The 55609-nt window shown below is 72.9% G+C and carries 50 protein-coding genes, 1 tRNA gene and 1 pseudogene (2 of these 52 cut by a window edge); 15 read left to right on the plus strand and 37 right to left on the minus strand.

Going from position 1 to position 55609, the window contains the following annotated elements; translation table 11 throughout:
* From BM064_RS16385 to dapD, 9 genes are all read right to left on the minus strand, one after another.
* Positions 1-1301, minus strand: partial view of an NAD(P)/FAD-dependent oxidoreductase gene (locus BM064_RS16385; RefSeq protein WP_092861230.1) — the 5' portion only. 31 nt of this gene lie to the left of the window's left edge; the window shows 1301 of its 1332 coding nt (coding positions 1-1301); it begins with the start codon at positions 1299-1301; its stop codon lies beyond the left edge, outside the window.
* Positions 1302-1356: 55 nt separating this feature from the next.
* Positions 1357-2802 (minus strand): cryptochrome/photolyase family protein, encoded by a 1446-nt coding sequence (locus tag BM064_RS16390; RefSeq protein WP_092861232.1) that lies wholly within the window; start codon positions 2800-2802, stop codon positions 1357-1359.
* 136 nt (positions 2803-2938) lie between these two features.
* The gene (gene dapE / locus BM064_RS16395; protein WP_092861234.1) at positions 2939-4081 is read right to left on the minus strand and encodes a succinyl-diaminopimelate desuccinylase; all 1143 of its coding nucleotides are present in this window, start codon (positions 4079-4081) and stop codon (positions 2939-2941) included.
* A gap of 235 nt (positions 4082-4316) precedes the next feature.
* A complete protein-coding gene (locus tag BM064_RS16400; protein ID WP_092861236.1) occupies positions 4317-4973 on the minus strand; it encodes a DUF7255 family protein in 657 nt (218 codons plus the stop codon).
* Positions 4974-5066: 93 nt separating this feature from the next.
* Positions 5067-5702, minus strand: a complete 636-nt coding sequence (locus BM064_RS16405) for an exonuclease domain-containing protein (RefSeq protein WP_092861238.1) — start codon at positions 5700-5702, stop codon at positions 5067-5069.
* 4 nt (positions 5703-5706) lie between these two features.
* Positions 5707-6372 carry a hypothetical protein gene (locus tag BM064_RS16410; RefSeq protein ID WP_092861240.1) on the minus strand — a complete coding sequence of 222 codons (666 nt, stop codon included), beginning with the start codon at positions 6370-6372 and terminating at the stop codon, positions 5707-5709.
* Between the two features lie 63 nt (positions 6373-6435).
* Positions 6436-6783, minus strand: a complete 348-nt coding sequence (locus tag BM064_RS16415) for a hypothetical protein (protein WP_092861242.1) — start codon at positions 6781-6783, stop codon at positions 6436-6438.
* A 76-nt stretch (positions 6784-6859) separates the two neighbouring features.
* Positions 6860-7477 (minus strand): VPLPA-CTERM sorting domain-containing protein, encoded by a 618-nt coding sequence (locus tag BM064_RS16420; RefSeq protein WP_092861244.1) that lies wholly within the window; start codon positions 7475-7477, stop codon positions 6860-6862.
* A gap of 151 nt (positions 7478-7628) precedes the next feature.
* Positions 7629-8483: a 2,3,4,5-tetrahydropyridine-2,6-dicarboxylate N-succinyltransferase gene (gene dapD, locus BM064_RS16425; protein WP_092861246.1), complete on the minus strand. Its 855-nt coding sequence runs from the start codon at positions 8481-8483 to the stop codon at positions 7629-7631.
* Positions 8484-8623: 140 nt separating this feature from the next.
* Here dapD and BM064_RS16430 point away from each other — a divergent pair, with 140 nt between their 5' ends.
* On the plus strand, positions 8624-9532 hold the full coding sequence (locus BM064_RS16430; RefSeq protein WP_092861248.1) for an LOG family protein: 909 nt from the start codon (positions 8624-8626) through the stop codon (positions 9530-9532).
* Between the two features lie 585 nt (positions 9533-10117).
* Here the strand turns inward: BM064_RS16430 and BM064_RS16435 are convergent.
* Positions 10118-10870: a helix-turn-helix transcriptional regulator gene (locus BM064_RS16435; protein ID WP_092861250.1), complete on the minus strand. Its 753-nt coding sequence runs from the start codon at positions 10868-10870 to the stop codon at positions 10118-10120.
* Positions 10871-11391: 521 nt separating this feature from the next.
* Between BM064_RS16435 and moaA the strand changes: the two genes are divergently transcribed.
* Positions 11392-12426 (plus strand): GTP 3',8-cyclase MoaA, encoded by a 1035-nt coding sequence (moaA, locus tag BM064_RS16440; protein WP_092861252.1) that lies wholly within the window; start codon positions 11392-11394, stop codon positions 12424-12426.
* A gap of 24 nt (positions 12427-12450) precedes the next feature.
* The gene (gene blaOXA, locus BM064_RS16445) at positions 12451-13287 is read left to right on the plus strand and encodes a class D beta-lactamase (RefSeq protein ID WP_092861254.1); all 837 of its coding nucleotides are present in this window, start codon (positions 12451-12453) and stop codon (positions 13285-13287) included.
* A 112-nt stretch (positions 13288-13399) separates the two neighbouring features.
* Here blaOXA and BM064_RS28115 read toward each other — a convergent pair whose 3' ends face one another.
* Positions 13400-13645 carry a DUF1127 domain-containing protein gene (locus BM064_RS28115; RefSeq protein WP_092861256.1) on the minus strand — a complete coding sequence of 82 codons (246 nt, stop codon included), beginning with the start codon at positions 13643-13645 and terminating at the stop codon, positions 13400-13402.
* A gap of 241 nt (positions 13646-13886) precedes the next feature.
* Between BM064_RS28115 and BM064_RS16455 the strand changes: the two genes are divergently transcribed.
* Positions 13887-15233, plus strand: a complete 1347-nt coding sequence (locus BM064_RS16455) for an MFS transporter (protein WP_092861258.1) — start codon at positions 13887-13889, stop codon at positions 15231-15233.
* Here the strand turns inward: BM064_RS16455 and BM064_RS16460 are convergent.
* Positions 15193-16068: a DMT family transporter gene (locus BM064_RS16460; protein ID WP_092861260.1), complete on the minus strand. Its 876-nt coding sequence runs from the start codon at positions 16066-16068 to the stop codon at positions 15193-15195. The two genes, BM064_RS16455 and BM064_RS16460, sit on opposite strands and share 41 nt — an antisense overlap.
* A 219-nt stretch (positions 16069-16287) precedes the next feature.
* The gene (locus BM064_RS16465; protein WP_092861262.1) at positions 16288-17058 is read right to left on the minus strand and encodes an SDR family oxidoreductase; all 771 of its coding nucleotides are present in this window, start codon (positions 17056-17058) and stop codon (positions 16288-16290) included.
* A 244-nt stretch (positions 17059-17302) separates the two neighbouring features.
* Between BM064_RS16465 and BM064_RS16470 the strand changes: the two genes are divergently transcribed.
* The gene (locus tag BM064_RS16470; RefSeq protein WP_092861264.1) at positions 17303-17980 is read left to right on the plus strand and encodes an OmpW/AlkL family protein; all 678 of its coding nucleotides are present in this window, start codon (positions 17303-17305) and stop codon (positions 17978-17980) included.
* A gap of 24 nt (positions 17981-18004) precedes the next feature.
* On the opposite strand, the gene BM064_RS16475 is transcribed toward BM064_RS16470, so the two are convergent.
* Positions 18005-18796, minus strand: coding sequence for an SDR family oxidoreductase (locus BM064_RS16475; RefSeq protein WP_092861266.1), 792 nt, complete (start codon positions 18794-18796; stop codon positions 18005-18007).
* A gap of 163 nt (positions 18797-18959) precedes the next feature.
* On the opposite strand from BM064_RS16475, the gene BM064_RS27530 reads away from it, so the two are divergent.
* Together BM064_RS27530 and BM064_RS16485 are read left to right on the plus strand one after the other, a co-directional pair.
* A complete protein-coding gene (locus BM064_RS27530) occupies positions 18960-19340 on the plus strand; it encodes a CREC-EF hand family protein (RefSeq protein ID WP_177236297.1) in 381 nt (126 codons plus the stop codon).
* On the plus strand, positions 19337-19570 hold the full coding sequence (locus tag BM064_RS16485; RefSeq protein ID WP_092861268.1) for a glycine zipper 2TM domain-containing protein: 234 nt from the start codon (positions 19337-19339) through the stop codon (positions 19568-19570). Before BM064_RS27530 ends, BM064_RS16485 begins: the two co-directional genes overlap by 4 nt.
* 110 nt (positions 19571-19680) lie before the next feature.
* Here BM064_RS16485 and BM064_RS16490 read toward each other — a convergent pair whose 3' ends face one another.
* The 6 genes from BM064_RS16490 to BM064_RS16510 are packed head-to-tail and all read right to left on the minus strand — an operon-like array spanning position 19681 to position 25694.
* Positions 19681-20637 carry an ABC transporter substrate-binding protein gene (locus tag BM064_RS16490; RefSeq protein ID WP_092861270.1) on the minus strand — a complete coding sequence of 319 codons (957 nt, stop codon included), beginning with the start codon at positions 20635-20637 and terminating at the stop codon, positions 19681-19683.
* A 57-nt stretch (positions 20638-20694) separates the two neighbouring features.
* Complete coding sequence (locus BM064_RS16495; RefSeq protein WP_092861272.1) at positions 20695-21726, minus strand: ABC transporter permease; 1032 nt, start codon at positions 21724-21726, stop codon at positions 20695-20697.
* Positions 21723-23234: a sugar ABC transporter ATP-binding protein gene (locus BM064_RS16500; protein ID WP_092861274.1), complete on the minus strand. Its 1512-nt coding sequence runs from the start codon at positions 23232-23234 to the stop codon at positions 21723-21725. Before BM064_RS16500 ends, BM064_RS16495 begins: the two co-directional genes overlap by 4 nt.
* Positions 23231-24382 carry a Gfo/Idh/MocA family protein gene (locus tag BM064_RS16505; protein ID WP_177236298.1) on the minus strand — a complete coding sequence of 384 codons (1152 nt, stop codon included), beginning with the start codon at positions 24380-24382 and terminating at the stop codon, positions 23231-23233. The genes BM064_RS16500 and BM064_RS16505 overlap by 4 nt, the downstream gene beginning before the upstream one ends.
* Positions 24379-24639, minus strand: a complete 261-nt coding sequence (locus BM064_RS26955; protein WP_143103355.1) for a hypothetical protein — start codon at positions 24637-24639, stop codon at positions 24379-24381. The genes BM064_RS16505 and BM064_RS26955 overlap by 4 nt, the downstream gene beginning before the upstream one ends.
* Positions 24636-25694 (minus strand): sugar phosphate isomerase/epimerase family protein, encoded by a 1059-nt coding sequence (locus BM064_RS16510; RefSeq protein WP_092861276.1) that lies wholly within the window; start codon positions 25692-25694, stop codon positions 24636-24638. Before BM064_RS16510 ends, BM064_RS26955 begins: the two co-directional genes overlap by 4 nt.
* A gap of 147 nt (positions 25695-25841) precedes the next feature.
* Here BM064_RS16510 and BM064_RS16515 point away from each other — a divergent pair, with 147 nt between their 5' ends.
* The 3 genes from BM064_RS16515 (at position 25842) to BM064_RS16525 (ending at position 30113) form a co-directional block, all read left to right on the plus strand.
* Positions 25842-26846 carry a LacI family DNA-binding transcriptional regulator gene (locus BM064_RS16515; RefSeq protein WP_092861278.1) on the plus strand — a complete coding sequence of 335 codons (1005 nt, stop codon included), beginning with the start codon at positions 25842-25844 and terminating at the stop codon, positions 26844-26846.
* A gap of 77 nt (positions 26847-26923) precedes the next feature.
* Positions 26924-28438, plus strand: a complete 1515-nt coding sequence (locus BM064_RS16520; protein WP_092861280.1) for a fumarate hydratase — start codon at positions 26924-26926, stop codon at positions 28436-28438.
* 439 nt (positions 28439-28877) lie between these two features.
* Complete coding sequence (locus tag BM064_RS16525; RefSeq protein WP_092861282.1) at positions 28878-30113, plus strand: acetyl-CoA C-acetyltransferase; 1236 nt, start codon at positions 28878-28880, stop codon at positions 30111-30113.
* On the opposite strand, the gene BM064_RS16530 is transcribed toward BM064_RS16525, so the two are convergent.
* Positions 30097-31086: a DMT family transporter gene (locus tag BM064_RS16530; protein ID WP_092861284.1), complete on the minus strand. Its 990-nt coding sequence runs from the start codon at positions 31084-31086 to the stop codon at positions 30097-30099. The genes BM064_RS16525 and BM064_RS16530 overlap by 17 nt on opposite strands.
* A 69-nt stretch (positions 31087-31155) precedes the next feature.
* On the opposite strand from BM064_RS16530, the gene BM064_RS16535 reads away from it, so the two are divergent.
* Positions 31156-32037, plus strand: a complete 882-nt coding sequence (locus BM064_RS16535; protein ID WP_092861286.1) for a LysR family transcriptional regulator — start codon at positions 31156-31158, stop codon at positions 32035-32037.
* A gap of 43 nt (positions 32038-32080) precedes the next feature.
* Here the strand turns inward: BM064_RS16535 and BM064_RS16540 are convergent, their stop codons facing one another.
* The 3 genes from BM064_RS16540 to BM064_RS16550 all read right to left on the minus strand — a co-directional run bounded on the left by BM064_RS16540 (position 32081) and on the right by BM064_RS16550 (position 34756).
* Positions 32081-32878: an HpcH/HpaI aldolase/citrate lyase family protein gene (locus tag BM064_RS16540; RefSeq protein WP_092861288.1), complete on the minus strand. Its 798-nt coding sequence runs from the start codon at positions 32876-32878 to the stop codon at positions 32081-32083.
* Positions 32879-32882: 4 nt separating this feature from the next.
* Positions 32883-33740, minus strand: a complete 858-nt coding sequence (locus BM064_RS16545) for an HTD2 family dehydratase (RefSeq protein WP_092861290.1) — start codon at positions 33738-33740, stop codon at positions 32883-32885.
* A 110-nt stretch (positions 33741-33850) separates the two neighbouring features.
* Positions 33851-34756 carry a LysR substrate-binding domain-containing protein gene (locus tag BM064_RS16550; RefSeq protein WP_092861292.1) on the minus strand — a complete coding sequence of 302 codons (906 nt, stop codon included), beginning with the start codon at positions 34754-34756 and terminating at the stop codon, positions 33851-33853.
* Positions 34757-34962: 206 nt separating this feature from the next.
* Here BM064_RS16550 and katG point away from each other — a divergent pair, with 206 nt between their 5' ends.
* On the plus strand, positions 34963-37140 hold the full coding sequence (gene katG, locus BM064_RS16555; RefSeq protein ID WP_092861294.1) for a catalase/peroxidase HPI: 2178 nt from the start codon (positions 34963-34965) through the stop codon (positions 37138-37140).
* A 73-nt stretch (positions 37141-37213) separates the two neighbouring features.
* Here the strand turns inward: katG and BM064_RS27800 are convergent, their stop codons facing one another.
* From BM064_RS27800 to BM064_RS16600, 10 genes are all read right to left on the minus strand, one after another.
* Positions 37214-38452 carry a Zn-dependent hydrolase gene (locus BM064_RS27800; protein ID WP_218161058.1) on the minus strand — a complete coding sequence of 413 codons (1239 nt, stop codon included), beginning with the start codon at positions 38450-38452 and terminating at the stop codon, positions 37214-37216.
* Positions 38449-39882, minus strand: a complete 1434-nt coding sequence (locus BM064_RS27805) for an N-acyl-D-amino-acid deacylase family protein (protein WP_218161059.1) — start codon at positions 39880-39882, stop codon at positions 38449-38451. Before BM064_RS27805 ends, BM064_RS27800 begins: the two co-directional genes overlap by 4 nt.
* The gene (locus BM064_RS16565; protein WP_092861296.1) at positions 39879-40811 is read right to left on the minus strand and encodes a DUF6963 family protein; all 933 of its coding nucleotides are present in this window, start codon (positions 40809-40811) and stop codon (positions 39879-39881) included. Before BM064_RS16565 ends, BM064_RS27805 begins: the two co-directional genes overlap by 4 nt.
* Before the next feature lie 211 nt (positions 40812-41022).
* Positions 41023-42753 (minus strand): ABC transporter ATP-binding protein, encoded by a 1731-nt coding sequence (locus BM064_RS16570; protein WP_092861298.1) that lies wholly within the window; start codon positions 42751-42753, stop codon positions 41023-41025.
* Positions 42753-43658 (minus strand): nickel transporter permease, encoded by a 906-nt coding sequence (gene nikC, locus BM064_RS16575; RefSeq protein WP_092861300.1) that lies wholly within the window; start codon positions 43656-43658, stop codon positions 42753-42755. The genes BM064_RS16570 and nikC overlap by 1 nt, the downstream gene beginning before the upstream one ends.
* On the minus strand, positions 43658-44578 hold the full coding sequence (locus BM064_RS16580; RefSeq protein WP_092861302.1) for an ABC transporter permease: 921 nt from the start codon (positions 44576-44578) through the stop codon (positions 43658-43660). The genes nikC and BM064_RS16580 overlap by 1 nt, the downstream gene beginning before the upstream one ends.
* 173 nt (positions 44579-44751) lie before the next feature.
* On the minus strand, positions 44752-46302 hold the full coding sequence (locus BM064_RS16585; RefSeq protein WP_092861305.1) for an ABC transporter substrate-binding protein: 1551 nt from the start codon (positions 46300-46302) through the stop codon (positions 44752-44754).
* A 174-nt stretch (positions 46303-46476) separates the two neighbouring features.
* The gene (locus BM064_RS16590; protein ID WP_092861307.1) at positions 46477-47319 is read right to left on the minus strand and encodes a MurR/RpiR family transcriptional regulator; all 843 of its coding nucleotides are present in this window, start codon (positions 47317-47319) and stop codon (positions 46477-46479) included.
* Between the two features lie 124 nt (positions 47320-47443).
* A complete protein-coding gene (locus tag BM064_RS16595) occupies positions 47444-48277 on the minus strand; it encodes a TIGR00282 family metallophosphoesterase (protein WP_092861309.1) in 834 nt (277 codons plus the stop codon).
* Between the two features lie 180 nt (positions 48278-48457).
* On the minus strand, positions 48458-50005 hold the full coding sequence (locus BM064_RS16600) for an alkaline phosphatase D family protein (protein WP_092861311.1): 1548 nt from the start codon (positions 50003-50005) through the stop codon (positions 48458-48460).
* A 539-nt stretch (positions 50006-50544) separates the two neighbouring features.
* Here BM064_RS16600 and BM064_RS16605 point away from each other — a divergent pair.
* Positions 50545-51318 carry an HpcH/HpaI aldolase family protein gene (locus BM064_RS16605; protein WP_218161060.1) on the plus strand — a complete coding sequence of 258 codons (774 nt, stop codon included), beginning with the start codon at positions 50545-50547 and terminating at the stop codon, positions 51316-51318.
* 82 nt (positions 51319-51400) lie between these two features.
* A tRNA-Met gene (locus tag BM064_RS16610) sits at positions 51401-51477 on the plus strand.
* A gap of 108 nt (positions 51478-51585) precedes the next feature.
* Here BM064_RS16610 and BM064_RS16615 read toward each other — a convergent pair.
* A pseudogene (locus BM064_RS16615) lies at positions 51586-52764 on the minus strand (IS3 family transposase).
* Between the two features lie 71 nt (positions 52765-52835).
* Positions 52836-54065, minus strand: a complete 1230-nt coding sequence (locus tag BM064_RS16620; protein ID WP_092861313.1) for a Crp/Fnr family transcriptional regulator — start codon at positions 54063-54065, stop codon at positions 52836-52838.
* A 140-nt stretch (positions 54066-54205) separates the two neighbouring features.
* On the opposite strand from BM064_RS16620, the gene BM064_RS16625 reads away from it, so the two are divergent.
* Positions 54206-54655, plus strand: coding sequence for a host attachment protein (locus BM064_RS16625; RefSeq protein WP_177236299.1), 450 nt, complete (start codon positions 54206-54208; stop codon positions 54653-54655).
* A 463-nt stretch (positions 54656-55118) separates the two neighbouring features.
* Here BM064_RS16625 and BM064_RS16635 read toward each other — a convergent pair whose 3' ends face one another.
* Positions 55119-55609, minus strand: partial view of a Calx-beta domain-containing protein gene (locus tag BM064_RS16635; RefSeq protein ID WP_177236300.1) — the final stretch only. Its footprint extends 1489 nt past the window's final position; the window shows 491 of its 1980 coding nt (coding positions 1490-1980); its start codon lies beyond the right edge, outside the window — the gene reads right to left on this strand; its stop codon occupies positions 55119-55121.

The following is a 55609-nucleotide window of genomic DNA, read 5'->3' on the forward strand; positions in this document are numbered from 1 at the left end:
GGCATCGCCGCTCCGGTCTCGCGCGCCCAGGCGGGCCGCGCGCCCAGCGCCATGGCGGCGCGCAGGCCCGAGCGCAGGCCGTCCTCGTGGAAGCCCCAGCCCAGCCAGGCGCCGGCGTGCCAGAGGCCGCCGCGGCCCTGCACCGCGTCCATCCCCGCCTGCGCCTCGAAGGCCGCCCCGTCGTAGAGGGGATGGGCGTAGGTGAACTCCCCGTGCACGGCGTAGGGGTCCGGCTCCACCCCCGGGTTCAGCGACACGAACAGCGGCGCCTGCGCCGGCAGCCCCTGCAGGCGGTTCATCCAGTAGGAGACCTCGGCCGGCCGCTCGGCGTCCGCCGCGGCGCCCTGGCTGAGGAAGTTCCACGACGACCACACCTTGCGCCGCCGCGGCATCAGCGCGGGGTCGGAGTGCAGGACCGCCCGGTTCTGCGTGTAGCGGATCGCCGAGAGCCGCGCGCGCTCCTCCGCGTCGGCGTCCGCCATCAGCCCCAGCGAGACGTCCGAGTGCGTGGCCAGCACCACCTGGTCGAAGCGCCCCTCCGAGCCGTCGTCGAAGCGGATGCGAACGCCCTCGGGCCCGCGCGTGATCTCCTGCGCGCCCACCCCCAGCGAGGCCCGCGGCCCCAGCGCCTGCACCAGCCGGCGCACATACTCGCGCGAGCCGCCGTCGACCGTGCGCCAGCGTTGCGCAGGGTCGAGGCCGGTCATCAGGTCGTGGTTGCGGAAGAAGGCCACGAAGCTCGAGGCCGGGAAGTCCAGCATCTGCGCGGTCGAGGTCGACCAGATCGCGCCCCCCATCGGCAGCACGAAGCGGTCGCGGAACGCCTCGGAATAGCCGCGCGCGATCAGCCAGTCGCCCAGGCTCACGCCCTCCAGCGCCCCGCCCTCCAGCTCCTCGGCCGCCGAGCGGTTGAAGCGCAGGATCTCGAGCAGCATCCGGATGTGGCGGGGGTTGGCGCAGTTGGCGGGCTGGGCGAACAGCCGCGCGAGGTCGTCGCAGGCGTATTCGTAGGCCCCGCCCTTCAGCGAGAAGCCGAAGCTCATGTCCGACCACTTGGTCGGCACGTCCAGATGCTCGAAGAGCGCGGTGAGGTTGGGGTAGTTGCGCCGGTTGTAGACGATGAAGCCGGTGTCGACGGCGATGGGGCCGGACAGGCCGAAGCGCTCTCCCGGCGCCTCGACGGTGTTGGCGTGGCCGCCGAAACGCTGGTCCCGCTCGAACAGGTGGACGTCGTGGCGCTCCGCGAGGGCGAGCGCCGCGCCCAGGCCCGAGATGCCGGCGCCGATGACCGCGATCTTCATACGTCTCTCCGTCTCGCCGGCGGGGGCCGGCCGGTTGGCAGGGGGCGCGGGGCCGTCAGGCCGCGTCGCGCCGGGATTTCCAGTCCTGATAGGCGTCGAGCGCCTGCTGTCGGCCTTCCTTGAGGCCGACGATCGGCTTGTCGGGGTAGCGGTCGCCCGGGCTCAGGCCCCAGGCGCGCGGGGCGGCCTCGAAGAAGGCCAGCGCGTCGGCATGGGGCTTCGCGCGTCCCTCGGCGATGAAGCGGTCGCGGTAGACGCCGTCGGGGTCGAACTTCTCGGCCTGGGTCTGCGGGTTGAAGACCCGGAAATAGGGAGCGGCGTCGGGGCCCGAGCCCGCCACCCACTGCCAGCCCAGCGCGTTCGAGGCCGGGTCCCAGTCCACCAGCGTGTCGCGGAACCAGGCCTCGCCGACCTTCCAGTGCACCAGCATGTGCTTGGTCAGGTAGTTCGCGGCGATCATGCGGAAGCGGTTGTGCATCCGCCCGGTGACGAATAGCTCGCGCATCGCGGCGTCGACGGCCTCGATCCCGGTGCGGCCGCGCCGCCAGGCCTCGGCCGCCTCGCCGTCCTCGCGCCAGGGGAAGGCGCTCCATTCCGGGCGCCAGTTGTCGGTGGCCATCTCGGGCGAGTGGTGGAGGAGGTGATAGGCGAATTCGCGCCACACCAGCTCCTGCAGGAACTTCTGGGCCGGTTTCGCCACCGCCCCCTGCCGGCGCGGCTGGGTCGCGGCCCAGATCTGGCGGGGCGAGATCTCGCCGACCGCGAGGTGGTGGGAGAGGCCGGAGGTCGCCTCCCGGTCCGGGCGGTCGCGCTCCTCGGCATAGGCGCGCAGGTCCTCCTCGAGGAAGGCGGCGAGGCGCTGGAGCGCGGCGCGCTCCCCGATCTCCACCCGCTCGGCCAGCACCGGGGCGCCGCGGCGCATGTCGGCGGCCATGCCCCAGGCGTCGAGCGCGTCGGAGGCGGGCCAGCCCTGCGGCGAGGGCCAGCGGGAGGGGGCGGCGATCGGCTCGTGCACCACCCGCTCGGCCACCGCGCGCCAGTAGGGGGTGTAGACCTTGTAGGGGCCGCCCTGCCCGGTCTCGACCGTCCAGGGCTCGTGCAGGAGGGCGCCGTTGAAGCTCCGCGCCTCCAGCCCGTCGGAGCGGAGCGCGGATTTCACGGCCTCGTCCCGCGCGCGCGCCGGGCCGTCGTAGAGCCGGTTCCACAGGACCGCGTCGGCGCCGGTCTCCTTCGCCAGGTCGCGCAGCACGTCGAGCGCCGCGCCCCGGCGCAGGATCAGGCGGGCGCCCAGACCCTCGAGATCGCGGGCCAGCGCGCGCAACGAGCCTTCCATCCGCCAGCGGTGGGCGGCGCCCGTCGCCTCGGCCACGGGATCGAGGATCCAGACCGGGATCACCGGGCCGCCGCGCTCGATCGCGGCATGAAGCGCGGGGTTGTCGGCCAGCCGCAGATCGCGGCGCAGCCAGAGCAGGGCGGGGGATATGTCGTTCGCGGCGGGCATGTCGTTTGCAGTTACGCGCGCCGCGGCGATCGGGTTCACTTTTCAGGCGGTTTCCCGGGAAACCTATCGTGACCCCTGAAGGCTGGCCGGGCGCGCGCGCCGCCCTAGCGGCGGGCCGCGCCCCCGGCCCCGCGGCTCAGGCGAAGTAGTCGCGGATGATGCGGGCGTAGACCGCCTTCAGTCTCTCGATCTCGGCCACCGGCGCGCATTCGTCGGTCTGGTGCATGGTCAGGCCGGTCAGGCCGAACTCGGCCACCGGGCAATGCGCCTTCACGAAGCGCGCGTCCGAGGTGCCGCCGGAGGTGGAGAGCTCCGGCGTCCTGCCCGTCTCGGCCCGGATCGCGGAGGAGATCAGGTCCGAGAGCTCGCCCGGCGGGGTGATGAAGCTTTCGCCCGTCAGGCGGGTGGTCACGGCGATCTTCACGCCGCCGGCGGCGGCCTCGGCCTCGGCCGCCTCGCGCTCCAGCCACTCGATCAGCGAGGCGCCGGTGTGCAGGTCGTTGAAGCGGATGTTCACGACCGCCTTCGCCTCGCCGGGGATGACGTTGGCCGCGGGGTTGCCCGTCTCGATCGCCACCAGCGCCAGCGTCGAGGGCTGGAAATGCTCCGAGCCCCGGTCGAGCTCGTGGGCGGCCAGCTTCGCGGCCAGCGCGGCGAGCGGGGGCAGCGGGTTCAGCGCCTTGTGGGGATAGGCGCTGTGGCCCTGGCGGCCCGAGGCGGTGAGGGTGGCGGTGATCGCCCCGCGCCGGCCGATCTTGACCATGTCGCCGAAGGTCTCGCGGCTGGTGGGCTCGCCGACGAGGCAGTGGTCGACCTTTTCGCCCTCGCGCTCCATCCACTCCAGGATCGCGACGGTGCCGTCGGTGGAGGGGCCTTCCTCGTCCCCGGTGATCATCAGGGCGATCGAGCCGCGCACGCCCTGACGGGCGGCGTCGACGGCGGCCGCGGCGAAGGCGGCGACGCCCGATTTCATGTCGCAGGCGCCGCGGCCCCAGACCATGCCGTCCGCGATCTCGCCCGAGAACGGGGGCCGGGTCCAGCGGGCGGGGTCGCCGGTGGGCACCACGTCGGTATGGCCGTTGAAGCCCAGGCAGGGCCCCTGCTCGCCGAAGCGGGCGTAGAGGTTGGGGGTGCCGTTGCGGTCGATCCGGGTGCAGCGGAAGCCGGCCTCGGAGAGCAGCTCCTCCAGCAGCACCAGGGCGCCGCCCTCCTCGGGCGTCACCGAGGGGCATTTGACCAGGGCGGAGGTCAGGGCGACGGGATCGACGGGGTCGGACATAACGCGGAGGCTCCTGCGGTGGATCGCGGCCAAGGGACCGCAGCGCCGAGGGATTGGCAAGGCCCGCGCCCCGATCCGCCTCCCCCACGCGGCGCCCTGCCCGGCGCGCGGCCCCGGATCCGGCCGATGCCCCGGCCCTGGCCCTGGCCCCGCGCCCGCCTCCCGGCCTGAGGGCCTCCCCCCGGGCCGGCCCCGCGCAGCCGCGGCCCCGCCCTTCAGCCTGTCCGCGGGGCGGCTACGCCGGCCCGGTCGTCTCCAGCGGGCGGCGGGATTCGATCAGGCGGGCGATGGCCGAGGCGGCCCCGACCTCGTCCAGCGCGTGGCCGAGCGTCATCGAGACGCTGCTGAAGGCCACCCGGTCCCAGATCGCGATCCGCGCCATCGGGACCCGGCAGGCCAGCGGCGCGAGATCCTTCACGAAGTCGAAGAACGCCCGCTGCCGCCAGCGGGCGGAGCCGGCGCCCGACAGCTCGCCCGGCGCGGCGGAGGCGCCGAACTGGATCTCGGCGCTCTGCGTCGTCCAGCGGCCGCCGACGATGCCGGCGTCGAGGGCCTGACGCTCGAAGCTGGCGCAGAAGTCGAGGTACTTGCGGGTCGGGAAATGGGCCAGCGCCCGGTAGGCCGGCGCCTCCAGCGTCTGGGCGCGCCAGCGGTTGAAGTGCAGCTCGCCGTCGAGCGCCACCGCCATGTCGCCGTAGGCCAGCGTCCAGCCGCCGACATGGGTCCCCGGCGGCTCGTCCATTTTGCCGCCCAGCGCGCGGTAGACCTGCATCACCTGCTCGGCCAGCCCCTCGCGCACGAAGTCGGCGGGGCGGGGCAGCGGCAGCTCCGTCCCCGGGCCCGCGCCCCGCGAATGAAGCAGCGTCATCAGCTTCTCGGTGCGTTCGATCATCCGCGCGCCTCCCTTCGACCACCGGAAGGGATGCCGCGAGGGAGATTGAGATGGTTTTAACGACCCCCGCGAAGCCGCCGAATGACGCGCGCGTCAACCCTGATTTGCGGCCAGCCGGCGCCGCGCGGCGGGGGGCGGCGCGATCTCGGTGAAGGGCAGGCCCAGCCGCGCCTCGGCCTTCAGCACCACGAGGGCGGCGGCGCGGGCGTCCTCCTCGGCGTCGTGGTGGTGGAAGTCGAGCGAGAGGGCGCGCTTCAGATGCCCCAGCCCGTGGCCGCCGTTCCCCTTGAACTCCGGCCAGGCGGCGCGGGCGATGCGCACGCTGTCGAGCCAGAGCCACGCGGGCGGCTCCCGCCCCGCCAGCGCGCAGGCGGCGGCGACGGCGCGGCTGTCGAAGCCCGAGTGCTGGATCAGCGGCTGGCGGCCCAGCAGCGGGGCCAGCAGGTCGAGGGCTGCGGGAAACAGCGGCGCGCCGGCCACGTGCGCGCGCCCGATGCCGTGCAGCCAGGTGTTGGCGAAGGCCACGTCCGCGCCCGGGTCGACGAAGGTCGACCAGCTCTCGATCCCGCCGTCCTCGCGCACGCAGGCGAGGCCGATCTGGCAGATCGAGGAGACGGGCCCGCAGGCGGTCTCGACGTCCAGCGCCACGAAGCGGAAGCCGCCCTGCGGGGGCGGGCGGCGGGGCGCCTCGCCCGGGGGCGGGCGGCCGAAGCGGTCGCGCGCGCTCACCGGTTCAGTTCAGCAGGGGCCCGCGGCGACGGACGATGTCGAGCAGGCTCTCGTCCTCGTCGAGCTCCACGTCCTCGACGGTCTCGTCGTCGGGATCCGTCTCGGCGTCGTCGCGCGAGGCGTCGATCTGCACGGCCTTCGCGCCCCGCGCCTCGAGCAGCGAGACCAGCTCGACCAGCGCCGCCGAGGGCGCGGTGCCGAAGTCGACCGAGACCGCCCCCGTCGCGACCGAGGCCGAGTGCAGACGGTCGGCGGGGAAGGGATCGTCCTCGCCCTCGGGCTCGTGGACGTTGAACCAGCGTTCGAACCAGCCCTCCAGCGCGTCCTCGGGCAGGTCGCCGAGGTCGTGGTGGACCACCACGTCGTCCCAGCGCAGGCGGAACACGTGCAGGGTCAGGGCGCCCACGCGCTCGGCGAAGGCGGGCAGGTCCTGGCCGTGGGGGACCTCCATGGCGAAGTCCAGCGACACCGCCCGGTCGTCGGGCAGGCGCAGCACCAGGTCGAATCGGTAGAGGCCGCCGAGGAAGCCGGGATCCTCGAGATCCACGCCCACCTCGGACATGCCCTCGACGCCGGGCTCCACGGTCGCCTCGACCATGCCGGCGAAGAACGAGAGGTAGGTCTCGCGCGCGGCGGCGGCGAGGGAGGCGAGAGACGGGGCTTCGGTCATGAGGCGCATCCTCAAGGCTTCGGGCGGGCGGAGCAAGGGGCGCGGGGGACGCGGCCCGCCGCCTCAGTCGTAGAAGGGCTGGACCTGGGCGACGATCACCGCGTTCTCGGCGAGCGCCCGGGCCATCAGCTCGCGGTCGGTCTCGTGGATCTCCTCGCCGCGCTCCTCGCGTTCCTCGACCGTGCCCCAGCCGGTGACCTCGATCGGGGACATCTCGGCGGTCTTGAGCACGGCGACGGTCTCGCGCACGGCCTCGGGCTCGTCCACGCCGGAAGCGTAGCACAGCAGGGCCGCGCCCGTCGCGTCGGCAGGCAGGCCGTCGCCCTCGGCGCGGCCGACCTCGACCAGCAGGGTGAACACCTGCTGGGGGCGGGGGGCCCTGGCGGCCCCCTCCTTCGTCGGCTTGGTCATGGCGGCGGTCCTCGCTCGGGTGCGCTGGGACCGGCCCTATAGTCGATCGGCGCGGCGAGTCGAGCCCCGCCGGGGCTCAGGCGCCCCTGCGGCGGCGGCCCAGCGCGACGAGCCCCGCCAGACCCGCGCCCAGCATCAGCGCCGGCGCCGGCAGCGGGACCGGCGTGCCGAACGGGCCGAAGACGAACGTCTCGAAGCCGACGCCGCCGGCCCCGACCGACCCGACGTTGTCGTTGGGCGAAAGGAAGGTGTAGGTCTCCCCCGCGAGGAAGGTCAGCCCCGCGCCCAGGTCGTAGGGCCCGTCCGACAGGCCCGAGAGCAGCGCCGTCTCCGACACGCCCGGCCCGGTCACCGAGAAGCCGACGTTGTTGCTCGCGAAGCTCAGCGTGCCGCCGGTCCAGACGATGTCGGCGTCGAAGACCACCGTCCAGCTCATCCCCAGGCTGCCGCTGCCCAGCAGGAGGCCGGCGCCGGCGTTGAAGAAGTCGTTGGCGCCGGCTTCGACGATCGGGTTGGCGAAGACGGCGCCGACGCCGTCGTAGATCCCGCCCGACACGGTCCGCTCGCAGACCGTCTGACCGTCGCAGGCGTAGTCGGCGAAATCGAGCGTGGAGGGCCCGACGGGAAGGGCGGACGCCGGGGCGGCCAGAAGCGCCAGCGCCAGGCCGACGCACGGGATACGGAGGGAGAGCACGGGGACACCTCGATCTTCACACGCATGAACGAAGCGACCCTGCGTCGTTTCCGCCGCAGGGTCAATTCATTTTCAGTTCATGACGCAGCGGCGCCCTCGTGGACGACCGCCCGGCGGGGGCGCGCCCCCTCCGGCCGCGGTCGCCGGGCGATCAGTCGCGCAGCAGCTCGTTGATCGAGGTCTTCTTGCGGGTGCCCGCGTCGACCTGCTTGACGATCACCGCGCAGTAGAGGTTCGGCCCCGGCGAGCCGTCGCCCATCGGCTTGGAGGGCATCGAGCCCGCCACGACCACCGAATAGGGCGGCACCTCGCCCATGGTGACCTCGCCGGTGGCGCGGTTCACGATCTTGGTGGACTGGCCCAGGAACACGCCCATGCCCAGCACCGAGCCCTCGCGCACGATCACGCCCTCGACCACCTCGGAGCGGGCGCCGATGAAGCAGCCGTCCTCGATGATCGTGGGGGCGGCCTGCATCGGCTCCAGCACGCCGCCGATGCCGACGCCGCCCGAGAGGTGCACGCCCTTGCCGATCTGCGCGCACGATCCCACGGTCGCCCAGGTGTCGACCATCGTGCCCTCGTCGACATAGGCCCCGAGGTTCACGAAGGAGGGCATCAGCACCACGCCCGGCGCGATGTAGGCCGAGCGGCGCACCACGCAGTTGGGCACCGCGCGGAAGCCCGCGGTCTTCCAGGCGGCCGCATCCCAGCCGTCGAACTTGGAGGGGACCTTGTCCCACCAGCCCGAACCGCCGGGCCCGCCGGAGATCGGCGCCATGTCGGTCAGGCGGAAGGACAGCAGCACCGCCTTCTTCAGCCACTGGTTCACGACCCAGGTCCCGTCCGCGCCCTTCTGCGCCACCCGCGCGGTCCCGCCGTCGAGCAGGTCCAGCGCCGTCTCGATGGCGTCGCGGGTCTCGCCCCTGGTGGCGGAGGTGATGCCGTCGCGCGCCTCCCAGGCGGCTTCGACGGCTTTTTCGAGCTGAACGAGGTCGGGGGCGGTCATGGATGTCTCCTGCCGGGCGTCGCGTCTTTTCCGGCCGCAGGCTATAGAGGCGGGGACCGCGGGGCGCAATCGCCCCGCGCCCCCCGCAATCCCGGCCGCCCGACCGCGGGCGCCGGCCCGCCCGGAGATCCCTGCCCCCGATGCCCACGCCTCCCTCCAAGCGCCCGTCGCGCGACGACCGCCACTCGATCTTCCGCTCCGCGCAGGAGGACATCGCCTCGGCCGAGCGGCAGCCGCTGACCCCGCAGTCGGCCTCGCCCGCCTACCGGCTGTCGTTCCGCGACCTGGACTTCCTGAAGCGCGAGGACCTGCGCCCGGTCCGCCTGCAGCTCGAGCTGCTGAAGGCCGAGCTGCTGATGACCGAGGCGGGGGTGGACAGCACCGTCGTGTTCTTCGGCGGCGCCCGCATCCCCAGCCCCGAGAACGCCGGCGACGCCCGCACGCCCCTGCTCGGCGAGCTGTCGAAATACTATGAGGAAGCCCGCCGCTTCGCCGCCCGCTGCACCGAGGCCTCGATGGCCGCGGGGGGCCGGCGGCACGTGATCGTCACCGGCGGCGGCCCCGGCGTGATGGAGGCCGGCAACCGCGGCGCGATGGAGGCGGGCGGCCGCTCGATCGGGCTGGGCATCGTGCTGCCCCACGAGAGCGCGCCCAACGAATACGTGACGCCGGAGCTGAGCTTCAACTTCCACTACTTCGCCATCCGCAAGATGCACTTCCTGATGCGGGCGGAGGCGATCGCGGTGTTCCCCGGCGGCTTCGGCACGCTCGACGAGCTGTTCGAGGCGCTGACCCTGATCCAGACCAAGCGCATGGCGCCGGTCCCGATCCTGCTGTTCGGCGAGAGCTTCTGGCGCTCGATCATCGACTTCGAGGCGCTGGCGGCCTCGGGCACCATCTCCGACGCCGACCTGGAGCTGTTCCGCTTCGTGGAGACGGCGGAGGCGGCGTGGGAGGTGCTGTCGGGCCCCGTCGCCGAAGCCGAGGCCGAAGCCGCCGAGGCCGCGGCCGCGCGCAAGGCCGCCGACGAGCGGCGCGCGGGCGGCTGAGCCCGGCGGGGCGCGCGCTCTGCGAGGGCGCTTCGGTCTGCGGAAGGGGATCCCCCGGGGGGAAACCCGCCGGCATGTGGGGAACCTGCCGGCGGGCGCCTTGTGAAAGGCATTCCGTCCGGCCTCCGGGGAAGAGGAGGCGCGGACAGGCGACGGAGGCTCCGGGGGGTAAGGTGGAGCCGCCTTCGCCATGGCGGGCCTGAGAGAAGGGCCCGCCCGAAACGCGGCTTCCCTGGTGTTGGGAAGAGGGAAACCGCTTCCATCCGCAGGCCGGAGCGGGGACTCCGATCCACGGACGCGGGCTCCGCGTCCCGTTTGGGGGGGAGGACACGGACCCTGCTGCCACGACCGACCCCGGCACGGGAACGGCGGACGACTGCGCGTTTGCGGCCGGTACGCGACACCGACGAATTGACCGCTACGCTGTTACGCTGCGAAGCCGCCGAGCTGAGGACGGAAGACCCGCCGACCCGGTGGTTTCATTTGTTCAGCTTATGGTTGCGATTCCCGGGGCGCGCCAGTCCCGCGATCACGTGACATGCTGCAGCTGCGGCAAGGCCCGACGGGCCCGGAATGGTCCGGACATCAGGCCGGAACCAGCCCCAGCCCCGCCGCCCGCACCACGCAGGAGATCCGGTCGCGCACGTCGAGCTTGGAGAACAGGCGCCGCACATGGGTGTCGACCGTGTGCACCGAGCAGCCCAGGATCCCGGCGATGGCGGGGTTGGACTTGCCCTGCGCCATCCAGCCCAGCACCTCGCGCTCGCGCACGCTCAGCGTCGGCGCCGGCGGCAGGCGGGCGTCGAGCAGCCGGCACACGCACAGGTGCGCGGCCTGGAAGGCGGCCTGCAGCATCCGCAGCCGCTCGGGCGCGTGGCGGCCCTCGGCGTCGCCCTGCGGGTCCTGGCCGTCGTGGCCGAGGCCGACGTAGCCCTTGCGCTGGCGGGGGCCGAACGCCTGGATCGCCACCCCGTCGCCGCCGCCCGCGGCGCGGAAACGCTCCATGAAGGCATGCTCGGCCTGGGTCATCGGGCGCAGCGCGCCCGCGCGGCTCCAGCGGAAGGGATCGGTCTCGGCCATCGCGGTCCACGGCACCGGGTCGACGCGCGCGAGGTCCTCGGCCTGGTAGGCCGCGATCCACTCGGGATCGAAGCCGCTCGCGAAGCGCAGGCCCGAGACCTGGGGCGCGGCCGGATCGTGGTGGAGGTAGCTCAGCCGGACGAAGCCTTCCCCGCGCGCCAGCTCGAGGGCGGCGGTCCAGATCTCGTCGACCGTTCCGGCGGTTTCGGCCCGCTCCAGAAACCGCTGGAGGCGGGACGCGGAGGCGCTGTCGGTCATCGGCGGCGGTCCTCTGTGCCATGGCCCGGGTCGGGCCGGGTCGGCCGTCCGTCCTGGGGTCGACGGACGGCCTGCGGCGATGCACGCGACGCCTCTGGGGCTCGCCGCCTTACGCAACGCGTTTCGATGAGCCGAAACGGCTCGCGGTCGACCGTCGCCGGCCGTCCGGGAGGAGGGGGCCCGATCCCGGGCCTTGCTGTCAGGGACCGCTCCGCGCGGCCGCGGCGCCCACCGGCGCCCTGCGTCCCACGCGGGTCGCTTCGACGAGCCGGGACATAGTTAACGCCCACGTAAGGCGCAAGGTGAAACGAATAATTTTGACCATTTGGACAAGCAACCCGGGATTGCATCCGCCTCATGGCTGCCTCCCTTCCCCGCGTGCGGGACGGCGCGCGGCCGGCTCCCGGCGGGGGGCGGAGGCGATTCCCCACCATCGGCGCATTGCAGGCGGACCGCGCGACGCCTACGTTGCCCCCAACCGCGCCCGCCAGGGCGTCGACCCCGATCCGAAGGGAGAGGACATGACCGACGCGCGTCCCGCGGCGACCGGCCCGACGGAAGCTCCGCTGATCGACCCGTTCGCCCGCGCCATCACCTACCTGCGCGTCTCGGTGACCGACCGCTGCGACCTGCGCTGCGTCTACTGCATGGCCGAGAACATGACCTTCCTGCCCAAGAAGGATCTTCTCAGCCTGGAGGAGCTGGAGCGTCTGTGCTCCGCCTTCGTCGACCTCGGCGTGCGCAAGCTGCGCATCACCGGCGGCGAGCCGCTGGTGCGCCGGGACATCATGACCTTCTTCGAGGCGATGGGCCGGCGCATCGGCGACGGCCTGGACGAGCTGACGCTGACCACCAACGCCACCCAGCTCCGCCGCTTCGCCAAGCCCCTCTACGACTGCGGCGTGCGGCGGGTGAACGTCTCGCTCGACACGCTCGACGAGGGCAAGTTCCGCGAGATCACCCGCTGGGGCCGCTTCGCCCAGGTGCTCGACGGGCTGGATGCGGCGCAGGAGGCGGGGCTTCACGTCAAGATCAACGCCGTGGCGCTGAAGGGCGTGAACGACGACGAGATCCGCTCGATGACCCGCTGGTGCCACGACCGCGGCATGGACATCACCTTCATCGAGGTGATGCCGATGGGCGACATCGGCGGCGAGGAACGGCTCGACCAGTACATGCCCCTGACCGCCGTGCGCGAGGAGCTGGCCCGCGAGTTCACGCTCGAGGACATTCCCCTCTCCACCGGCGGCCCGGCCCGCTACGTGCGGGCGAAGGAGACCGGCGGCCGGGTGGGCTTCATCACCCCCCTGACCCACAATTTCTGCGAGAGCTGCAACCGCGTGCGCCTGACCTGCACCGGCCAGCTCTACATGTGCCTGGGCCAGGACGACGACGCCGACCTGCGCGCGGTGCTGCGCGAGAGCGCCGACGACGCCCCCGTGCGCCAGGCGATCCGCGAGGCGATCACCCGCAAGCCCAAGGGCCACGACTTCGACTATTCCCGCCGCGAGATCCGCGGCGAGGTCGGCCGGCACATGAGCGTCACCGGCGGCTGACGCCGGCGCGACGCGGTTGCCGACATGACCCTCGTACCGACCGTTCGCCGGCTCGTCGCCGCGCTGGCCCCGGCGCTGGCAGCCGTCTGCGCGGCCCTCGCCGCGCCCGTCTCCGCCACGCCGGTCTGCACGCTGGTGATCGACGCGGCCGACGGCGCCGCGCTGGTCGAGGAGGGCGACTGCCGCGCCCGCGCGACGCCCGCCTCGACCTTCAAGATCCCGCTCGCCGCGATGGGCTTCGAGGCGGGGCTGCTGGACAGCCCCCGCAGCCCGGTGATGGCCTTCCGCCCCGGCGACGCCGACTGGGGCGGCGAGGCCTGGCGGCGCGACACCGATCCCGCAGCCTGGATGCGCCATTCGGTGGTCTGGTACTCGCAGCGCATCACCCGCGTGCTGGGCGCCGAGACGCTGACCCGCCAGGCCCGCGCCTTCGGCTACGGCAACGCCGACTTCTCCGGCGACCCCGGCTTCGACAACGGGCTGGAGCGGGCCTGGATCGCCTCCTCCCTGCAGGTCTCCCCGCACGAGCAGGCGGCGTTCCTGCGCGCGCTGGTGCGTGACGCGCTGCCGATCTCGGCCGAGGCGATGCGCCTGACCCGCGCGATCGTCGAGACCCGGCAGGTCGACGGCTGGACCCTTCACGGCAAGACCGGCGGCGCCTTTCCCCGGCGCGCCGACCGCAGCTTCGACTATGCCCGCGGCTGGGGCTGGTATGTCGGCTGGGCCCAGCGGGGGGCCGAGACGCGGGTCTTCGCGGTCCTGACCCAGGCGACCGAGCGCACCGGCGTCTCGCCCGGCGTCGCCACCCGCGACGCGCTGCTGCGCCGCTGGCCGGAACTCGCCGCGGCCGGGCGGCCCTGAGGCGGCGGCCGGCGCCGGCGCCCGCGGCGCACACGCAAAGGGGCGGCCGCATCGCGCAGCCGCCCCTTTGGCTTGGGTCCCCGTCGGGGACCTCGTCATGCGCGCCCGCGGCTCACTTGTAGCCGGCGGCCTCGCGGGCCACGCCCTGCAGGCTGGAGCGGTGCAGGCCCATGTCGGCCAGCACGCGGTTGTCCAGCGCCTGCAGCTCGGCGAGCGTGCGGTGATACTCGCGCCAGCGGGCCAGGCGGACGCCGGCGAGCGAGACCATGCCGCGCAGGATCTGGCCCAGCGAGGGGGCGTCGGCGGGGGCGGAAGCCGCGCGGGAGGCGGCGAGGGGGGCGTCTGCGGTCAGAGCCATGTTCAGTTTCCTTTTCGGTCGAAAGCGGCCCGTTCGATCCACCGGCGTCGCGCCGGCGAGGCCGCCGTCTGTCGAGATTGGAAATTAGAGATGTGAAAGGTCAGGACAACGGACGTTTCGGCAACCCCGCCTTGTGCAGCGCACATACCGCAGCGCGGCGTAAATCGCGGCAGCGCAGCATACTAAGGTTTCAAAAAAATCGCTGGACGAACCCGCGCGGCGGCGCCAAGTCAGGGGCGTCATGCTTCCAGCTCCCTTCCGTCACCCCGCCTATCGCCGCTACATCGCCGCCAACTTCTTCGGAATGAACGGTAGCTGGATGCTGCGCGTGGCCATCGCGTGGCTGGCGTGGGAGCTGACGGGCTCGGCGGCGGTGACGGGCGTGGTCTCGTTCCTGACCTTCGCGCCCATCGTCTTCTCCGGTCCGTTCTTCGGCGTGCTCGCCGACCGCATCGACCCCAAGCGCGGGATCGTGGCGGCGCAGGCGACGCAGTGCCTGTTCGGCACGATCCTGTTCGGGCTGGCGCTGGCGGACGCGCTGTCGGCGCCGGTGCTGCTGGCCTCGGCGCTGGGGATGGGGCTGGCGGCCTCGGCCTACCACCCGTTCCGCATGGCGCTGCTGCCCCGGCTGGTCCCGCAGGAGGTGCTGGGCCAGGCGCTGGCGATCGGCGCGCTGAACTTCAACATGACCCGGATGCTGGGCCCCGCGCTGGGCGGCTGGCTGATCCATGCCTACGGCGCCGCGGGCGCGGTGGGCGTGGCGGCGGCGCTGTTCGTGCCCCAGGTCCTCGCCATCGCCTCGCTGGGCGCCTATCCCCCCGCCGCGGCCGAGCCCGACCCCGACGCCCGCCACGGGCTGGGCGGGGTGCTCGACCAGCTGGCCGAGGGCGCGCGCTACGCCATGGCCCAGCCGCTGGTGCGCGAGGCGGTTCTGATGAACGCGCTCTTCGCCGTCGCGGCGCGCGGCAGCCTCGAGCTGCTGCCAGTGGCGGCGGACGGGCTCTACAACCGCGGCGCGGGGGGCTTCGGCATCCTGACCGCGACCGCCGGCGCCGGCGCGGTGGTGGCCGCGGTCTACATGGCCCGCGGCGGGCAGACCGCCCATTCGCTGCGCGCCCGCGCCCGCTTCGCCACCGCGCTGGGGCTGCTGGGCACCGCGCTGCTGGGGCTGGTGGGCAGCTGGCCCGCGGCCATCGTCACCGTGGCGCTGATCGGCGCCTGCGGGACCATGGTCGGCGTCGCCAACCAGACCATCGCCCAGCTCTCCACGCCCGAGGGCAAGCGCGGGCGGGTGATGTCGCTGTGGCTGATCTCGGGGATCGGCGGCGCCTCGATCGGCTCGATCGGCATCGGCGCGCTGGCGGACCTGATCGGGCTGCAGCACGCGCTGGTGGTGACGGCGATCGCCATGGCCGCCCTCGCCCCCTTCGTCGCCTGGAACCTGCGGGGCCGCGAGACGGCGGCCGAGCCGCCGGCCCCCCCGCGCCCGGCGCCCGGCAAGGCGGGCGGCGGCGTCGGCCCGGCCGGCGCCCCGACCCCCGGCGCGGTCAAGCGCTGCGCGAACGCACCCAGTCGCGCCAGGCGGTGAACAGGCCCGCGGCGATCACGATCGTCGCGCCCAGCGCCATCGGCCAGTCCAGGTTCTCGCCGAAGATCAGGATCCCGACCGAGGTCGAGAGCACGATCTGCACGTATTGCACCGGCTGGGTGACCACCGCGTCCGCCGCCTCCAGCGCCTTGATGAAGAAGTAGTGCCCCGCCGCCCCGGTGACGCAGAGGATCCCCATCCAGATCCAGTCGACGGGCGCGAGCCAGGTCCACTGCCAGATGCCGAAGGCGGTGGCCACGATCAGCCCGCCGACGCCGGTGTAGAAGAAGCTGACCATGGCCGAGTCCCTGCGGCTCGCGAGCCGGGTCATCACGCCGTAGACGGCGATCCCGATGCTCGCCACCACCGCCAGCCAGATGTCGGAATCGAGCAGCCCCGGCCCGGGGCGCACGATGATCAGCACGCCCAGGAAGCCCACGCCGATGGCGGTCCAGCGCCGCCAGCCCACCGCCTCGCCCAGCACCGGCACCGAGAGGGCGGCGAGGATCAGCGGGTTCGCGGCGAACAGCGACATCGTCGCCGCCAGCCCCACCTTGGCGAAGGCGGTGATCGCCACCACCACCTGGGCGGCCAGCAGCCCCCCGCGCGCGAGCTGCAGCCACACGTTCGCCGAGGCGGCGGAGCGGGCGATCCCCCCCGGCGCGTTCAGCGCGCGCACCACCACGAAGGCCGCGAAGGCCCAGTAGCGGATCATCACCACGAAGACCGGCGGATAGTTCTCGGCCAGGTGCTTCGAGACGCCGTCCTGGGCCGCGAAGATGGTGACCGCGAGCAATGCGAAGCCGAGACCCTTGCGGGCGCTTTGGGGAACCATGGATCGTCCGATGAGGAAGGGTCGCGGAAACGGCCGCATCGCCCGGCCATACGATCCCCTTACAATCCGAGCCCGCCCCCGGCGTCAAGCGTTGCGCCGCAGCACGGGCGCGCAAGCCCGTCCGCCGTGGCGCGCATGGCGCGGAAGGAGGCGGCGGGAAGGGCCCGGGGGCGGCGCGCCGCGCCCCCGGGCCGATGCGTCCCGCGGGCGCCGCGCCGGTCAGCCGTCGGCTTCGTTCAGCAGCTCCGGCGGCAGGAAGGTGCGGTTCCAGGTCGGCGAGATCAGGATCTCGTTGATGCAGACATGGGCGGGGGATTCGGCGACGAACTTCACCGCCCGGCCCAGGTCCTCGGACTGCAGCATCCGCGCGCGCACCGCCTCCGAAGGGGGGACGGGGCGCTTCTCCATGATCGGGGTGTTCACCTCGCCCGGCATGATCACGCACGACCGGATGCCGTTCGCCCCCTCCTCCATGTTGATCGAGTGGCTCAGCGCCACCACCCCGTGCTTGGAGGCGTTGTAGGCCGGCCCGGTGATCTTGGAGGCATGACGCCCCGCCCAGGAGCTGACCATGATGATCAGCCCGCCGCCGGCGGCGCGCATCTGCGCCATCACCGGGATGGTGCAGTTCATCACCCCGGTCAGGTTCACGTCGACCACCATGCGGAAGTCCTCGGCCGAGATCTCGCCCGAGTGGCGCTTGGGCACGTTCACGCCCGCGTTCGCCACCAGGATGTCGACGGGGCCGAACTCCGCCTCGATCGAGCGGGCGGCGGCCGCGCAGGCGGCGGCGTCGGAGACGTCGAGCGGAGCGACCTCGGCCAGCCCGCCGGCCGCCTCGATGTCGGCGGCCACCCGGTCGAGCTCGGCCTGCCGGCGCCCGGTCAGGATCACCCGGGCCCCCGACCCGGCCAGCGCCTTGGCCGAGGCCTCGCCGATGCCTCCGCCCGCGCCCGTCACCCAGGCGGTCTTTCCATCCAGCGCGCCCATCTCGTCCTCCCTCGATCCGTGGTCGTCGCAGCGAACCCTAGGGCGCCCCGCGCCGCGGCGCGAGGGGCAAGCGCCCCCGCGGCCGTTGACGCGGAGTCCCGCGGGAGGCCTGCGCCCAGCGCAACCCCGCCGCCCGCCGTTTCAGATGAAATCTTGATCCGGATCAAAGTGTTGCCCCGCCATCGGAGCCACACGGGCGGGGACGGCGCATCCCTGCGCCGACCCGAACGACCGGAGCGCCGACATGGCCCGCAAGAACACGATCGCCGCCGCCGCGGCCGCCGCCCTTCTCCTCGCCTCGCCCGCCGTGGCCGAGCCGCTGCTCGACCTCTCCTCCAACGGCGACTGGCTGATCCGCGTGCGCGGCCTGGCGGTGATCCCGAACGAGGACCTATCCGCCCAGGGCATCCCCGGCGCCGACGCCTCGATCGACGTCGACTACGTGCCCGAGCTCGACATCACCTATTTCTTCACGCCCAACATCGCCGCCGAGCTGATCCTGGCCACGACCAACCACGACGTCGCCGGCCGGGGCGCGCTGGGCGGGGCGGACATCGGCTCGGTCTGGCTGCTGCCGCCGACGCTGACGCTGCAGTATCACGTGACCCAGCTGGGCGAGTGGACCGGCTCCGAGGCGCTCGGCCGGCTGAAGCCCTACGTCGGCGCGGGCGTGAACTACACGATGTTCTACGACGCGAACCCGGGCCAGTTCGCCTCGATCGACTACGACAACGCCTTCGGCTTCGCGCTGCAGGCCGGGCTCGACTACGAGATCGCCGAGGGCGTCTATCTGAACGCGGACGTGAAATACGTGTTCCTCAACACCGACTGGACGATCAACAAGAACTCCGCCGCGCCGATCCGCGGCTCGGTGGACGTCAACCCGCTAATCGTGGGCCTGGGCGTGGGCGTGCGCTTCTGAGCGCCGGGCGCCTGAGCCGAGCGTTCAGCCCAGTCCCGCCGCCCGGTCCGCCTCGGCCCGGGCGGCCTGCCTTCCGGGGGGGACGTAAAGGCGGTTCCAGGTCGGCGAGATCAGGATCTCGTTCATGCAGACATGGGCCGGGCTCTCCAGCGCGAAGCGCACCGCGCGGGCGACGTCCTGGGGCTGGAGCATCCGGCTCCGCATCCCCGGCGTCGGCGCGTCGTCCTTGGCGGCCAGCAGGGGGGTCGAGACCTCCCCCGGCAGGATCGCGCAGGCGCGGATCCCGTTCGCCCCCTCCTCCATGTTCAGCGTGTGGCAGAAGGCCGAGACCGCCTGTTTCGAGGCGTTGTAGGCCGCCCCCGTGAAGGGCTGCACATGCCGCCCGGCCCAGGAGCAGATCACCGCCAGCGCGCCCCCGCCGCGCGACCGCATCCCGGGCAGCACGGCCAGCGCCGCGTTGATCACGCCGTTGGCGTTGACCGCCATCACCTGCGCGGCCTCGAGGGGGTCGAGCTCGGCCAGCGCACGCCTGCGGATGTTGATGCCGGCGGCGGCGGCCAGCCCCTCGACCGGGCCCAGCCGCGCCTGCGCCTGCGCCACGGCGGCGACGCAGGCGGCGGGGTCGGTCACGTCCAGCGGCAGGGCCAGCGCCTCGGCCCCCTGCGCCCGCAGCGCGGCGGCGCGGGCCTCGAGCGCCGGCGCGTCGCGGTCGCTCAGCGCCAGCCGCGCCCCCGCCCCGGCCAGCGACTCGGCGCAGGCGGCGCCGATGCCGCTCGCCGCCCCCGTGATCCAGATCACCCGTCCGCCCAGCTCCATGCGCCCGTCTCCCCGCCTGCGATCCGGACCTCTTAGTGCAAGTCGGCGGATGATGTCCGGACCTTTCTGCGCTCCGCCCCCCTGTCCGTCCACACTTCGCGCAATTCGATTGTGTTCGCGCCGCCGGAGTCCGATCCTCGTTCAAGACCTGAGGAGGGTGATCATGCGCAGAACGTTCCTTCTGATCGGCGCCGCGCTGGGCCTGCTGGCTCCGCCGGGGCTCGCCGCCGCGGCCGAGGTCGAGACCGCCTTCGCCGCCATGGACGCCAACGGCGACGGGATGCTGGACGTGGACGAGTACGTGGCCGCCGTGGTCCACCGCTTCGGCGAGCTCGACGCCGACGACGACCGGATGCTGACCGCGACCGAGATCGGCGAGGTCGATCGCGACGCCTTCGTCGCCGCGGACCGCGACGGCGACGGCGAGCTCTCGCTCGGCGAGGCGGTGGGCGACCGCATGATCCGCTTCTTCGACGCCGACTCGTCCCGCGACGGGACGGTGACGCTGGTCGAGATCAACGCTTACCTGGAGGGACTGGAATGACCCGTCATGCAACCCCTGCGCGCCTCGCCGCCCTGGCCCTGGCGCTCGCGGCGCTGGCCGGATGCTCGAACGTGCCGCTCGACAAGCAGACCCAGGGCCAGATCCTGGGCGGCGTGACCGGCGCGGCCGTCGGCTCGCTGTTCGGCGGCGGCACGGGCCGGATCGTGGCGACCGGCGCAGGCGCCGTGATCGGCACCATCGCCGGCGGAGAGCTCGCCAAGGGCATGTGACCCTGCGCACGCGACGCCGTGCACGGGACGTGGAAAAGCGGAAGGGGCCCGGCGGGCCCCTTCCTCGTCTCCAGCCTGCGCGCCGCCCCTTCGGACGGGCGCGCCCCCGATCAGAACGGGCTGTCGGGGAAGTAGAACTGCTCGGCGTTCTCCGGCGTGATCCGCTGGGAGCCGATGATGAAGCGGCCCGAGACGGGGGTGGCCGAGACCAGGCCCAGCGCGGTCAGCTCGATCGCGGTCGCGATCTGCGCGGGCGGGTAGGTGACGTTCACGGGCAGCATCGGGTCGCCGTCCATGATCCGCTTCACGATCTCCTTCATGCCGGCGCCGCCGACCACCCACATCTCGCCGTCGCGGCCGGCCTGGGAGATCGCCTCCAGCACGCCGATGGCCATGTCGTCGTCGGCCGCCCAGACCGCGTCGATGTCCTCGTACTTCGACAGGAAGTCCTGCATCACGTTGAAGGCGTCGTCGCGGTTCCAGTTGCCGTGCTGCATGTCCAGCACGTTGATGCCCGAGCCGTCGATGGCCGCGGTGAAGGCGTCCACCCGCTCGTTGTCGAGCGTGGTGGGGATGCCGCGCAGGACCACGACGTTGTCGCCGGACTCGAGGTTCTCGGCGAAATACTCGCCCGCCACGCGGCCGAAGCCGGTGTTGTCGCCGGCGACGTAGAGGTCCTCGATCCCCGGCACCGACAGGCCGCGGTCGACGACGGTCACCCAGATGCCCTGCTCCTTGACCGCCTGCACGGGGGAGGTCAGGGGCTCGGACTCGAAGGGCAGCACCACCAGCGCGTCGATGCCGCGGGTGGCGACCATGTCCTCGATGTCGTTGACCATCTTGCCGGCGTCGCCGGAGGTCGCCAGCACGAAGCTGAGCTGGGGATAGGTCTCCTCCAGCCGCGCGATGGCCTCGCGGGCGTGGAAGTTCAGCCCGCCCATGAAGCCGTGGGTGGCCGAGGGGATGGCGACCCCGATGGTGTATTCCTCCTGCGCGAGCGCCGGAGCGGCGCCCAGCGTCAGGGTCGCGGCGAGGGCGGCGCCCTTGAAGATATCCCTGCGGTTCATTTCAATTCCTCCCGTTTGCTTCCCCGGGGCTGCGCCCCGGCTTGCCGTTTCGGCCGATCAGTCCTCGGCCTTCCTCTCCCGCTGCAGCACGACGGCGAGAATGACGATCACGCCCTGGATCGCGCCGTTGAGATACGGGCTGACGATCGAGGCGAGGTTCAGGATGTTGTCGATCAGGCTCAGGATCAGGACGCCGACCACCGCCCCCCAGACCCGGCCGAAGCCGCCCTTCAGGACCGTGCCGCCGATGATGACGGCGGCGATGGCCTCCAGCTCCCACAGCACGCCGGTGGAGCCGGAGGCGGAGCCGAGGCGCGGCACGTACATGATCGTCGCCACCCCCACCAGCAGCCCCAGCAGGGCGTAGGTGGCCATGCGCACCCGGTCGACGCGCACGGCCGAATAGCGGGCCACCTGCTCGTTCGCGCCGATCGCCGCGCAATGCCGCCCGAAGGGGGCCGAGCGCATCGCCAGCTCGCCGAGGATCGCCACCAGCGCGAAGACCAGGATCGGCCAGCTGATCCCGAACGGCCCGTCGTAGTAGACCGGCCGGTAGAGCGAGCGCAGCTCGAAGTTCAGCGACAGCGTGCCCCCGTCCGCGAGCCAGGTGGTCAGCGAGCGGTAGACCCCCATCGCCCCCAGCGTGACGATGAAGGGCTCGATCCTGACCCGCGCGATCAGCGCCCCGTTGACCATGCCGGCGGCGAGCCCGGTCAGCAGGGCCACGAGCATCCCCAGCACGATGGTGAAGACCGAGACGCCCAGCGGCTCGATCATCGCGTTCATCGCCAGGATCGTGATCCCGGCCGTGAACGCCGCCATCGACCCGACCGAGAGGTCGATGCCCCCGGCGGTGATCACGAAGGTCATCCCGACCGCGATGATCCCGATGAAGGCGGATCGGGCGAGCACGTTCTGCACGTTCCCCGCCGACAGGAAGTTGTCGTTGAGGAACGCCCCCAGCGCGATCAGCGCCGCCAGCGCCAGGATCGGCCCCAGCACATGCAGGTTGATGCGGCGGCGGGGCCGGGGGGCGGCGGCCGTCGGGCCGGTATCCGTCTGGGCGGCATCCGTCTGGGCGGCGGTCATGCGGGCTCGGGCTCCTTCTCGTCCAGGCCCATGGCCAGGCGCAGGATCGCGGATTCGGAGATCGCCTCCCCCTCCACCTCGCCGGCGACGGTTCCGCGGTGCATCACCACGACCCGGTCGGCGAGCCCGATGACCTCGGGCAGTTCGGAGGAGACGACGATCACGCTCTTCCCCGCCGCGGCGAGCGCGGCGATGAAGGCGTAGATCTGGGACTTGGCGCCGATGTCGACGCCGCGGGTGGGCTCGTCGATGATGACGATGCCGGGGTCGGCGAGCAGGGTCTTGGCGATCAGCAGCTTCTGCTGGTTGCCCCCCGAGAGCCCGCCGGCGGTCATGGTCAGGTCGCGGGCGGCGATGTCGTATTCCTTCACCGCGCGCGCCAGCGCCTGCACCTCGGCCTTCTTGTCGATCCGGACGCCCCCGCGGGTGAAGTCGTCCAGCGCCAGCAGGGTCAGGTTCTGCGACAGCGGAAAGCCGAGCAGCAGGCCCTTCTCCTTGCGGTCCTCGGTCAGGTAGACGAGGCCGGCCTCGCGGGTCGCGCGGGGGTCGCCGGTTTTCACGCGGCGGCCGAAAACATCGATCTCGCCAGACGCATCGCGGAAGCCCGCGACGCCCTCCATCAGCTCGGTGCGCCCGGCGCCGACGAGGCCGGCGAAGCCCAGCACCTCGCCACGGCGCAGGCGGAAGCTGGCGTTTTTCGCGTGCCCCGGGACGGTCAGGCCGCGGACCTCGAGAACGACTTCGTCGCCGGGCACGGCCTTGGGCGGGAACAGGTTCGACAGCTCGCGGCCCACCATCGCCTCGGCCATGGCGTGTTCCGTGAAGCCTGTCGCCTCGCGGCAGGCGACGCGATGGCCGTCGCGCAGGACGGTGACGCGGTCGGCGATGCGGGCGACCTCGCCCAGCTTGTGGGAGGTGTAGAGGATCGCGCAGCCCTCGGCGCGCAACCGTTCGATCTGCTCCAGCAGCACGTCGGTCTCGCGGGCGGTCAGGACGGCGGTCGGCTCGTCCATGATCAGCACGCGGGCGTCCTGGCCCAGCGCCTTGGCGATCTCGACCATCTGCCGCTCAGGGACGGAAAGGTCCCGGCAGCGCAGCCGCGGGTCCACCTTGCAGTCGAGCCGCGCCAGCAGGCGGCGGCACTCGGCCTGCATGTCCTTCGAGCGCAGGAACGGCCCGCGCTTCCACTCGCGGCCGAGGAACATGTTCTCCTCGACCGAGAGCGGCATGGCGAGGTTGAATTCCTGGTGGATCAGGACCACGCCCGCCGCCTCGGCCTCCCGGTGGGAGGCGAAGGAGACCGGGGTCCCGTCCACCTCCAGCCCGCCCGAGGAGGGCGCGAGATAGCCGCCCAGGATCTTCATCAGCGTCGACTTGCCGGCCCCGTTCTCGCCGATCAGGGCGTGGACCTCGCCGGGGCGCAGCTCGAAATCGACGTCGAACAGCACCTGGTTGGGGCCGAACAGGCGCGAGACGCCCTTGGCGGCGAGGATCGGGGCCCCGGTCACGGCAGCCTCGTCCACTTGCCGTCGCGCGAGGCGGAGTCGACGCAGGCCTCGACGAAGCGCACGCCGGTCAGGCCGTCGGCGACGGTGGGAAGCAGGCCGGTCGGCGCCTCGCCCGCCCGCTTCGCGCGGATCGCGGCGGCGGCCTCGCGGTAGAGGTTGGCGAAGGCTTCGAGATAGCCCTCGGGGTGGCCGGGCGGCACGCGTTGCAGGTCGGTCGCGGCGGGGCCGGAGGTGGCGCGGGTCATCAGCCGCGGCGCCTCGCCCAGCGGCGTGGCGATCAGGTGCTCGGGCGCCTCGTGGCTCCACTCCAGCCCGCCCTTGTCGCCGTAGAGGCGGAGCGTCAGGCGGTTCTCGTTGCCCGGCGCCACCTGGCTGCACCACAGGCCGCCCTTGGCGCCGGAGGCGTAGCGCATCAGCACGCGGGCGTCGTCGTCCAGCTTCCGGCCGTCCACGAAGGAGGTCAGGTCGCAGGAGATCGCCTCCGGCCGCTCGCCGGCCACGAAACCGGCGAGGTGGAAGGCGTGGGTGCCGATGTCCCCCAGCGCCCCGCCGGCGCCGGAGCGGGCGGGATCGGTGCGCCACTCGGCCTGTTTCGACCCTTGCGTCTCCACCGCGCTCGCCAGCCAGTCCTGCACGTACTCGACCTGCACGCCGCGCAGGCGGCCGATGAAGCCGTCCTCGACCATGGCGCGGGCCTGCCGGATCATCGGATAGCCGGAGTAGTTGTGGGTGAGGACGAAGAGCGCCTCGGACCGCTCCGCCTCGCCCGCCAGCTTCTTCGCCTCGGCGGCGGTGGCGGTCATCGGTTTGTCGCAGATCACGTGGATGCCACGACGCAGGAAGGCGCGGGCGGGGGCGAAGTGGAGGTGGTTGGGGGTGACGATCGCCACCGCCTCGATCCCGTCCTTCAGCCGCGCCTCGCGCTTGGCCATCGCTTCGAAGTCGTCGTAGACCCGATCCGGCGAGAGCCCCAGCGCCGCCCCGCTCTCCCGCGCCCGCTCAGGCGTCGAGGAGAGGGCGCCGGCGACCAGCTCGAATTCCCCGTCCATGCGCGAGGCGATGCGGTGCACGGCGCCGATGAAAGCGTCCTTGCCGCCGCCCACCATGCCCAGGCGGATGGGGCCGGAGCGGCCTGCGAAACGGCTCATCGCGGCTTTCCGTCGATCAAGATGTCGGTGAAGATCGCGGATCCCGGGTTCATCCGGATGCCCCAATCGCGGTTGGCTCGCAGAAAGGCAGCCGCTTCCTCACTTGTCTCGAAGGAGAGAGACTCGCCTGCGTCGTTGCAGCTTGGCGGAAAGCAACGATACCCTGCGAGCTTCCCGTCCGCCCCCGGCTTCCTGCCCTTCATGTAATAGGCCCGGCAGGGCTCGCCCTTGTCGTTGACGGCCGTGATCTCGGTCATCGGTCCAGCCCCAGCATTTTTCGATTGGCGGCCATGTCGGCCCCGCCGTCGGCGAAATCGTCGAAGGCGCGGTCGGTGACGCGGATGATGTGGTCGCGCACGAACTGCGCGCCCTCGCGGGCGCCGTCCTCGGGGTGCTTGAGGCAGCATTCCCACTCGACCACCGCCCAGCCGTCGAAATCCATCGCGGCGAGCTTCGAGAAGATCGCCCCGAAATCCACCTGCCCGTCGCCCGGGCTCCGGAAGCGGCCGGCGCGGTCCACCCAGCTCTGGAAACCGCCGTAGACGCCCTGGCGGCCGGTCGGATTGAACTCGGCGTCCTTGACGTGGAACATGCCGATGCGCTCGGCGTAGTCGTCGAGATGGGCCACGTAGTCCAGGCACTGCAGGACGTAGTGGCTGGGATCGTAGAGCATCTTCGCGCGGGGATGGTTCGCGACGCGCTCGAGGAACATCTCGAAGCTGGCGCCGTCGTGCAGGTCCTCGCCGGGGTGGATCTCGTAGCAGATGTCCTGGCCGAGCTCCTCGGCCGCATCCAGGATCGGGCGCCAGCGGGCGGCGAGCTCGTCGAAGGCGGCCTCGACCAGGCCGGCGGGGCGCTGCGGCCAGGGGTAGAGATAGGGCCAGGCCAGCGCGCCGGAGAAGGCGGCGATCCGGTCCAGGCCGAAATTGCGCGAGGCCTGCAGCGTCAGCTTCATCTGCTCGACCGCCCAGTCCTGCCGCGCCCTGGGCTTCCCGCGCACGGCGGCCGGCGCGAAGCCGTCGAAGGCGAGGTCGTAGGCGGGATGGACGGCGACCAGCTGGCCCTGGATATGGGCCGAAAGCTCGGTGATCGCGACGCCCGCCTCGGCCGCCTGGCCGGCGATCTCGTCGCAATAGTCCCTGGAAGAGGCGGCGCGGACCAGGTCCAGGAAGCGGCCCTCGCCCGAGGGGACCTGCACGCCGGCATAGCCGCATCCGGCCGCCCAGCGGGTGATCCCCTGCCAGTCGTCGAAGGGCGCCTGGTCGCCGGCGAACTGCGCCAGGAACAGGCCGGGGCCCTGGATGGTCTTCACATGCGCCTCCCTGCGCCGCGCGCCGTTGGACGTGGATTCGGCGCTGCAATCGTTTGCACCGGAAGCTTGCAGAGGATGAAATCGTTTACAACCCCCTTTGCGCAGGCCAGATTGGCCGCGAACCGCAAGGGAGGCCCACGAGCGCGGATGAACGGAAGACCGGTCACGATCCAGGACGTCGCGCGCGAGGCCGGCGTCTCGACGGCCACCGTCAGCCGCACGCTCTCCAAGCCCTCGGTGGTGGCCAAGCCCACCCGGCAGGCGGTGCTGCGCGCGGTGCAGAAGACCGGCTACCAGGTGAACCACCTGGCGCGGAACCTGCGGCGGCAACGGACGGGGAGCGTCATCGCGCTGGCCCCGAACCTCGCCAACCCGTTCTTCAGCCAGATCCTCGCGGGCATGTCCGCGGTGCTCAGCGCGCGCAACTACGGGCTGCTGATCGCCGACACCCAGATGGGGCCGGACCCCGACGAGAGGCTCCGGCGGTATCTGGCGAGCGGCATGGCCGACGGGCTGGTGCTGTTCGACGGCGGGCTCTCGCCCGCCGCGCTCGACGTCCCCGGCCGCCCGCCGGTGGTCGCGGCGTGCGAGTGGCTGGCCGCCGACCTGCCCTCGATCCGCGTCGACAACGCCCATGGGGCGGCGCTGGCGGTGGACCACCTCGCCGGCCTCGGCCACCGCCGCATCGGCCATGTCACCGGGCCGCGGACCAATGTGCTCGCCCGCGCCCGCAAGGCCGGCTGGCGCGAGGCGATGGCGCGGCGCGGCCTGCCCGCGCCCGACGCGTGGCTCTTCGAGGGCGATTTCTCGATGGACAGCGGCGCGCTGGCGGCCGAGCGCTGGGCGGCGGCGCCCGACCGGCCCACGGCGCTGTTCTTCGCCTCGGACGAGATGGCGGTGGGCTTCCTCGGGGCGCTCCGCCGGATCGGGGCGCAGGCGCCGCGCGACGTCTCGGTGGTGGGCTTCGACAACATCGAGGTCTGCGCCCATCTCTCCCCCGCGCTCACCACCATCCGCCAGCCCCGCACCCTGATCGGCGAGCGCGCAGCCTTCCTGCTGCTGGAGCTGATCGCGGGCGGAACCGGCGAGGGGATCGAGGGCCTGGTCGAGGTCGAGCTGGTGGTGCGCGACTCCACCGCCCCACCCGTCTGAGCGCCGCGGCGGTTGCCGGGCCGGGGGCATCGGGTGCACACAGAGGGTGCCCCAGCGAGCCAGCCAGGACCGACCCGATGACCCTGATCCGCCCCGACGACATCGTGGAAAGCGTCCGCTCGGCGCTGCAGTACATCTCGATCTACCACGCCCCCGACTATCTCGAGCGCCTGGTCGAGGCCTGGCATGGCGAGCAGAGCGTGCCGGCGAAGAACGCCATCGGCCAGATCCTGGAGAGCGCGCGCCTCGCCGCCATCGGCCGCCGCCCGATCTGCCAGGACACCGGCATGGTCACGGTGTTCGCGAGGCTCGGCCAGGGCGCGCGCATCGGCGGCGACCGCCCGCTGGACCAGCTGATCAACGAGGCGACCCGGCTCGCCTATCTCGACGCCGGCAACCCGCTGCGCGCCTCGATGGTGCGCGACCCGCTGTTCGAGCGGACCAACACCCGCGACAACACCCCCGCCGTCACCCATGTCGAGCTGGTGGCCGGCGAGACGCTGGAGCTGATCGTCGCCGCCAAGGGCGGGGGGTCGGAGAACAAGGCCCGCTTCACCGTCCTCAACCCCGCCGCCTCGGTCGAGGACTGGGTGGTCGAGACGGTGGCGGGCCTCGGCGCCGGCTGGTGCCCGCCCGGCGTGATCTCCATCGGCGTCGGCGGCAGCGCCGAGAAGGCGATGCTGCTGGGCAAGCGCGCCGCCCTCGATCCCATCGACATGGGCCGCCTGCTGAAGGAGGGGCCCTCGAGCCGGATCGAGGAGATGCGCCTCGACCTCTACCACCGCATCAACGGGCTCGGCATCGGGGCGCAGGGGCTCGGGGGTCTCGCGACGGTGGTGGACGTGAAGGTGGCGACCTATCCGACCCATGCCGCCTCGAAGCCGGTGGCGCTGATCCCGCAATGCGCCGCCAACCGCCACGCCCACCTGACCCTGACCGGCGAGGGGCCGGTGCACCTCGCCCCCCCGCCCCTCTCCGCCTTCCCCGAGATCACCACGGTCGCCGCCGGCGCCGACGCGCCGCGCCGGGTGAACCTCGACACGCTGACGAAGGAGGAGGTGGCGGGCTGGAAGATCGGCGAGACGCTCCTCCTCTCCGGCCGCCTCCTGACGGGCCGCGACGCCGCCCACAAGCGCATCGCCGAGACGCTGGCGAAGGGCGAGGACCTGCCCGTCTCCCTCAAGGGCCGGGCCATCTACTACGTCGGCCCCGTGGACCCGGTCGGCGACGAGGTCGTGGGCCCCGCCGGCCCCACCACCGCCACCCGCATGGACGGGTTCACCGACATCATGCTCGACCAAGGCGTGCTGGCGATGATCGGCAAGGCCGAGCGCGGGGCCGCCACCATCGACTCCATCGCCCGCCATGGCGCGAGCTACCTCGTCGCCGTCGGCGGCGCCGCGGTGCTGGTGGCGAAAGCGGTGCGCGAGGCGCGCCTGCTGGCCTGGGAGGACCTCGGCATGGAGGCGATCCGCGAGTTCGTGGTCGAGGACATGCCGGTGACCGTCGCCGTCGACGCCGCCGGCGCCTCCGTCCACCGCGAGGGCCCCGCCCGCTGGCGCCGCCCCGCCCCGGCCCCCGCCGAGGCCTGACGCCCCCCTCAGCCTCGCCGTCCCGCGCGCCGCTCGTCGCCAGGGCGCCCCCGTGGCCCCCAGAGGCGCCCCGGGCTTGACCCGGGGCCTCTCCCGACGCGGCGGCCCGCCCGCCCGACGTCGCCCGGACCTGCCCGCGGCCCCAGGGGCGCGCCCCGGGCCCGACCCGGGGCCTCCGCGACGCCGACCGCGGGCGCGGCCTTCCCCGCTCCGGCGCCGACCGCGTCCCATGGCGTCCCAGCCCGGGCCTCCCGGATCGCGGCCGTCCGGCGCCCCCAATCGACCGGCGGCAGGGACGTCTTGCCTCGCGCCTGACCGGCCGGCAGGCACGGTTCCTTCTTTCATCGCTCGGTTAACCCGACTATCACTCAGGGCCGAACACGTCCGCCCGCGGCGTCGGAATCGACCCCGGCCCGGACCCGACAGGAGAGGAAACGTCATGGCCGAGGCCTATATCGTGGATCACTGCCGCACCCCGCGCGGCATCGGCAAGGTCGGCAAGGGCGCGCTGGCGGACATGCATCCCCAGCACCTGGGCGCCGCGGTCCTGTCCGCGCTGCGCGACCGCAACAACCTCGACACCGCCAAGGTCGACGACATCATCTGGGGCACCTCGAACCAGACCGGCAGCCAGGGCGGCGACCTCGGCCGCATGTCCGCGCTCGACGCGGGCTACGACGTGCGCGCCTCGGGCGTGACGCTCGACCGCTTCTGCGGCTCGGGCCTGACCGTCGCCGCGCTGGGCGCCTCCACCGTCATGGCCGGCTGGCAGGACGTGGTCATCGCCGGCGGCTGCGAGATGATGTCCTACTCCTTCTCGCCCGAAGGCCGCCGCAAGGTCGGGCTCGACGGCGGCAACATGCGCCTGCGCGACCTGCACCCGCAGGTGGCCCAGGGCGTCTGCGCCGACGCCATCGCCTCGATCGAGGGCATCTCGCGCCTCGCCACCGAGGAGCTGGCCGTCGAATCCCAGCGCCGCGCCGCCCAGTCGCTCGCCGACGGCCGGTTCGAGAAGTCGCTGGTCAAGGTCTACAAGGCCGACGGCACGCTGGCCCTCGACCACGAGGAGTTCCCGCGCCCCCAGACCACGCTCGAGACCCTGGCGGCCCTGAAGCCCTCGTTCGAGGCGATGATGGACTTCCCCCTCGACGAGACCGGCGCCACCCATGGCGAGCTGATCCGCCGCGCCTATCCCGACCTGAAGATCGAGCACATCCACCACGCCGGCAACTCCTCGGGCGTCGTGGACGGCGCCGCGGCCATTCTCGTGGCCTCGAAGGAGGCCTGCGAGGCCAACGGCTGGAAGCCCCGCGCCAAGATCACCACCGCGGTGAACATCGGCGACAGCCCCGAGCTGATGCTCAACGCCCCCGTCCCCGCCGCCCGCAAGGCGCTGGAGCGGGCCGGCCTGACGCCGGACGACATCGACCTGTGGGAGGTAAACGAGGCCTTCGCCGTGGTCGCCGAGAAGTTCATCCGCGACTTCAAGCTCGACCGCGACAAGGTCAACGTCTGCGGCGGCTCGATCGCGCTGGGCCACCCGATCGGCGCCACCGGCGCGATCCTGATCGGCACCCTGATCGACGAGCTGGAGCGCCAGGACAAGCACCGCGGCCTGGTCACCATGTGCGCCGCCGGCGGCATGGCCCCCGCGCTGATCATCGAGCGTCTCTGACCCCCGGCCGCCCTCGCGGCCCTGACGATCCCGGCGCGGCGCCCCCTCGGGCGCCGCGCCTTTTCGTGCCCGACGGCCGGGCCGCGAGCCCCGCGCCCAGCGCGATCAGCCCGAGGCCCGCCGCCTCGCGCGGGCCCGGCGTCTGCGCGAAGAGCACGGCGCCCCACAGGGCCGCGAAGCCGAGATAGGCGGTGTCGAAGACGCCCACAACCGGCGGCGGCGCGAGGCGATAGGCCAGCGCCACCGCCGTCGCGATCACCGCCAGCATCGCCCCCAGCGCGCCCGCCAGCGCCCAGTCCGCCGGCCCCAGCCGCGGCCAGAGCGCGAGGACGAAGCCCTCCCCCGGCCCGAGGATCGCGATCCCGCCCAGCGCCGCGGCGGCCACGAGCACCAGGCAAAGGTTCAGGGTCAGCGCCATCGCCCCCGCCGTCTCCTCGCGGCAGCGCCGCCAGGACACGACGCCGGCGAGCGCATAGAACACCGCCGCCGCCAGGGGCCACAGGATCGCCGGCGTCACCGCCCCCACCGGCCCGATCGCCAGCGCGGCGCCCGCCAGCGTCAGCCCCGCCGCGGCCCAGCCGCGGGGGCCCACCGGCTCCCCCAGCGCGCGCGTCATCAGCGCCATCCAGGCGGGCGCGGTGTAGTGACAGGCCGCCGCCAGCGCGAAGGACATCGCGGGCAGGCCGGCGTAGTAGCACAGCCACATCCCCGCCAGGCACAGGCTGCGCGCCCAGACCCAGCCCGGGCGGACCAGCCGCAGCCCGCGCCGGCCCCGCGTCGCCAGCAGCCACCCCGCCAGCAGCACCGCCGCCACGGCCGAGCGCAGCAGCACCAGCTGCGCCAGCCCGAACCGCTCGCCCGCCGCCTTCGCCAGCGCGTCCGAGAACGACAGCAGCAGCACCGCCGCGAGGATCGCCGCGATCCCGAGCCGGGGGCCGTCCAGGGTTCGCGCCGCTTTTCCGATCCATGCCATCAGGGATGGAAAGCGCGGATCGCCTCCGGCATAAAATGACTTCCTCGCCGCAATCCATGAGTCTCAGGAATGGATCGCCTGCCGCCCCTCGCCCGCCTGCCCGCCTTCGAGGCCGCCGCGCGCCACGAGAATTTCTCGCGCGCCGCCGAGGAGCTGGGCCTGACCCAGACCGCCGTCACCAAGCAGATCGCGGCGCTGGAGGCGGACCTCGGCCGACCGCTGTTCGAGCGGCGCAACCGCGCGGTGTTCCTGACCGAGGCGGGCCGGGCGCTGGCCCGCGTGGTGGCCCCCGCGCTCGCCGACATCGCCGCCGAGACCGCCCGCCTGCGCGGCGACCCGGCGCCCGGCGGCCTGGTGCTGCACTGCCAGCTCTGCGAGGCGTTCTACTGGCTGATGCCCCGCCTCGCCCGCTTCCATGAGCGCCATCCCGCCATCGAGGTCCGTGTGGTCGGCGCGCTCGCGCCCCTGACCCAGGCGCCCGAGCCCTTCGACGTGGCGATCCAGACCACGGGGCGGCCCGCCGGCTCGGCTCGGCTGGCCTTCGCGGCGGCCGACGAGGTGTTCCCGGTGGCCGCCCCGGGCCTGACGCCGCCGGTCCCGCCGGAGGCGCTGGCGGGGCTGACGCTGCTTTCGCACCGGGCGCTGCCGCAGGACTGGATGGACTGGCCCGACTGGTTCGCGGCCCTCGGCCTGCCTGCGCCGCGGCCCGGCCGGGTCCGGGACTTCGACAGCTTCCCCCTGGTCCTGCAGGCCGCCGTCGCCGGCCAGGGCGTGGCGCTCGGCTGGCGGCGCACGGTCGAAGGGCTGATCGCCGAGGGCAAGCTGGTCCGGGTCTGCGCGGAAAGCGTCCACCGCCCCGCCGAGATCTCGGTGTTCCGCGGGACCCGCCGCGGCGGGCACGCGCAGACCGACGCCCTGCTCGCCTGGCTGCACGAGGAACTGTCGTCCTAGGCGCGCCGGGGGTCCGGCGCGCCCGGCCTCGCGCAAGGACGGCTCAGGCGGGGATGTTGGCGAGGATCCGCCGCGCCTTCTCCAGCAGCGGCTTGTCGACCATCTTGCCGTCCACCCGCACGGCGGAGCCCGCGGCCTCGGCCATCGCGGCCTCGATCCGGCGGGCCCAGTCGATCTCGGCCGCGGAGGGCGAGAAGCCCGCGTTCACCGGCCCCACCTGCGCGGGATGGATGCAGAGCTTCGCGCCGAACCCCAGCCCCCGCTTGCGGCGCACCTCGGCGGTCAGGCCGGCGGCGTCCTCCAGCTCCACCCGCACCCCGTCCACCGGCGGCGGCAGCCCGGCGAGGCGGGAGGCGAGCACGATCTCGAACCGGGCGGGGTCCAGCCCCTCGTCCGGCGGGTCCATGCCCATGTCGGCGGAGAAGTCGAGGTTGCCGAAGGCGAGCCGCGCCACCCCCGGCGCCCGCGCCCCCTCGCGCGCCGAGGCCAGGCCGGCCGCCGACTCGATCAGCGCCAGCAGCGGCCGGCCCGGCAGGCGGGCGGCCACGGCGGCCAGCGCCGCCGGCTCGGCCTTGGGAACCATCGCCGCGGTCTCGGCATAGCAGGCGAGCATGGCGAGGTCGTCGTCGAACCAGGGCGTGCCCTGGCCGTTGATGCGCACCAGCCCGGCGCCGCCGTCGGCGAGCCAGCTGGCGACATGGGCGCGCGCCTCGTCCTTCTGCTCGGGGCCGACGGCGTCCTCGAGATCGAGGATGATCGCGTCGGCGCCCGAGGCCGCGGCCTTGGCGAAGCGGTCCGGGCGCTGGCCCGGCACGAACAGGTAGCTGCGGGGATCGGCCATCGGATCAGCCCTCGAACCGGGCGGAGGCCTTCATGCACAGCTCCCCCTCCGGCCCCCGCGCCCACATCTCCAGCACGCCCGGCGTCTCGCCCGCGGCGGCCTCGAGCTGGAAGGGGCGGTCGACGAAGATCGGCGACATGCCGCGGAACTCGAACCCCGCCAGCCGCCGGTCGGGGCGCAGGCCGACGGCCAGCGCCTGCAGCAGCGTCGCGGTCAGGGGGCCGTGGAACACCAGGTCGCGGTAGCCTTCCTCGTGGATCGCGTAGGGGCGGTCGTAGTGGATGCGGTGGCCGTTGAAGGTGACGGCCGAGTAGCGGAACAGCAGCACCGGGTCGGGGGTGATGATCTCGGAGTGCTCGGCCCCCTCCGGCGCCGGCGCTGGCTTCGGCGCCGGCGCGCCGGGCTCGGGCGGGGCGCGGTAGACGATGTCCTGCTCCTCGTCGATGCACAGCACGCCGCCCGCCGAATAGCGGTGGCGCACGGTGACGAAGCACAGGCGGCCGGAGCGGCCGGACTTCTCCGAGACGTCGAGGATCTCGCTCTCCCGCTCCGCCTCGGCGCCCACCGGCAGGGGGGCGTGGTAGGCGATGCGGCTGCCTGCCCACATCCGCCGCGGCAGGCCGGTGTCGGGCAGGAAGCCGCCCAGCCTGGGATGGCCGTCGTGGCCGATCTCCGAGCGCGGCGCGGCGCCGTTGAAGAACAGCCACTGCCAGCCGTGCGGCAGCGCCTCGCCCTCGCCCGGCGCGGCGGTGTCGAGCGTGGCGGCCATGGCGGCGACGCGCACGGCGTCGATCGCCTCGGCCTTCGTCTCCCTGCGCCCGATCGCGCCCGAGGGGTCCTGCGCGGTTGCTGTCGTCGCCATCCCGTCTCTCTTTTCTCTGTGGCCGCCGTCGCCTCTGCCGACCTGCCGGCAGGCGGGGTTCGCCCTTGCCTACAAGGAACCGGCGCGCAGCGACAGTCCCGCCGCGCGCGTCAGGCCGGCGCCGCCTCGGCCGGCGCGCAGCGGCGGACCTGCGCGGCGATCCGCTCGAGCTGGTCGGCCAGCGGCGAGGAGCGCCGCCAGACCATGCCGATGGTGCGCGTCGGCCGCGGCTCCGACAACCGCGCGACCGAGACGGCGGCCGAGGCGGTCTCGACCGGCGCCGCCATCTCCGGGATCAGGGTCACGCCGATCCCCACGGCCACCATCTGCACCAGGGTGGCCAGCGTGCTGCCCTCCATCAGGTCGCGGGGCGGACCGGAGCTCATGCCGCAGAAGCTCAGCGCCTGGTCGCGGAAGCAGTGCCCCTCCTCCAGCAGCAGCAGGCGCATCTCGCGCAGGGAGTCCGCGCTGGGGACCGGGCGGCCGGCGTCGGCCTGCGGGCGGACCAGCAGGAACTCCTCGCGCAGCAGCGGCGTCTCGACCAGCGCGGGCTCGGAGATCGGCAGGGCCACGATGGCCGCATCCAGCCGCCCGTCGAGCAGGTCGCGCACCAGCGCGCCGGTCACCGTCTCGCGCGGGCGGACCTCGAGCTCGGGCCAGGTCCGGGCGAGCTCGGTCATCAGCGCGGGCAGCAGGTAGGGGGCGACGGTGGGGATCACGCCCAGCGCCAGGCGGCCGGCGAAGGGGCGCTGCGAGGCGCGGGCCAGGTCCTCGATCTCGTCCACCGCGCGCAGCACGTCGCGGGCGCGGGGCGCCAGCGCCTCGCCCAGGCGGGTCAGGCGGATCTCGCGCGCGCCGCGCTCGACCAGGGGGGCGCCCAGCAGCGCCTCCAGCTCCTTCATCTGCACCGAAAGCGCGGGCTGCGAGATCGCGCAGGCCTCCGCCGCCCGGCCGAAATGGCGCAGGCGGGCCAGGGCCTCGAAATACCGCAACTGCCGAAGGGTGACGCTTGCCATAACCGGAACCTATCACGGCGATTGAAAAATCGCAATTTTACTAATTCTAAAAAGTGCTAGAACGGGCCCCGCAGATCGCCCGCGGATTCGCGTCGGCCGGCCGGGCGGCCCTTCGTTCGCGAAGGCGACGCCGGCTCTCCGCGCGAAGCCCGGCCCAGGGACGCCGCGCCGCTCTCCCCCCGGCGCGAGAACTTAGGAGAAAGCCCATGGACGGCAACGACATCGACCCGAAAGCCGGCAAGTGCCCGGTGATGCATGGCGGCATGACCGTCATGGGCAAGACCGTCACCGACTGGTGGCCCAATTCGCTGAACCTCGACATCCTGCACCAGCATGACGCGAAGTCGAACCCGATGGGCCCCGACTTCGACTACCGCGAGGAGCTGAAAAAGCTCGACGTCGAGGCGCTGAAGGCCGACCTGCGCGCCCTGATGACCGAGAGCCAGGACTGGTGGCCGGCGGACTGGGGCTCCTACGTCGGCATGTTCGCGCGCGTGGCGTGGCACGCGGCCGGCTCCTACCGCCTGGCCGACGGCCGCGGCGGCGGCGGCACGGGCAACCAGCGCTTCGCGCCCCTGAACTCCTGGCCCGACAACGTCAACACCGACAAGGGCCGCCGCCTGCTGTGGCCGATCAAGAAGAAGTACGGCAACAAGATCTCCTGGGCCGACCTGATGATCCTGTCGGGCACCATCGCCTACGAGGTCGCCGGCCTGAAGACCTTCGGCTTCGCCTTCGGGCGCGAGGACATCTGGCACCCCGAGAAGGACACCTACTGGGGCGCCGAGAAGGAGTGGCTGGCCCCCTCCGACAGCCGCTACGACGACGTCTCCAAGCCCGAGACGATGGAGAACCCGCTCGCCGCCGTGCAGATGGGCCTGATCTACGTGAACCCCGAGGGGGTTAACGGCGTCTCCAACCCGATGGCCACCGCCGCCCAGATCCGCGAGACCTTCAAGCGGATGGCGATGAACGACGAGGAGACCGCGGCGCTGACCGCCGGCGGCCACACCATCGGCAAGTCCCACGGCAACGGCGACGCCGCCGCCCTCAGCCCCGAGCCCGAGGCCGCCGGGCCCGAGTACCAGGGCATCGGCTGGTTCAACACCAAGGGCCGCTCGGTCGGCCGCGACCAGGTCGTCTCGGGCATCGAGGGCGCCTGGACCACCCACCCCACCCAGTGGGACATGGGCTGGTTCGACATGCTCTTCGACCACGAGTGGGAGCTGACCAAGTCCCCCGCCGGCGCCAGCCAGTGGAAGCCGGTCTCGATCGCCGAGGAGGACATGCCGGTCGACGTCGAGGATCCCTCGATCCGCTGCATGCCGATGATGACCGACGCCGACATGGCGATGAAGGTGGACCCGGTCTACAACGCCATCTGCCAGAAGTTCCGCGCCGATCCGGAGTACTTCTCCGAGACCTTCGCCCGCGCCTGGTTCAAGCTGACCCACCGCGACATGGGCCCCAAGGTCCGCTACTTCGGCCCCGACGTGCCGGCCGAGGACCTGATCTGGCAGGATCCGATCCCCGCCGGGACCACCGGCTGGGACGTGGCCGCGGCCAAGGCCAAGATCGCGGCCTCCGGCCTGAGCGTGGCCGAGCTGGTCTCCACCGCCTGGGACAGCGCGCGCACCTACCGCGGCTCGGACATGCGCGGCGGCGCCAACGGCGCGCGCATCCGCCTGGCCCCGCAGAAGGACTGGGCCGGCAACGAGCCCGAGCGTCTCGCGAAGGTGCTGGCCGTGCTCGAGCCCATCGCGGCCGAGGTCGGCGCGTCGATCGCCGACATCATCGTGCTGGCCGGAAACGTGGGCGTCGAGCAGGCGGCGAAGGCCGCGGGCGTCGAGGTCTCGGTTCCCTTCTCTCCGGGCCGCGGCGACGCCACCGACGAGATGACCGACGCCGAGTCCTTCGAGCCGCTGGAGCCGCTCGCCGACGGCTTCCGCAACTGGCAGAAGCAGGACTACGTCGTCTCCCCCGAGGAGATGATGCTCGACCGCGCCCAGCTCCTGGGCCTGACGGCGCCGGAGATGGTGGTGCTGGTCGGCGGCATGCGGGCGATGGGCACGAACCACGGCGGGACCTCGCACGGGGTGTTCACCCAGCGTCCCGGCGCGCTGACCACGGACTTCTTCGTGACCCTCACGGACATGGCCTACAGCTGGAAGCCGACGGGCGACGGGCTCTACGCCATCGTCGACCGGCGGACGGGCGAGACGAAGTTCACGGCCACCCGCGCCGACCTGGTGTTCGGCTCGAACTCGATCCTGCGCGCCTATGCCGAGGTCTACGCCCAGGACGACGCCGGTCCGAAGTTCCTCAAGGACTTCGTGGCCGCCTGGACCAAGGTCATGAACGCCGACCGCTTCGACCTGGCCTGATCGCTCGATCCTTCCGGCCCGCCGTCCCGGCGGGCCGCCCCCGACCGCGCCCCCGGGCGCGGTCGGTTTCGTTTCAGCCCGCCAGCGCCGCCACGGCGTCGGCCAACAGCTGCGCCCCGCGGGCGATATCCTCCCACTCGGTCCACTCCTCCGGCGCATGGCTGATCCCCCGCACCGAGGGCACGAAGATCAGCCCCGCCGGCACGTGCCGCGCGAAGGTCTGCGCATCGTGGCCGGCGCCCGAGGGCATCCGCCGCGTCGCGAACCCCGCCGCCCTCGACAGCGCCTCCAGCCGGTCCGCGAGCCCCGCGTCCAGCCGGGTGGGCGGCAGCCAGCTCTGCCGGTCGATCTCGAAGTCGAGGCCGTGGGCGCCAGCGGCCTTCGCGATCTCCGCCTCGCAGGCCGCCGCCATCGCCTGCATCCCCTCGTCCCGCGCATCCCGCCCGATGATCGAGAACCGCGCCTCGCCGGCCACGGAATGGGGAAAATTCGGCGCCAGCGCCGCCTGCCCGACGGTGATCCGCGCGTCCGGCCCGCCCGCGCGGGCCAGGATCGCCGGGATCGACGCGCCGAACTCCGCCATCCCCCGGAACGCGTCCCGGCGCAGGTCCATCGGCGTGGTCCCGGAGTGGTTGGCCTCGCCCCGCAGGGTCACGGTCCAGTTGAAGACGCCGGTCACCGCCTCGGCGATGCCGATGTGCTCGGCCGCGCGCTCCAGCACCGGGCCCTGCTCCACGTGCAGCTCCAGGAAGCAGGCGATGTCGGAGAGGTCCCGCGCCGCCCCCGCCGTCGCCTCCGGCGAGGGGTCCAGCCCGGCCTCGGCCAGCGCCTGCACCAGCGGCTTGCCGGCCTCGTCGCGGGCGCGGGCGATCCACTCCGCCCCCGCCTCGCCGCAGATCGCCTGGCTGCCGAGCATGCCCCCGAAGCGCCCCTCCTCGTCGGCGGTGCAGACCACCTCGACGGGGCGCGCAGGCGCGATCCCGGCGTCTTTCATCGCCCGCACCGCCTCCAGCGCCGCCAGAACCCCCAGCGTGCCGTCGAAGGGCCCCCCGTCCGGCACCGTGTCGAGATGCGAGCCCGCCAGCACCGCCGGCCCCCGCCCCGCCTCCCACCGCCCGAAGACGTTGCCGACCGGGTCCATGCGGGCCGCGAGCCCCGCCTCCTGCATCCGCCCGATCAGCCAGCGCCGCCCGGCCATGTCCTGCGGCGAGAACGAGACCCGGTTGATCCCCGGCCGCCCGGGGATCCGGCCGAGCTCGTTGACCGCCTCGACGTCGGCGCGCAGGCGGGCGAGGTCGATCCGGGGCCTCACGCCGCCAGCACCGCGCCGGAGCGCGGCGCCCCCGTCGGCCGCCCCTCCGCCCAGGCGAGCGCGCCGTTGACCCAGACCCCGGCGATGCCCTCGGCCGGGCGGACCGGGTCGTCGTAGGTGGCCGCGTCGCGGATGGCGGCCGGATCGAACAGCACCAGGTCCGCCTTGCAGCCCGGCGCGATCCGGCCGCGGTCCGCGAGATGCAGCGTGCGCGCCGTCTGCCCGGTCATCTTGGCGATCGCCGTCTCCAGCGGAACCACGCCCTTGTCGCGCGCGTAATGTCCCAGGACCCGCGGGAAGGCGCCCCACAGCCGGGGGTGGGGCCGCTTGTCCCGCGGCAGCCCGTCCGAGCCGACCAGCGTGGGCGGATAGGCCAGGATCCGCTCCAGGTCGCCGTCGTCCATCTGGTGATAGATCGCCCCGCCCGGCCGCAGGCGGGCGATGGCCGTGGCCTGGTCCACGCCCCACTCGGCGCAGATCTCCGCCAGGTCCCGCCCCTCCATCTCCGGATGCGGCTCCGACCAGGAGATCGCGACCTTGCGGCTGTCCCTGGCGAAGGTCTCGATCAGCACGGTCGAGGAGGCGGTGTAGGGATAGAGGTCGAGGTCGATCTGCATCGTCTCGCGCGCCTTGTCGATCATCGCCAGCGTGGTGGTCGAGAGGCCGAAGGCCGCCTCCCCGCAGCACTTGTGGTGCGAGATCAGCGTGCGCACGCCCGAGCGCCGCGCCACGTCCAGCGTCTCGGCGACCGAGGAGACGACTCCTAATCGCTCGTCGCGCATATGCGTGGTCCACAACCGCCCCGCGGCGGCGACGTCGGCGGCGAGCGCCGCCACCTCGTCGGTGGTCGCATGTTTCGCCGGCGGATAGGCGAGCCCGGTGGACATCCCCGCCGCTCCCGCCGCCAGCGCCTCGGCGAGATCCGCGCGCATCGCCGCCACCTCGGCCTCGGTCGCAGGCCGCGCGAGGTCGGCCATGGCGCGGGCCCGCAGCACATGGTGGCCGACCAGCGGGACCACGTTGCAGCCCGGCGTGAAGGCGCGCAGCGCGTCGAGGAAGTCCCCGAACCGCGCGAACCGGTAGGCCGAAGCCTCGCCGATCAGGTCGAGCGGCGGGGGCGGCGCCTCGCGGCCCTGCATGGGAGAGGGCGCGAGGCTGATCCCGCAGTTGCCGGTCACCACGGTCGTGACGCCTTGGCTCAGCTTGGGATGCAGGCCCTCCGCCTCCAGCGCCACGGCGTCGTCGTGGGTGTGCACGTCGATGAAGCCTGGGGCGAGGGCGAGGCCGCCCGCGTCGCGCACCTCGGCGGCGTGCAGCGGCAGGTCCGGCCCCACGGCGACGATGCCGTCGCCCTCCACCGCCACGTCGGCGCGCATCGGGGGCGCGCCAGTTCCGTCGTAGACCAGCGCGTCGCGGATCAGCAGGGTCATGCGGGGTCTCCGGTCCGGCGCCATCCCACGGTCTCGCCGCCGCGCCCGCCGGCGACGCGGCCGTGGCGCAGGATGGCATAGACCTCGCGGGTCACGCGACCCGCGAGGCGGCCGTTTTCGTAGACCGGATCGTTGCGGCGCAGGACCGAGCCCTCCCATGCCTCCGCCCGCCACTCCGCCCCCGGCGCGGTCACGGCGACCGCCCCGCCGGGGGCGATGTGGGCGGCGTGCTCGGGGCCGGGCCGGACGGTCAGGCCGACCAGGCGGAAGGACTCGGGCGCCGCGTCGCCCGGCAGGACGGCGTCGACCGCGGCCCCGGCGGCGAGCGCCGCGAGCCCGCCGATGGGGAAGATGGTGTTGTGCAGCACGCCCACGCGCAGGCCGGATTCCGGGTCCTCGACCAGCGCCCGGCCGCGGTCGTCGCGGGCGAGCACCGGCGGCGCGTCGCCCAGCGCGATGCGCCCGGCAAGGTCCATGGCGATCAGGCCGGCGTCGGCCTCGGGCGCGGCCTCCAGCGCGCGCAGGACGGCCTCCTCGGGCGAGGCGCCTTCAGCCAGCAGGCGCAGGGCGTGCACGTTGGGGGCCTCGCCCGAGGGGCCGGGCATGTTGGGCAGGCGGTGGCCGGCGACGATCCCCACCGCCGGGTCGGCGGGGGTGAACTGGATCAGCGGCTCCGGCCGGTCGGGGCCGGACGACATCAGCCCCGCGAGCCGCGCCTGCGCGATATGCGGCGGCGGGTCCCCGCCCCCGAACAGCGCCAGCGCCCCGCCGCGCTGGGTGCAGGCCTCGGCGAGGGTCCCGTCCTGCGCGATGGCGACCAGGCTGACGAAGCCGCCGATGGCGCCGCGGCCCACCGTCTCGACCGCCCGCAGCGCGCGATAGACCGCCAGCCCCGCCTGCGGCCCCGAGGCCGCGATGCCGATGGTCATGCGCCCCTCCCCGCAGGCGCGGACCTGCGCCGTCCGGGCGCGGGGTCCGCCCCAGGGGCGCCCCGCGCCCGACCCGGGGCCTCCTGCCCCCGGTCTGCGCCCGGCGAGGCGTGGATCGGCAGGCGCAGCGGACCGCCCCCGGCGTGAGCGTTTGCGGCGGGCCGCGAGAGGCCCCGGGTCGAGCCCGGGGCGCCTGTGGCGGGCGCCGCGCTCATTGCGCCGCCATGTGGCCGGGGGCGACCTCGGCCAGCGCCCCCATGGGCAGGGTCCCGACGTCGAGCTCGGGCAGAACCTGCCGCTCGCGGGCCGGATCGGGGACCGGCACGGCGGCCAGAAGGGCGCGGGTGTAGGCGTGGGCGGGGGCGTTGAGGACCGCCTGCCGGGTCCCGATCTCGACGATGCGTCCCTGCCGCATGACGGCGACGCGGTGCGAGACCTCCTCGACCACCGCCATGTCGTGGGAGATGAACAGATAGGCGAGCCCGAGGCTCTGCTGCAGCTCCAGCATCAGCTCCAGCACCTGCGCCTGCACCGAGACGTCCAGCGCCGAGGTCGGCTCGTCCGCCACGATCAGCTTCGGCCCCACGCCGAGCGCCCGCGCGATGGCGATGCGCTGGCGCTGGCCGCCCGAGAACTCGTGCGGGTAACGGCGGATGTGGTCCGCCTCGAGCCCCACCCGGCGGAACAGCTCCTCCACCCTTCCGTCCAGCTCGGACCCGGAGGCGATGCCGTGGATGGTCATCGGCTCGGCCACCAGCTTTCCGACCGACATCCGGGGGTTCAGCGAGGCGAACGGGTCCTGGAAGATCATCTGCATCCGCCGCCGCGCCTTGCGCAGTCCGGAGGAGGAGAGGTTCCGCACATCCACCCCGTCGACCTCCACCTCGCCCGCGTCCAGCTCCATCAGCCGCAGCACCGCGCGGCCGGTGGTGGATTTGCCCGAGCCGCTCTCGCCCACCAGCGCCAGCGTCTCGCCCGCCTTCAGCTCGAAGCCCACGTCCTGCATGGCGCGGGTCGTGGCGCCGCCCCTGCCGAACAGGAACCCGCCCGAGGAGAAGGTCTTGGACATGCCGCGCGCGCGCACCAGCGTGTCGCCGACGGGGGCCGGCGCCTCGACCACCCGGCGGGGCTCGGCGGCGGCGGCGTAGGCGCCCAGCCGCGGGACGGCGTCGAGCAGCCTGCGGGTGTAGGCCTCCTTCGGGGCGGTGAAGAGGGTGGAGACGGGCCCCTCCTCCACCTTCCGCCCGCGGTTCATCACCACCACCCGATCGGCCATCTCGGCCACCACGCCCATGTCGTGGGTGATCAGGATGATCGAGGTCGAGAACTGGTCCTTCAGCCCCCGCATCAGATTCAGGATCTGGGCCTGCACGGTGACGTCCAGGGCGGTGGTCGGCTCGTCCGCGATCAGGATCGCGGGGTCGGCGGCCATGGCCATGGCGATCATCACCCGCTGGCGCATGCCCCCCGAGAGCTCGTGGGGGAACTGGCGCATCCGCCGCTCGGGCTGGTCGAGGCCCACGAGGCGCAGCATCTCGCGCGCCCGGGCCTCGGCCTCGCGCTGGGACATCGCCTTGTGCTCGACCAGCGCCTCGGTCAGCTGCAGCCCGATGCGCAGGACCGGGGTCAGCGAGGTCATCGGCTCCTGGAAGATCATGGTGATCGCGTCGCCGCGGAGGGCGCGCTTGTCGGCCTCGGGCAGGGTCAGCAGGTCGCGGTCGCGGAACATCGCCCGGCCGGACTCGATGCAGGCCGAGCGAGGGGGGAGCAGGCCCAGCAGAGCCATGGAGGAGACGGACTTGCCGGAGCCGGACTCGCCGACGATGGCCAGGGTCTCGCCCTTGCGCAGGTCGTAGGACAGGCCTTTCACCGCGACGTTGCGCTCGGGCCCCCGGCCGAAGGCGACGGTCAGGTCCTGGACGGAGAGAAGGGTCTCGCTCATCAGCGCTGCCTCTGGCGGGGGTCGAGCGCCTCGCGCACGCCGTCGCCCAGCAGGTTGAACCCCAGCACGGTGACGGCGATGGCGAGGCCGGGGAAGATCATCATCCACGGCGCGCGGGAGATCAGGTCGCGCGAGGCCGAGAGCATGAAGCCCCACTCCGGCTCCGGCGGCTGGGCGCCGAGGCCCAGGAACGAGAGCCCCGCCGCCGCCAGAACGGCGGTCGAGACGCCCAGGGTGCCGACCACGATCAGCGTCGGCACCACGTTGGGCAGCAGGTGCACGAAGATCAGCCGCAGATGCCCGGCGCCTGCGGCGGTGGCGGCCTCGAAATAGGGTTTGCCCTTCTCGACCAGCACCACGGAATGGGTGACGCGCGCATAGAAGGGGATCGAGGCGATGCCGATGGCGATCATCGCGTTGGTCAGGCCGACGCCGAAGATGGCGAGGCAGGCGAGCGCGATGACGATCTCGGTGAAGGAGAACAGCACGTCCACCAGGCGCATCAGAACCCGCTCGGTCCAGCCCGAGGAATAGCCCGCCACCAGCCCCAGCAGCAGCCCGCAGGTCAGCGAGATGCCCACCGCGATCACCCCGATCTGCAGGGTCAGCTGGGCGCCGTAGAGGATGCGCGAGAGCACGTCGCGGCCGAAGTCGTCGGTGCCCATCCAGTAGTCCCAGGTCGGCGGCTGCAGCCTCGGCCCGGCGGCCATGCGCAGGGGATCGTGGGGCGCGATGACCGGCGCGGTCAGGGCGCAGACCACCAGCAGGCCCACGATGACGAGGCCGATCAGGCCCGAGGGCGACCGCAGCAGCGCGGCGAGGAAGCTGCGCGGCTTCCGGCGGGCGGAGGCGGCGACGGGAGCGTCGGCGTCTGCGCTGCGGGGGTCGAGGGTCTCGGTCGTCATCACGAATACCGGATCCGGGGGTCGAGGAAGGCGTAGGCGACGTCCACGATCACCGAGGCCAGCGCAACGACGGTCGCGAAGAACAGGATGAAGCCCTGGATCAGGGGGTAGTCGCGGGCGAAGACGGCCTCGATGGCGAAGCGGCCGACCCCGTTCCAGGCGAAGACGTTCTCGACCACGATCGCGCCGCCCATCAGGTAGGCGAACTGCAGGCCGAGCATCGCCACGATCGGCACCAGCCCCGAGCGCAGCGCATGGCGATACAGCACCAGCGTCTGCGACAGGCCCTTGGCGCGGGCGGTGCGGACGAAATCCTGGTCGAAGATGTCGATCATCGCCGAGCGGGTCATGCGCGCCAGCACCGCGGCGTTGGCGAGGCCGAGCGTCAGGGCCGGCAGGATCAGGCTCATCCAGTCGCCCCCCGCCACCGGCAGCCATTGCAGGGTCAGCGCGAACAGGAACAGCAGCAGCAGCCCCAGCCAGAAATGGGGCATCGAGACCCCGACGATGGCGAGGATCATCGCCCCCGCATCCACCCAGGTCCCCCGCTTGTAGGCCGCGAGGAACCCCAGGCTCATCCCCACCGCGACGGCGATAACGAGGCTCGCCATGGCCAGCGCCAGCGTCATCGGGAACCGCACCAGCAGGATGTCGAGCACCGGCTGGTCGCCGACGATGGAGCGCCCCAGGTCCCCCTGCAGCAGCCGGCCCAGGTACTTCGCGTACTGGATCCAGATCGGCTGATCGAGGCCGAGGCGCACGCGGATCGCCTCCAGCTCCTCGGGCGTGGTCTGGAAGCTGCCGTACATGATCCGGACCGGATCGCCGGGCACCACGTGCACCAGCAGCGTCACCGCGATGGTGGCGATCCAGACCGTGACCAGGGCGGCCAGCAGGCGCTGGGCGATGAAGCGGGTCATCGGGGCGAGGCCTCCGGGGTTCGGGCGGACGTAGGGCGCATTTCAATGCGCCTTGGGCAGGACGTCCGCGGACCGCGGCGTCGGATGGCGGCGTCGGATGGCGGCGTCGGATGGCGCATTGAAATGCGCCCTGCGAAGACGGGGGGCGGCCGCGCCGCCCCCGCCGGATCGCCTCAGCCCTCGATCTTCACGTCGGTGAAGATCGGATGCAGGAACGGGCCGACCTTGAAGCCCGAGACCTCGGGGCGCACGGCGAACACCCACTCCCAACCGGGGGAGTAGAGGCCGATGTGGACCGCGTTCTCCATCAGGTACCTGATGACCGCCTGCACCTTCTCCAGCCGCGCCTCGGGCTCGATGGTGGTGCGGGTCTCCTCCAGCATCGCGTCCAGCTCGGCGTTCTGGAAGCCCGAGTAGGCGCCGGGCGAGTGCCACAGCTGGTAGAGGATGTCCGGGTCGTACCAGGACCAGGTCATCATGTCGAAGGTGCCCGGCTCCTCGGAAGTGGAGTCCTCGTTCTGCGCCTTCACCCGGGCGTTCATGGTGCCGATGTCCATGATCTCGATCCCGGCCTGGATGCCGACCTGGGCGAGCTGGGCCTGGAAGATCTCGGCCAGCTTGTGGCGGTTGCCGCCCGTCCACACGAACATCGTGGTCTCCAGCGGCTTGTCGGGGCCGTAGCCCATCTCCGCCAGCAGCGCCTGCGCCTTCTCGGGGTCGTAGGGGTAGCCGTACCGCTTGCAGAACGCCTGGTCGTTGCCGAAGACGCCGCGGGCCACGGGGCACCATTCGCGGTTGGTCAGCCCGCCGTAGATGATGTCGATCGCCATCTGCGGATCGGTCGCGTAGGCCACCGCCTGGCGCGCGCGGATGTCGTCGAAGGGCGGGCGGGAGGTGGTGAACTCCCAGAACACGTCCTGGCCGGTGTTCTCGGCCACCATGATCTCGAGCTCGCCTTCCTCCTGGATGGCGGCGACGTCGTCGAAGGGCGGCTCGGCGATATGCACCTCGCCGGTGGTGAGCGCCGCGAGCCGGGTCTGCGCCTCGGGGACCGTGCGGATGATCAGCCGGTCGATGTAGGGGGCGCCGGGGTTCTCGACCGGGTCGCCACGGTTCACGAAGTCGGCGTTCGCCTCCAGCGTGACCTGGTCGCCCTTCACCCACTCCACCAGCTTGAACGGGCCGGTGCCGATGGCGGTCGAGGAGCCGAAGGTCCCGGCCGTGTTGGTGTCGCAGATCATCGAGGAGAAGCTGTCGGCCAGGAACGGGATGAAGGCCCCGAACTTCGACGACATCGCCACCGTGAAGGTCAGCGGATCCTCGACCGTCACCTCGGTGATCGGCCCCCAGGAGGTCTTGGTCAGCGAGGGCGCGTCGCCGAAGGCCCGGTCGATCGTGAACTTCACGTCCTGCGCGGTGAAATCGCTGCCGTCATGGCACTTGATCCCCTCGGCCAGCTTGAACGTGTAGGTCAGCCCGTCGTCCGAGACCTCCCAGCTCTCGGCCATGTTCGGCCCCGGGGTCCCCTCCATGTCGAAGGCGAGCAGCGTGTCGTAGATCTGGTCCCAGACCTGCATCGACAGGGTCGAGGTCGCGCGGTGCGGATCGAGCGAATCCGCGTCCCCGTAGCGCGCCCAGACCAGATCCGCGGCCTGCGCCGCGCCCCCTGCGGCGAGGGCTGCGGCCAGCGCTCCGCCCCTCAAACCGGCCTTGATCGAAACCATCGTCTCCCTCCGTCTCGCCCCCGCGCCGGCTGCGGCGCTCGCGTGATGGCGAAAGCCTGCGGGAGTTTTCCGCGACGGCAAGATATTTTTCTTTTCTGGATATTTCTTTTCCAGAAATGAATCTTTTCGCCATGCTGCACGCGCGAAACGAGTCGCTCGTGAAACGGGGAGGGGCTAGTCCAGCGCCTCCGATGAACCGCCCCACTCGGCATGGATCTCCTCGATGGCGCGCAGGCGGTCGGCGGCCTGGTCGCCGATTCGGCCCGCCAGCGAGGCGCAGAGGTAGTTCAGCAGGCTGACGGTCGCGGTCATCGAGTCGAAGATCGTGGGCCCGTGCGCCCGGCTGCGCAGCACCACCGCGGCATGGGTCAGGTCGCCGGCGGCGGGCGCGTCCACGACGAGAATGACCTTCGCCCCCGCCCGCCCGGCGGAGCCCACCACGTTGCGCAGCGCCTGCGTGCGCCGCCCCACCCCCAGCGCCAGCACCGTGTCGGCGGCGGAGATCGAGGCCAGCTCCTCGGGCACCGGGAAGCCGCCGATGGGGATCATGCGGATGTCGGGGCGCAGCTTGATCAGCAGCGCGCGGGCGAAATGGGCGAGCGGATAGTCGTCCCCGAAGCCCACCACCCACAGCTTCTCGCCTTCCCTCAGCAGGCGCACGGCATGGGCGATGTCGTCGGCGCGCAAGAGCTCGAAGGTGCGCACCAGGTGCTTCACCTCCGCCTCGAGATAGGCCGAGGGGCTGGGGGCGGCGGCGCCTTCGACCGGGGCCGCGACGGCGGGGGCCGAGCCCTCGCGCGCCGCGCGCTGGGCGGCCTTGTAGCCGACGTAGCCCAGCCGGCGGAACAGCCGCGCGGCGGTGGCCTTGGAGACGCCCGCGCGCTCGGCCAGCGAGCCCGCGTTCTCGTGGCGCAGGGCGCCGAGATCCTCGAGCAGCAGGTCCGCCAGCCGCCGCTCGCCGCGGGGCATGTCGTCGTAGGCGGCCAGGATGCGCTGGCCGATGGGCTCCGCGGTCATCTCGTTCCCTCCGCTCCCGGCGGGGCGATGATAGGCCGAGGCCGGGGGGTGGAGGAAAGCCGGAACCGACGGCTCCCGGGCGCCCGCAACCGAGAGTTGACAGCTGTCAACTCGGAGGCGCGGCTCAGGCGGGGATCGGCAGGCCCTCGGGCGCGGACTGCTGGAGGCGGCCGCCGATGCGGATCGGCTGGACCAGTCTGGCGAGGCCGGTCTTGTCCTCGGTCTCGACGTAGACGCCGCAGATCGTCGCCTCGCCCAGCGCCGGCTGGAAGCGGCCCTTGGCCATGCCGGTGACGAAGCGGCGGATCGGCTCGTCGGCCTGCATGCCGATCACCGAGTCGTAGTCCCCGCACATCCCCGCATCCGACAGATAGGCGGTGCCCCGGTTGAGGATCATCGCGTCCGAGGTCGGGACATGGGTGTGCGTGCCCACCACCAGGCTGACGCGGCCGTCCACGATCCGGCCCATGGCCATCTTCTCGGAGGTCGCCTCGGCGTGGAAGTCGAGGATCGTGGCCTGCACGGCGCCGCCCAGCGGCGCGGTCTTCAGCGCCGCGTCGACCATCGGCACGGGGTCGTCGTAGGGGCGCGACATGAACACCCGTCCCAGCGCCTGCACCACCTGCACGCGCCGGCCGCGGGTCGCCTCGAACACCTTGGCGCCCTGCCCCGGCGCGGCCTTGGAGAAGTTCAGCGGCCGCAGGATCCGCGCGTCCGATCCGATGTAGGAGATCATGTCCTTCTGGTCGAAGGCATGGTCGCCCAGCGTGATGCAGTCGGCGCCCGCGGCGAAGATCTCGGCGGCGATGGCGCCGGTGAGGCCCATGCCGGAGGCCGAGTTCTCGGCGTTGACCACCACGAAGTCGAGCTTCCAGGCCTCGCGCAGCTTCGGCAGCCGCTCGATGACCGCGGTGCGGCCGGCCCGTCCCATCACGTCGCCGAGGAAAAGCAGTTTCATGCGCTCCCTCTAGCCCGTTCCGCGCAGCGGCGCCAGTCGGGCGCGACGCTGCACGGAGCGCCGGGGCGGCGGGCCGCGCGAGGCCGCGGGTCGAGCCCGGGGCACGCCCTGCGGCGGGCGCCGCGCCGGGGGACGGCGCGAGGGCCCGGGACGCCGGAGGGCGCCCCGGGACGGGGGGCGTCAGGCGCGCTCGGGGTCCAGCGTGGTCGACCACAGCTCGACGTCGGCGGCGTCCATCAGGCGCACGGTCATGCGGCCCGTGGCGCCCTCGATCTCCACCTTTCCGAAGAACTGCAGGCCTTCGGAGGGGGGCAGGTTCTGGCCCTGCTCCGCCGTGGGGGCCTTGGCGAACGCGACCTTCGGGCCGAAGGTGTCGTCGTAGTCGGCGGGGCCGAAGGTCCCGGCGTGCAGCGGGCCCGAGACGAACTCCCAGAACGGGTCGAAATCCTGGAAGGACGCCCGGTCGGGGCTGTAGTGATGGGCGGCGGTGTAGTGGACGTCCGCGGTCAGCCAGACGGTGTTCCTGACCCTGGCGTGCCTGATGAAGCTCAGCACCTCGGCGATGTCGAACTCGCGCCCCTTCACCGGGCCGTTCCCGTTCGACGAGTTCTCGAAGGCCGATTTGCCGTCGCGCACGATCATGCCGATCGGCATGTCGGCGGCGATCACCTTCCAGGTCGCGGTCGAGGCCGCCAGCTCCGCCTTCAGCCAGCGCATCTGCGCGGCGCCCAGGAAGTCGGTCTGCGGCCCCGGCTCCATCTGGTCGTTGGAGGTGTTGTCCCCGCGGTAGCTGCGCATGTCGAGGAAGAACACGTCCAGCAGCGGGCCGTAGGCGACCTTGCGGTAGATGCGCCCGGGCTCGACCGAGCTCTCGCGCAGGGGCATCGCCTCGCGGAAGGCACGGTTGGCGCGGGCCGACAGCAGGGCGACGGATTTCTCGGTGTAGCGGTCGTCCTCCAGCCGCTCGGACGGATACCAGTTGTTGGTCGTCTCGTGGTCGTCCCACTGCGCCAGCATCGGGACCCGGGCCGCCATCTCCCGCACATTGGCGTCGAGGAGGTTGTAGAGGAAGTTCCCCCGGAACTCCTGCAGGGTCTCGGCGACCTTGGATTTCTCCTCCGTCACCAGGTTCTTCCAGATCGTGCCGTCCTTCAGCTCCACCTCCGTCTTCAGCGGCCCGTCGGCGTAGATCGTGTCGCCGGAGTGGATGAAGAAATCCGGCTCGTGGCGGAGCATGGTGGAGTAGATCGTCATGCCCCCCCGGCTCTCGTCGATCCCCCAGCCCTGGCCGGCGGTGTCGCCCGACCAGGTGAAGACGATGTCGCGCAGGGCGGTCGGCGCGGTGCGGAAGCGGCCGACCACGGGCTCCGAGCCCAGGTTCACGTCCGCGAGATCCAGCATCGTCACCCGGTAGAAGACCTCCTGGTCCGAGGGCAGGCCCGTCAGCTCCATCTTGCCCATCAGGTCGGTGGCCGAGGTCAGCCCCAGCCCCGGCAGGCGGCGGGCGTCCCGGAAGGACTCGGTCGTCGAGACCTCGACCATCATGCGCGAGGGCCGGTCCGCCCGCGCCCAGACCACCGCCCCGTCGGCCGAGACGTCGCCCGACTGGACCCCGTGGGTCAGCGCCGGGCGCTGGTTGGCGCGGGAGTAGGCGGGCAGGAACAGGCCGGACGCGGCGGCGGTTCCGGCGGCGAGGACCTGGCGCCGGGAGAGGCGAAGCTGGGGCATGGGAAGCTCCGGAGAAGCGGGAACGCGGGATGCGGCGCGAAGCTCGCCGCGCTCGGTGACGGGCGCATCGCGGGGGCGCGAAGATTGGGTGTCGGAACGGTGACGACGCTCGACCATGGCTCCCCCTCCCGGCGGCCCCGTCCCCGGACCGCTTCGGGACCGGAGGGCGCAAGCGCGGCGCCGGGACGGCCCCCGGGACAGGCTCCGGCCAACGGCCCGGCGACGCAAGCCCGATGACGCGCGCGCCGGCGGCGCGATCCCGCCGGCGCGCCGCGCGCGTCCCTGCGCGCGCCGCCCGCCCCGAAGAGCGCCCCGGGGCCGCCCGGCGGCGGCCGTCGGCGCGTCGCGGCCCGGGCCGGGCGCCCGGCCCGCAGGAGATCCCGGGTCAGGGCCGTGACGCGTGCGAGGGGGGAGGGGGCGCCTGCGTCCGGAGGTCCGGCTGCGCCGGGCCGTCCGCCCCTGACGCGCGCGTCTCCCCTTTCCCGCGACCGGCCGCCCGGTTACTCCTGTGCTCCCGCCGTCGCGGAAGGAGCCTGCCGATGACCGAATTCGCCCTGCCCCGGAACGCCTTCAAGGCCAAGCTCGCCGCCCGCAAGGACCCGGTCCTGGGACTGTGGCTGATGCTGGGGGCCGACGCCTCGACCGAGCTTCTGGCCGACGCGGGTTTCGACTACGTGCTGGTGGACGGCGAGCATTCGCCCCTCGACATCGACCTGATGCGCCGCCAGATCGCGGCGGCCGAGCGGGGCGCCTCCTCGGTGGTGGTGCGCCCGCCGGTGAACGAGGCCTGGATCCTCAAGCAGCTCGCCGACGCCGGCGCGCAGAGCTTCATCATCCCCATGGTCGACACCGCCGAGCAGGCCGAGGCCGCGGTCCAGGCCTGCCTCTACCCCCCCCAGGGCATCCGCGGGGCCGCCGGCGTGGTGCGCGCCGCCCGCTACGGCCGGATCCCGGGCTACCTCACCAAGGCCAACGCCGAGATCTGCGTGGTCCCCCAGGTCGAGACCCTGACCGCGGTGGAGAACATCGAGGCGATCTGCGCCGTCGAGGGGGTGGACGCGATCTTCATCGGCCCTTCGGACCTGTCGGCCTCGATGGGCTTCACCGGCCGCCCCGGGGCGCCGGAGGTGGACGAGGTGATCCGCAGCTCGATCGCGCGCATCCACGCCTGCGGCAAGCCCGCCTGCACGCTGGGCTTCGACGAGGCGACGGTGGCGAAATACCTCGGGATGGGCGCGGACATGGTGGCGGTGGGCTCGGACGTGACGCTGCTGCTGCGGGGGGCTGCGGAGCTGCTGGCGAAGCACCGCTGATCCCGTCGGGAGGGGCGGGCGCAGAATCCTGCCTCTCCCCGCTTGACGCCCCCCTCAGGCTTGGCTATCAGGCCCGCGGCTCGGCGGAGTAGCTCAGTTGGTTAGAGCAGCGGAATCATAATCCGCGTGTCGGGGGTTCAAGTCCCTCCTCCGCTACCACCACACCCCCCACTTCGAAGTCAGGGTTGGAGACGAACGCGCTCAGGCGCCCGCGGAGCTCCACCGGCACGCCGGCGCCATCGTGCGGCGAGCCGATGATCTCGGAGATCATCGTCCGCACGGCGGTCGCGGCGGTCTCGCGCCGGCATCCATCGCGACGTTCGGCGCGGCGAGCTCCCGCTGCGCTGAAGTTGGACGGGTCGTCTCGTTGGAGCGTGGCCCACGTCGAGGCCCTGAACCGCGCCGGGTCTGCCGGAGGCGGAGGGTCGTGCGCGACGCAGCCGCGTCGCAGGTTTCCAGCCCGGCGTAGACTGCGGCTTCGGCTTCCGCGGGCGGCACGTTGCCGATGAGATCCAGCAGGCGACGGTCGCTGAACCAGTCGACCCTCTCGAGGGCGGCGGGTTCAACCGCCTCGAAATTGCGCCATGGCCCGCTACGGTCGATGACTTCCGATTTGAACAGGCCGTCGAGGGTCTCGGCCCGGGCTTTGTCGCAAGGGTCGCCGACGCCGCCGACCGAAGGCTCTTCTCCTGCCTCTGCCAGGCGGTCGGTGTCGCGACCGGGCAGGCATCGCGAACTCCGGTCCGGGCGGCGGGCCAGCCCGCGCCGGGCTGCCTTTGGCGGACGGCCTGCTCCCGGGCGTCCAGCACGAAGCTCGCCTGCGCCGTGCAACTGACGCGCCGCCCCGCGATCCGTCGTGCGACGGCGTCGATCACGAAGGCGACAGGGACGAAGCCCTGCCAGGCGGCGACGCAAGCGAAGTCGCTGGCCCGCAGCATGTTCGGGGCCGGGACCCGGACCTGGCGGTTCACCCGGTCCAGAGGGATCGGGGCGCTCTGGTCCGGAACCGTGCTCCCGAGCGGCTTCCCCCCGATGACGCCCTGAAGTCCCAGGTCCTTCGTCAGTCTCGCCACGGTGCGCCGGGCGGCGCCGAAGCCATTGCGGCGCAACGGTCGCCAGACCTTGCGCGTGCCGCAGACGCCGGAGGTCGCCTCGAAGACGCGTCGGATCTCCGGGCGAAGGGCATCCTCCCGCCGCGCCCGCTTTGATCTGCGGGACGGCTCCGCCCGTCTGGCGAGATGATCATGGCAGGTGGGAGGAGATATCGGCGGCATCCGGCGGATCGGCCTGACTGGCCCCTTCGTTCAGCGTCTGCGCCGCGCAGCCGATCTTCGGCGCGATCGACACGAACGCAGCGGAGCCGGAGCCGCGCTCCGCTTCGCCGTCCAGCGCCGAGCGAAGCGCGCGCGCGGACCTCTGGGGAGGCCTGACCGTCGTCTTGCTTATGGGGCTCCATCCTGCTCGGGAGGTGGAGCCTCCGGCGGACCCGGCGCGGTTCGGTTTCGCGCGCGGCGCGTTCAGGCGCGGGGATCGAGGGGACCGGCCTGCTCGCCCCTGTGGCGGGGACGGACGCGCCGAACCTCGACGACGCGGGCGCCGCGACCGTCGGCCGTCCCGCCGTCGGATGGATCGCGTGCGGAAAGGGCTTGGCCGGGGGAGAGGTCCCGTGCATCGACGCCGCGCTCGGCCGGACCTCGCGGCGCGCGGCGTCCCGGGTGTCCGCAACCGCCGACGGGACGCGCGGACTGGATCCGCCGCCGCCCGGCGAAGAGGTCCCGGGACGAGCGGAGGCGCGGGCCCTCGTCGTCGGCCGCGGCGCTCTCGTCGTCGCCGGGATCGAGCGGGTCCCGGCATGGGACGGGCTCCCCCGCCCTTGCCGACGCCTCCTCGCCGTCCGCGGCGGCGGGCGCCGAGGGCGCCGTCTCGACCTCCGTCGACCCGCGCCTCGCCACGAGGGACAGCGCGTCGACGTCGGGTATCTCGAAGCGCCGCGGATCGAGGATGCGGATCAGCCCGTCGGCGTGGAACCGGTGCGTGATCCGGCTGAGCGACTCGACCGTCGTGCCCAGCAGGTCCGCGATGTCCGGACGGCTCAGCGGCACGGTCAGCACGCCCCCGCGGCCAGGACCGTCGGAGGGACGCCAGGCCATCGTCGCGGTCCCCGCCGCCAGGAACCCGGCCAGCCGCTGCTCCGGCGACTGCACGGCCAGACCGACGGCGATGGCGTGAAGCCGATCGAGCTCGCGCCGCGCCTGGGCCATGCGGATCCGGTCGAGCGCCTCGGCCCCGTCCCCTCCTCCGGCGAGCGCCCCCGCCGGCGCCGAGACCAGCGACGGATCGTCGAAACGGCACACCTCGACGTCGGTCGCCGCCTCCAGGCTGCCGATGGGGTCTTCGGGCCGCCAGATCATCTCGCCGGGCTGCACCAGCCCCAGCACGCGGCGGCGGCCGTCGTGGCCGAAATGCACCCAGCGCAGCCAGCCCGAGGCGAGCACGCCGAGGTAGGGCCCCGCGCCTTCCGCCGGCAGCGGCGCGCCGGCCGGCAGACGAGCCTGCGTCACCCGCCGGGACAGGCGCGACAACAGGGAGCCCGGGATCTCGGCGCAGACCGCGGCGCGGCGCGCAGGGCAGCTCGCGCAGGGTTCCGCCAGGCGCGGGGACGGGCGCGCCGAGACCCTGCCGAGCGCGTCTTCCGCGCCCTCCGGCGACGTGTTCAGGATCAGGCGCGGATCGTGAAAGCAGGTCATGCGGCGTCCTTACGCTCCGGGGACGAAGGCGCCGGGCGCGTGACGCAGGCCCGGCGGAAGACGGGGGAGATGACGGCGGTCAATGCATCGCGCGCCGCGGGGCGCGACCCTGCCGCGGTCCGCTGATGGGGAGACCGCCGATGTCCGCCGACGAATGGGTGCTCGTGATGAACTCCAGCCGCGCGCGGGTCGTGCGCGGTCTCCCGCGGGAGGGGTCCCCGGCGCTGCCGGAACTGTCGATGCGCGCGCCCAACCGGCGCCTGGGAGAGCTGATGGCCGACAAGCCCGGGCGCAGCTTCGCCTCGGGCGCGCCGGGGCGGCGCTCGGCGATGGACTACGGCTCCGACCCGCTGCGCGAGCACGACCGGGACTTCGCCCGCCAGGTGATCGCGATGCTCGAGCCGCATCGCGCGGCCGGGGAGTTCCGGGCGCTGTCGATCATCGCCGCGCCGGAGATGCTGGGCCACCTGCGCGAGGCGATGCCGCCGGCGCTCGCCGCGATGGTGCGGCGCGAGTCCGACAAGAACATCGCCGGAGTGCATGACTCGGTGCTGCTGGAGGCGATCCGCGCCGAACTGGGCGCGGACTGAGCCGGCGACGGGGCGCCGTCCGGCGGACGCCGGACGGCGCGGTTCGGCAGGACATCGGATCACGAGATCTCCTCGGTCAACTCGGACAAGGGGCGCAGGCGCGCGTCCTGCAGCGGCGGATCCCGCCAGGCGAAGCCGCGCAGCACGATCTCGCGCCAGGCTTCGCCGGGCGGCGCATCGGCCAGCCGGAGCCGCCCGGCGCAGGGCGGCAGGCCGCCCCGCGCGGCGCAGTCCAGGGGCCGCAGCCGCAGGGCCGAGCGCCCGGCGGTCCGCCGCGCGGGCCCGGTCGCGACCGCGTCCGGCCCCCGGGGGTCGCGCGCGCCCGCGCGACCCGGCCTCTCCGCGCCCCGGATCCCGCCGGCGGGCGGCGCGGGCCGCGGGACGTCCCCGGCCCCGGCCCCGGCCGCGGCGTCCAGGACCGCTCCGGAGCCCGGGCCGGGGGGTTGCATGCGTGCGCCGACCGTCATCCGATGACCGAGACCAGTTCCGGCGGCACGGAGTCGCCGAGGTCGATCTCCAGCAGCCGCCCGTCGTCGACATGGCTCCAGCCGTAGTCGGCGACGTAGAGATGCGTCTCGCCCGAGCCGTCGGAAGCCGGCGCGAAGGCCAGGTCCTTGACGCTGACCCGGTGGTGGAGGTCCTCGGAGTAGTGGCTGCGCAGCACCGTCAGCACGTCGACCACCGCGCCGCTGCGGTCGATCTTCCAGATGTCCGCGCTGAAGCCGCCGCCGACGTAGAAGACGTCCTCCTGCGCGTCGTAGGCCAGGGCCTCGGGGTCCTCGATCGCGGTCGGCAGCACCATCGAGCTGAACTGGGTCGTGCCGTGCGCGTCGACCTCGACGATGGTCCGGGTCTCGCCGTTGACGATGAACAGATGGCCGGTGATCGGATCGAAGGCCACGTCCTCGGGGTCGACGCCGCCGACCGCGAGCGTGTCGAAGGACCACAGCACCG

It is taken from the genome of Albimonas pacifica, from assembly GCF_900113695.1.
In the GTDB taxonomy this organism is placed as follows: domain Bacteria; phylum Pseudomonadota; class Alphaproteobacteria; order Rhodobacterales; family Rhodobacteraceae; genus Albimonas; species Albimonas pacifica.

What these genes read in the sequence shown, in the direction of transcription:
- BM064_RS16390 (WP_092861232.1), bottom strand. Translation starts at nt 2,802, where the DNA reads ATGCCCGCCGCGAACGACATATCCCCCGCCCTGCTCTGGCTGCGCCGC.
- dapE (WP_092861234.1), bottom strand. Translation starts at nt 4,081, where the DNA reads ATGTCCGACCCCGTCGATCCCGTCGCCCTGACCTCCGCCCTGGTCAAA.
- BM064_RS16400 (WP_092861236.1), bottom strand. Translation starts at nt 4,973, where the DNA reads ATGATCGAACGCACCGAGAAGCTGATGACGCTGCTTCATTCGCGGGGC.
- BM064_RS16410 (WP_092861240.1), bottom strand. Translation starts at nt 6,372, where the DNA reads ATGACCGAAGCCCCGTCTCTCGCCTCCCTCGCCGCCGCCGCGCGCGAG.
- BM064_RS16415 (WP_092861242.1), bottom strand. Translation starts at nt 6,783, where the DNA reads ATGACCAAGCCGACGAAGGAGGGGGCCGCCAGGGCCCCCCGCCCCCAG.
- dapD (WP_092861246.1), bottom strand. Translation starts at nt 8,483, where the DNA reads ATGACCGCCCCCGACCTCGTTCAGCTCGAAAAAGCCGTCGAAGCCGCC.
- BM064_RS16430 (WP_092861248.1), top strand. Translation starts at nt 8,624, where the DNA reads ATGCCCACGCCTCCCTCCAAGCGCCCGTCGCGCGACGACCGCCACTCG.
- BM064_RS16435 (WP_092861250.1), bottom strand. Translation starts at nt 10,870, where the DNA reads ATGACCGACAGCGCCTCCGCGTCCCGCCTCCAGCGGTTTCTGGAGCGG.
- moaA (WP_092861252.1), top strand. Translation starts at nt 11,392, where the DNA reads ATGACCGACGCGCGTCCCGCGGCGACCGGCCCGACGGAAGCTCCGCTG.
- blaOXA (WP_092861254.1), top strand. Translation starts at nt 12,451, where the DNA reads ATGACCCTCGTACCGACCGTTCGCCGGCTCGTCGCCGCGCTGGCCCCG.
- BM064_RS28115 (WP_092861256.1), bottom strand. Translation starts at nt 13,645, where the DNA reads ATGGCTCTGACCGCAGACGCCCCCCTCGCCGCCTCCCGCGCGGCTTCC.
- BM064_RS16455 (WP_092861258.1), top strand. Translation starts at nt 13,887, where the DNA reads ATGCTTCCAGCTCCCTTCCGTCACCCCGCCTATCGCCGCTACATCGCC.
- BM064_RS16460 (WP_092861260.1), bottom strand. Translation starts at nt 16,068, where the DNA reads ATGGTTCCCCAAAGCGCCCGCAAGGGTCTCGGCTTCGCATTGCTCGCG.
- BM064_RS16465 (WP_092861262.1), bottom strand. Translation starts at nt 17,058, where the DNA reads ATGGGCGCGCTGGATGGAAAGACCGCCTGGGTGACGGGCGCGGGCGGA.
- BM064_RS16470 (WP_092861264.1), top strand. Translation starts at nt 17,303, where the DNA reads ATGGCCCGCAAGAACACGATCGCCGCCGCCGCGGCCGCCGCCCTTCTC.
- BM064_RS16475 (WP_092861266.1), bottom strand. Translation starts at nt 18,796, where the DNA reads ATGGAGCTGGGCGGACGGGTGATCTGGATCACGGGGGCGGCGAGCGGC.
- BM064_RS27530 (WP_177236297.1), top strand. Translation starts at nt 18,960, where the DNA reads ATGCGCAGAACGTTCCTTCTGATCGGCGCCGCGCTGGGCCTGCTGGCT.
- BM064_RS16485 (WP_092861268.1), top strand. Translation starts at nt 19,337, where the DNA reads ATGACCCGTCATGCAACCCCTGCGCGCCTCGCCGCCCTGGCCCTGGCG.
- BM064_RS16490 (WP_092861270.1), bottom strand. Translation starts at nt 20,637, where the DNA reads ATGAACCGCAGGGATATCTTCAAGGGCGCCGCCCTCGCCGCGACCCTG.
- BM064_RS16495 (WP_092861272.1), bottom strand. Translation starts at nt 21,726, where the DNA reads ATGACCGCCGCCCAGACGGATGCCGCCCAGACGGATACCGGCCCGACG.
- BM064_RS16505 (WP_177236298.1), bottom strand. Translation starts at nt 24,382, where the DNA reads ATGAGCCGTTTCGCAGGCCGCTCCGGCCCCATCCGCCTGGGCATGGTG.
- BM064_RS26955 (WP_143103355.1), bottom strand. Translation starts at nt 24,639, where the DNA reads ATGACCGAGATCACGGCCGTCAACGACAAGGGCGAGCCCTGCCGGGCC.
- BM064_RS16515 (WP_092861278.1), top strand. Translation starts at nt 25,842, where the DNA reads ATGAACGGAAGACCGGTCACGATCCAGGACGTCGCGCGCGAGGCCGGC.
- BM064_RS16520 (WP_092861280.1), top strand. Translation starts at nt 26,924, where the DNA reads ATGACCCTGATCCGCCCCGACGACATCGTGGAAAGCGTCCGCTCGGCG.
- BM064_RS16525 (WP_092861282.1), top strand. Translation starts at nt 28,878, where the DNA reads ATGGCCGAGGCCTATATCGTGGATCACTGCCGCACCCCGCGCGGCATC.
- BM064_RS16530 (WP_092861284.1), bottom strand. Translation starts at nt 31,086, where the DNA reads ATGGCATGGATCGGAAAAGCGGCGCGAACCCTGGACGGCCCCCGGCTC.
- BM064_RS16535 (WP_092861286.1), top strand. Translation starts at nt 31,156, where the DNA reads ATGGATCGCCTGCCGCCCCTCGCCCGCCTGCCCGCCTTCGAGGCCGCC.
- BM064_RS16540 (WP_092861288.1), bottom strand. Translation starts at nt 32,878, where the DNA reads ATGGCCGATCCCCGCAGCTACCTGTTCGTGCCGGGCCAGCGCCCGGAC.
- BM064_RS16545 (WP_092861290.1), bottom strand. Translation starts at nt 33,740, where the DNA reads ATGGCGACGACAGCAACCGCGCAGGACCCCTCGGGCGCGATCGGGCGC.
- BM064_RS16550 (WP_092861292.1), bottom strand. Translation starts at nt 34,756, where the DNA reads ATGGCAAGCGTCACCCTTCGGCAGTTGCGGTATTTCGAGGCCCTGGCC.
- katG (WP_092861294.1), top strand. Translation starts at nt 34,963, where the DNA reads ATGGACGGCAACGACATCGACCCGAAAGCCGGCAAGTGCCCGGTGATG.
- BM064_RS27805 (WP_218161059.1), bottom strand. Translation starts at nt 39,882, where the DNA reads ATGACCCTGCTGATCCGCGACGCGCTGGTCTACGACGGAACTGGCGCG.
- BM064_RS16565 (WP_092861296.1), bottom strand. Translation starts at nt 40,811, where the DNA reads ATGACCATCGGCATCGCGGCCTCGGGGCCGCAGGCGGGGCTGGCGGTC.
- BM064_RS16570 (WP_092861298.1), bottom strand. Translation starts at nt 42,753, where the DNA reads ATGAGCGAGACCCTTCTCTCCGTCCAGGACCTGACCGTCGCCTTCGGC.
- nikC (WP_092861300.1), bottom strand. Translation starts at nt 43,658, where the DNA reads ATGACGACCGAGACCCTCGACCCCCGCAGCGCAGACGCCGACGCTCCC.
- BM064_RS16580 (WP_092861302.1), bottom strand. Translation starts at nt 44,578, where the DNA reads ATGACCCGCTTCATCGCCCAGCGCCTGCTGGCCGCCCTGGTCACGGTC.
- BM064_RS16585 (WP_092861305.1), bottom strand. Translation starts at nt 46,302, where the DNA reads ATGGTTTCGATCAAGGCCGGTTTGAGGGGCGGAGCGCTGGCCGCAGCC.
- BM064_RS16590 (WP_092861307.1), bottom strand. Translation starts at nt 47,319, where the DNA reads ATGACCGCGGAGCCCATCGGCCAGCGCATCCTGGCCGCCTACGACGAC.
- BM064_RS16595 (WP_092861309.1), bottom strand. Translation starts at nt 48,277, where the DNA reads ATGAAACTGCTTTTCCTCGGCGACGTGATGGGACGGGCCGGCCGCACC.
- BM064_RS16600 (WP_092861311.1), bottom strand. Translation starts at nt 50,005, where the DNA reads ATGCCCCAGCTTCGCCTCTCCCGGCGCCAGGTCCTCGCCGCCGGAACC.
- BM064_RS16605 (WP_218161060.1), top strand. Translation starts at nt 50,545, where the DNA reads ATGACCGAATTCGCCCTGCCCCGGAACGCCTTCAAGGCCAAGCTCGCC.
- BM064_RS16620 (WP_092861313.1), bottom strand. Translation starts at nt 54,065, where the DNA reads ATGACCTGCTTTCACGATCCGCGCCTGATCCTGAACACGTCGCCGGAG.
- BM064_RS16625 (WP_177236299.1), top strand. Translation starts at nt 54,206, where the DNA reads ATGTCCGCCGACGAATGGGTGCTCGTGATGAACTCCAGCCGCGCGCGG.